61 protein-coding genes (2 of these 61 running past the window's edge) are annotated in these 55,447 nt (G+C 51.4%); 32 read left to right on the forward strand and 29 right to left on the reverse strand.

Annotation, left to right across the window (positions count from 1 at the left end):
- From aceE (OMQ46_RS03335) to OMQ46_RS03355, 5 genes are all read right to left on the reverse strand, one after another.
- Positions 1 to 1,515, reverse strand: the 5' portion of a protein-coding gene (gene aceE / locus OMQ46_RS03335) for a pyruvate dehydrogenase (acetyl-transferring), homodimeric type (protein ID WP_266235838.1). Its footprint begins 1,140 nt before the window's first position; only the first 1,515 of its 2,655 coding nucleotides appear in the window; its start codon is at positions 1,513 to 1,515; its stop codon lies beyond the left edge, outside the window.
- A 263-nt stretch (positions 1,516 to 1,778) separates the two neighbouring features.
- The gene (locus OMQ46_RS03340) at positions 1,779 to 2,432 is read right to left on the reverse strand and encodes a sulfite oxidase heme-binding subunit YedZ (RefSeq protein WP_266235839.1); all 654 of its coding nucleotides are present in this window, start codon (positions 2,430 to 2,432) and stop codon (positions 1,779 to 1,781) included.
- Positions 2,383 to 3,342, reverse strand: a complete 960-nt coding sequence (gene msrP / locus OMQ46_RS03345) for a protein-methionine-sulfoxide reductase catalytic subunit MsrP (RefSeq protein WP_266235841.1) — start codon at positions 3,340 to 3,342, stop codon at positions 2,383 to 2,385. Before msrP (OMQ46_RS03345) ends, OMQ46_RS03340 begins: the two co-directional genes overlap by 50 nt.
- Positions 3,343 to 3,972 (reverse strand): DoxX family protein, encoded by a 630-nt coding sequence (locus OMQ46_RS03350; RefSeq protein WP_266235843.1) that lies wholly within the window; start codon positions 3,970 to 3,972, stop codon positions 3,343 to 3,345. It lies immediately after the preceding gene.
- 72 nt (positions 3,973 to 4,044) lie between these two features.
- Positions 4,045 to 4,371, reverse strand: coding sequence for a low-complexity protein (locus OMQ46_RS03355; RefSeq protein WP_266235844.1), 327 nt, complete (start codon positions 4,369 to 4,371; stop codon positions 4,045 to 4,047).
- Positions 4,372 to 4,469: 98 nt separating this feature from the next.
- On the opposite strand from OMQ46_RS03355, the gene OMQ46_RS03360 reads away from it, so the two are divergent.
- Both OMQ46_RS03360 and OMQ46_RS03365 read left to right on the forward strand, forming a co-directional pair.
- A complete protein-coding gene (locus tag OMQ46_RS03360) occupies positions 4,470 to 5,081 on the forward strand; it encodes an RNA polymerase sigma factor (RefSeq protein WP_266235846.1) in 612 nt (203 codons plus the stop codon).
- Positions 5,082 to 5,085: 4 nt separating this feature from the next.
- A complete protein-coding gene (locus OMQ46_RS03365; RefSeq protein ID WP_266235848.1) occupies positions 5,086 to 5,325 on the forward strand; it encodes a hypothetical protein in 240 nt (79 codons plus the stop codon).
- 254 nt (positions 5,326 to 5,579) lie between these two features.
- Here OMQ46_RS03365 and OMQ46_RS03370 read toward each other — a convergent pair whose 3' ends face one another.
- Positions 5,580 to 5,819, reverse strand: coding sequence for a hypothetical protein (locus OMQ46_RS03370; RefSeq protein WP_266235848.1), 240 nt, complete (start codon positions 5,817 to 5,819; stop codon positions 5,580 to 5,582).
- 4 nt (positions 5,820 to 5,823) lie between these two features.
- Positions 5,824 to 6,435 carry an RNA polymerase sigma factor gene (locus OMQ46_RS03375; protein ID WP_266235850.1) on the reverse strand — a complete coding sequence of 204 codons (612 nt, stop codon included), beginning with the start codon at positions 6,433 to 6,435 and terminating at the stop codon, positions 5,824 to 5,826.
- 98 nt (positions 6,436 to 6,533) lie between these two features.
- On the opposite strand from OMQ46_RS03375, the gene OMQ46_RS03380 reads away from it, so the two are divergent.
- From OMQ46_RS03380 to OMQ46_RS03425, 10 genes are all read left to right on the forward strand, one after another.
- A complete protein-coding gene (locus OMQ46_RS03380) occupies positions 6,534 to 6,860 on the forward strand; it encodes a low-complexity protein (RefSeq protein WP_266235844.1) in 327 nt (108 codons plus the stop codon).
- A gap of 72 nt (positions 6,861 to 6,932) precedes the next feature.
- On the forward strand, positions 6,933 to 7,562 hold the full coding sequence (locus tag OMQ46_RS03385; RefSeq protein WP_266235843.1) for a DoxX family protein: 630 nt from the start codon (positions 6,933 to 6,935) through the stop codon (positions 7,560 to 7,562).
- On the forward strand, positions 7,563 to 8,522 hold the full coding sequence (gene msrP / locus OMQ46_RS03390; protein WP_266235841.1) for a protein-methionine-sulfoxide reductase catalytic subunit MsrP: 960 nt from the start codon (positions 7,563 to 7,565) through the stop codon (positions 8,520 to 8,522).
- The gene (locus OMQ46_RS03395) at positions 8,473 to 9,126 is read left to right on the forward strand and encodes a sulfite oxidase heme-binding subunit YedZ (RefSeq protein ID WP_266235839.1); all 654 of its coding nucleotides are present in this window, start codon (positions 8,473 to 8,475) and stop codon (positions 9,124 to 9,126) included. Before msrP (OMQ46_RS03390) ends, OMQ46_RS03395 begins: the two co-directional genes overlap by 50 nt.
- Positions 9,127 to 9,389: 263 nt before the next feature.
- Positions 9,390 to 12,044 (forward strand): pyruvate dehydrogenase (acetyl-transferring), homodimeric type, encoded by a 2,655-nt coding sequence (gene aceE / locus OMQ46_RS03400; RefSeq protein WP_266235838.1) that lies wholly within the window; start codon positions 9,390 to 9,392, stop codon positions 12,042 to 12,044.
- Between the two features lie 3 nt (positions 12,045 to 12,047).
- Entirely contained in the window at positions 12,048 to 13,397 is a 1,350-nt protein-coding gene (locus tag OMQ46_RS03405; protein ID WP_266235837.1) for a dihydrolipoyllysine-residue acetyltransferase, read from the forward strand.
- Positions 13,394 to 15,166, forward strand: a complete 1,773-nt coding sequence (gene lpdA, locus OMQ46_RS03410; protein WP_266235836.1) for a dihydrolipoyl dehydrogenase — start codon at positions 13,394 to 13,396, stop codon at positions 15,164 to 15,166. The genes OMQ46_RS03405 and lpdA overlap by 4 nt, the downstream gene beginning before the upstream one ends.
- Before the next feature lie 99 nt (positions 15,167 to 15,265).
- A complete protein-coding gene (locus tag OMQ46_RS03415) occupies positions 15,266 to 16,066 on the forward strand; it encodes a DNA adenine methylase (protein ID WP_266235835.1) in 801 nt (266 codons plus the stop codon).
- A 106-nt stretch (positions 16,067 to 16,172) separates the two neighbouring features.
- Entirely contained in the window at positions 16,173 to 17,384 is a 1,212-nt protein-coding gene (locus OMQ46_RS03420) for an argininosuccinate synthase (RefSeq protein WP_266235834.1), read from the forward strand.
- 23 nt (positions 17,385 to 17,407) lie between these two features.
- A complete protein-coding gene (locus OMQ46_RS03425; protein ID WP_266235833.1) occupies positions 17,408 to 18,445 on the forward strand; it encodes a GGDEF domain-containing protein in 1,038 nt (345 codons plus the stop codon).
- On the opposite strand, the gene OMQ46_RS03430 is transcribed toward OMQ46_RS03425, so the two are convergent.
- From OMQ46_RS03430 to purB, 4 genes are read right to left on the reverse strand one after another with little or no spacing between them, the layout of a single operon-like run.
- Positions 18,442 to 19,065, reverse strand: coding sequence for a nitroreductase family protein (locus OMQ46_RS03430; RefSeq protein WP_266235831.1), 624 nt, complete (start codon positions 19,063 to 19,065; stop codon positions 18,442 to 18,444). The genes OMQ46_RS03425 and OMQ46_RS03430 overlap by 4 nt on opposite strands.
- Positions 19,066 to 19,077: 12 nt before the next feature.
- The gene (locus OMQ46_RS03435) at positions 19,078 to 19,869 is read right to left on the reverse strand and encodes a secretin N-terminal domain-containing protein (protein ID WP_266235829.1); all 792 of its coding nucleotides are present in this window, start codon (positions 19,867 to 19,869) and stop codon (positions 19,078 to 19,080) included.
- Positions 19,866 to 20,372: a hypothetical protein gene (locus OMQ46_RS03440; RefSeq protein WP_266235827.1), complete on the reverse strand. Its 507-nt coding sequence runs from the start codon at positions 20,370 to 20,372 to the stop codon at positions 19,866 to 19,868. Before OMQ46_RS03440 ends, OMQ46_RS03435 begins: the two co-directional genes overlap by 4 nt.
- 2 nt (positions 20,373 to 20,374) lie before the next feature.
- A complete protein-coding gene (purB, locus tag OMQ46_RS03445; RefSeq protein WP_266235826.1) occupies positions 20,375 to 21,742 on the reverse strand; it encodes an adenylosuccinate lyase in 1,368 nt (455 codons plus the stop codon).
- A 133-nt stretch (positions 21,743 to 21,875) separates the two neighbouring features.
- On the opposite strand from purB, the gene acnB reads away from it, so the two are divergent.
- Entirely contained in the window at positions 21,876 to 24,407 is a 2,532-nt protein-coding gene (gene acnB / locus OMQ46_RS03450; RefSeq protein ID WP_266235825.1) for a bifunctional aconitate hydratase 2/2-methylisocitrate dehydratase, read from the forward strand.
- Between the two features lie 115 nt (positions 24,408 to 24,522).
- Here the strand turns inward: acnB and hflD are convergent, their stop codons facing one another.
- Genes hflD through OMQ46_RS03470 form a run of 4 tightly spaced genes read right to left on the reverse strand, consistent with a single transcriptional unit; the run spans position 24,523 to position 27,257 of the window.
- Complete coding sequence (hflD, locus tag OMQ46_RS03455; protein ID WP_266235823.1) at positions 24,523 to 25,155, reverse strand: high frequency lysogenization protein HflD; 633 nt, start codon at positions 25,153 to 25,155, stop codon at positions 24,523 to 24,525.
- On the reverse strand, positions 25,152 to 26,255 hold the full coding sequence (gene mnmA / locus OMQ46_RS03460; RefSeq protein WP_266235821.1) for a tRNA 2-thiouridine(34) synthase MnmA: 1,104 nt from the start codon (positions 26,253 to 26,255) through the stop codon (positions 25,152 to 25,154). Before mnmA ends, hflD begins: the two co-directional genes overlap by 4 nt.
- A 2-nt stretch (positions 26,256 to 26,257) precedes the next feature.
- Positions 26,258 to 26,638: an NUDIX hydrolase gene (locus tag OMQ46_RS03465; RefSeq protein ID WP_266235940.1), complete on the reverse strand. Its 381-nt coding sequence runs from the start codon at positions 26,636 to 26,638 to the stop codon at positions 26,258 to 26,260.
- Positions 26,559 to 27,257, reverse strand: a complete 699-nt coding sequence (locus OMQ46_RS03470; protein WP_266235819.1) for a pseudouridine synthase — start codon at positions 27,255 to 27,257, stop codon at positions 26,559 to 26,561. The genes OMQ46_RS03465 and OMQ46_RS03470 overlap by 80 nt, the downstream gene beginning before the upstream one ends.
- Positions 27,258 to 27,597: 340 nt before the next feature.
- On the opposite strand from OMQ46_RS03470, the gene OMQ46_RS03475 reads away from it, so the two are divergent.
- From OMQ46_RS03475 to OMQ46_RS03485, 3 genes are all read left to right on the forward strand, one after another.
- Positions 27,598 to 28,080, forward strand: coding sequence for an FKBP-type peptidyl-prolyl cis-trans isomerase (locus tag OMQ46_RS03475; protein ID WP_266235817.1), 483 nt, complete (start codon positions 27,598 to 27,600; stop codon positions 28,078 to 28,080).
- An 83-nt stretch (positions 28,081 to 28,163) separates the two neighbouring features.
- Positions 28,164 to 29,069 (forward strand): D-hexose-6-phosphate mutarotase, encoded by a 906-nt coding sequence (locus tag OMQ46_RS03480; RefSeq protein ID WP_266235815.1) that lies wholly within the window; start codon positions 28,164 to 28,166, stop codon positions 29,067 to 29,069.
- 32 nt (positions 29,070 to 29,101) lie between these two features.
- On the forward strand, positions 29,102 to 29,530 hold the full coding sequence (locus OMQ46_RS03485) for a PGPGW domain-containing protein (RefSeq protein WP_266235813.1): 429 nt from the start codon (positions 29,102 to 29,104) through the stop codon (positions 29,528 to 29,530).
- On the opposite strand, the gene OMQ46_RS03490 is transcribed toward OMQ46_RS03485, so the two are convergent.
- From OMQ46_RS03490 to purM, 4 genes are read right to left on the reverse strand one after another with little or no spacing between them, the layout of a single operon-like run.
- Positions 29,531 to 30,136 (reverse strand): NUDIX domain-containing protein, encoded by a 606-nt coding sequence (locus OMQ46_RS03490; protein WP_266235811.1) that lies wholly within the window; start codon positions 30,134 to 30,136, stop codon positions 29,531 to 29,533.
- The gene (locus OMQ46_RS03495) at positions 30,133 to 30,891 is read right to left on the reverse strand and encodes a DUF3108 domain-containing protein (RefSeq protein WP_266235810.1); all 759 of its coding nucleotides are present in this window, start codon (positions 30,889 to 30,891) and stop codon (positions 30,133 to 30,135) included. The genes OMQ46_RS03490 and OMQ46_RS03495 overlap by 4 nt, the downstream gene beginning before the upstream one ends.
- Before the next feature lie 2 nt (positions 30,892 to 30,893).
- Complete coding sequence (gene purN / locus OMQ46_RS03500; RefSeq protein ID WP_266235808.1) at positions 30,894 to 31,487, reverse strand: phosphoribosylglycinamide formyltransferase; 594 nt, start codon at positions 31,485 to 31,487, stop codon at positions 30,894 to 30,896.
- Positions 31,488 to 32,543 carry a phosphoribosylformylglycinamidine cyclo-ligase gene (purM, locus tag OMQ46_RS03505; RefSeq protein WP_266235807.1) on the reverse strand — a complete coding sequence of 352 codons (1,056 nt, stop codon included), beginning with the start codon at positions 32,541 to 32,543 and terminating at the stop codon, positions 31,488 to 31,490.
- Positions 32,544 to 32,650: 107 nt separating this feature from the next.
- On the opposite strand from purM, the gene OMQ46_RS03510 reads away from it, so the two are divergent.
- Genes OMQ46_RS03510 through recJ form a run of 6 tightly spaced genes read left to right on the forward strand, consistent with a single transcriptional unit; the run spans position 32,651 to position 38,674 of the window.
- Complete coding sequence (locus OMQ46_RS03510) at positions 32,651 to 33,706, forward strand: DUF2066 domain-containing protein (RefSeq protein WP_266235806.1); 1,056 nt, start codon at positions 32,651 to 32,653, stop codon at positions 33,704 to 33,706.
- A complete protein-coding gene (locus tag OMQ46_RS03515) occupies positions 33,703 to 34,260 on the forward strand; it encodes a CDP-alcohol phosphatidyltransferase family protein (protein ID WP_266235804.1) in 558 nt (185 codons plus the stop codon). Before OMQ46_RS03510 ends, OMQ46_RS03515 begins: the two co-directional genes overlap by 4 nt.
- A complete protein-coding gene (locus OMQ46_RS03520; RefSeq protein WP_266235802.1) occupies positions 34,233 to 35,303 on the forward strand; it encodes an AI-2E family transporter in 1,071 nt (356 codons plus the stop codon). Before OMQ46_RS03515 ends, OMQ46_RS03520 begins: the two co-directional genes overlap by 28 nt.
- Positions 35,304 to 35,317: 14 nt before the next feature.
- On the forward strand, positions 35,318 to 36,022 hold the full coding sequence (gene hda / locus OMQ46_RS03525) for a DnaA regulatory inactivator Hda (protein WP_266235801.1): 705 nt from the start codon (positions 35,318 to 35,320) through the stop codon (positions 36,020 to 36,022).
- Positions 36,015 to 36,941 carry a hypothetical protein gene (locus OMQ46_RS03530; protein ID WP_266235800.1) on the forward strand — a complete coding sequence of 309 codons (927 nt, stop codon included), beginning with the start codon at positions 36,015 to 36,017 and terminating at the stop codon, positions 36,939 to 36,941. The genes hda and OMQ46_RS03530 overlap by 8 nt, the downstream gene beginning before the upstream one ends.
- Entirely contained in the window at positions 36,938 to 38,674 is a 1,737-nt protein-coding gene (gene recJ / locus OMQ46_RS03535) for a single-stranded-DNA-specific exonuclease RecJ (protein WP_266235799.1), read from the forward strand. The genes OMQ46_RS03530 and recJ overlap by 4 nt, the downstream gene beginning before the upstream one ends.
- 76 nt (positions 38,675 to 38,750) lie before the next feature.
- Here recJ and OMQ46_RS03540 read toward each other — a convergent pair whose 3' ends face one another.
- Positions 38,751 to 39,215: a YqaA family protein gene (locus tag OMQ46_RS03540; protein ID WP_266235853.1), complete on the reverse strand. Its 465-nt coding sequence runs from the start codon at positions 39,213 to 39,215 to the stop codon at positions 38,751 to 38,753.
- Between the two features lie 191 nt (positions 39,216 to 39,406).
- The gene (locus OMQ46_RS03545; protein ID WP_266235796.1) at positions 39,407 to 39,550 is read right to left on the reverse strand and encodes a hypothetical protein; all 144 of its coding nucleotides are present in this window, start codon (positions 39,548 to 39,550) and stop codon (positions 39,407 to 39,409) included.
- Positions 39,551 to 39,604: 54 nt separating this feature from the next.
- On the opposite strand from OMQ46_RS03545, the gene OMQ46_RS03550 reads away from it, so the two are divergent.
- From OMQ46_RS03550 to OMQ46_RS03575, 6 genes are all read left to right on the forward strand, one after another.
- On the forward strand, positions 39,605 to 40,075 hold the full coding sequence (locus OMQ46_RS03550; RefSeq protein WP_266235794.1) for a hypothetical protein: 471 nt from the start codon (positions 39,605 to 39,607) through the stop codon (positions 40,073 to 40,075).
- A gap of 103 nt (positions 40,076 to 40,178) precedes the next feature.
- Positions 40,179 to 40,706 (forward strand): hypothetical protein, encoded by a 528-nt coding sequence (locus OMQ46_RS03555; RefSeq protein WP_266235792.1) that lies wholly within the window; start codon positions 40,179 to 40,181, stop codon positions 40,704 to 40,706.
- 158 nt (positions 40,707 to 40,864) lie between these two features.
- Positions 40,865 to 41,335 carry a hypothetical protein gene (locus OMQ46_RS03560; RefSeq protein ID WP_266235790.1) on the forward strand — a complete coding sequence of 157 codons (471 nt, stop codon included), beginning with the start codon at positions 40,865 to 40,867 and terminating at the stop codon, positions 41,333 to 41,335.
- Positions 41,336 to 41,444: 109 nt separating this feature from the next.
- Complete coding sequence (locus OMQ46_RS03565; protein ID WP_266235789.1) at positions 41,445 to 42,161, forward strand: ankyrin repeat domain-containing protein; 717 nt, start codon at positions 41,445 to 41,447, stop codon at positions 42,159 to 42,161.
- Positions 42,162 to 42,358: 197 nt separating this feature from the next.
- Positions 42,359 to 43,291 carry an aldo/keto reductase gene (locus OMQ46_RS03570; protein WP_266235787.1) on the forward strand — a complete coding sequence of 311 codons (933 nt, stop codon included), beginning with the start codon at positions 42,359 to 42,361 and terminating at the stop codon, positions 43,289 to 43,291.
- Positions 43,288 to 43,956, forward strand: a complete 669-nt coding sequence (locus tag OMQ46_RS03575) for a DUF6064 family protein (protein ID WP_266235785.1) — start codon at positions 43,288 to 43,290, stop codon at positions 43,954 to 43,956. Before OMQ46_RS03570 ends, OMQ46_RS03575 begins: the two co-directional genes overlap by 4 nt.
- A gap of 39 nt (positions 43,957 to 43,995) precedes the next feature.
- On the opposite strand, the gene OMQ46_RS03580 is transcribed toward OMQ46_RS03575, so the two are convergent.
- Positions 43,996 to 44,949 (reverse strand): 1-phosphofructokinase family hexose kinase, encoded by a 954-nt coding sequence (locus OMQ46_RS03580; RefSeq protein ID WP_266235855.1) that lies wholly within the window; start codon positions 44,947 to 44,949, stop codon positions 43,996 to 43,998.
- A gap of 136 nt (positions 44,950 to 45,085) precedes the next feature.
- Between OMQ46_RS03580 and OMQ46_RS03585 the strand changes: the two genes are divergently transcribed.
- A complete protein-coding gene (locus OMQ46_RS03585) occupies positions 45,086 to 46,075 on the forward strand; it encodes a 2-hydroxyacid dehydrogenase (protein ID WP_266235781.1) in 990 nt (329 codons plus the stop codon).
- A 2-nt stretch (positions 46,076 to 46,077) separates the two neighbouring features.
- Positions 46,078 to 48,156, forward strand: a complete 2,079-nt coding sequence (gene dinG / locus OMQ46_RS03590; RefSeq protein WP_266235779.1) for an ATP-dependent DNA helicase DinG — start codon at positions 46,078 to 46,080, stop codon at positions 48,154 to 48,156.
- 1,010 nt (positions 48,157 to 49,166) lie between these two features.
- Here dinG and OMQ46_RS03595 read toward each other — a convergent pair.
- From OMQ46_RS03595 to OMQ46_RS03610, 4 genes are all read right to left on the reverse strand, one after another.
- On the reverse strand, positions 49,167 to 49,448 hold the full coding sequence (locus OMQ46_RS03595; RefSeq protein ID WP_266235777.1) for a peptidylprolyl isomerase: 282 nt from the start codon (positions 49,446 to 49,448) through the stop codon (positions 49,167 to 49,169).
- Positions 49,449 to 49,488: 40 nt separating this feature from the next.
- Positions 49,489 to 50,175 (reverse strand): type 1 glutamine amidotransferase domain-containing protein, encoded by a 687-nt coding sequence (locus tag OMQ46_RS03600; RefSeq protein WP_266235775.1) that lies wholly within the window; start codon positions 50,173 to 50,175, stop codon positions 49,489 to 49,491.
- Positions 50,176 to 50,222: 47 nt separating this feature from the next.
- Positions 50,223 to 50,897, reverse strand: coding sequence for an esterase/lipase family protein (locus OMQ46_RS03605; protein ID WP_266235773.1), 675 nt, complete (start codon positions 50,895 to 50,897; stop codon positions 50,223 to 50,225).
- Between the two features lie 121 nt (positions 50,898 to 51,018).
- Positions 51,019 to 51,237, reverse strand: a complete 219-nt coding sequence (locus tag OMQ46_RS03610; RefSeq protein ID WP_266235772.1) for an RNA-binding S4 domain-containing protein — start codon at positions 51,235 to 51,237, stop codon at positions 51,019 to 51,021.
- Between the two features lie 166 nt (positions 51,238 to 51,403).
- Here OMQ46_RS03610 and OMQ46_RS03615 point away from each other — a divergent pair, with 166 nt between their 5' ends.
- Positions 51,404 to 51,706 carry a hypothetical protein gene (locus OMQ46_RS03615; RefSeq protein WP_266235771.1) on the forward strand — a complete coding sequence of 101 codons (303 nt, stop codon included), beginning with the start codon at positions 51,404 to 51,406 and terminating at the stop codon, positions 51,704 to 51,706.
- A 31-nt stretch (positions 51,707 to 51,737) separates the two neighbouring features.
- Here the strand turns inward: OMQ46_RS03615 and OMQ46_RS03620 are convergent, their stop codons facing one another.
- The 3 genes from OMQ46_RS03620 to OMQ46_RS03630 are packed head-to-tail and all read right to left on the reverse strand — an operon-like array spanning position 51,738 to position 55,016.
- The gene (locus tag OMQ46_RS03620; RefSeq protein ID WP_266235769.1) at positions 51,738 to 52,871 is read right to left on the reverse strand and encodes a sodium ion-translocating decarboxylase subunit beta; all 1,134 of its coding nucleotides are present in this window, start codon (positions 52,869 to 52,871) and stop codon (positions 51,738 to 51,740) included.
- A gap of 15 nt (positions 52,872 to 52,886) precedes the next feature.
- Positions 52,887 to 54,680 (reverse strand): sodium-extruding oxaloacetate decarboxylase subunit alpha, encoded by a 1,794-nt coding sequence (gene oadA, locus OMQ46_RS03625; protein WP_266235768.1) that lies wholly within the window; start codon positions 54,678 to 54,680, stop codon positions 52,887 to 52,889.
- 57 nt (positions 54,681 to 54,737) lie between these two features.
- A complete protein-coding gene (locus OMQ46_RS03630) occupies positions 54,738 to 55,016 on the reverse strand; it encodes an OadG family protein (protein ID WP_266235766.1) in 279 nt (92 codons plus the stop codon).
- Between the two features lie 229 nt (positions 55,017 to 55,245).
- Between OMQ46_RS03630 and OMQ46_RS03635 the strand changes: the two genes are divergently transcribed.
- Positions 55,246 to 55,447, forward strand: partial view of a ribonuclease J gene (locus OMQ46_RS03635; RefSeq protein ID WP_266235764.1) — the beginning only. It continues 1,175 nt past the right edge of the window; 202 of the gene's 1,377 nt are visible here — the first part of the coding sequence; it begins with the start codon at positions 55,246 to 55,248; its stop codon lies beyond the right edge, outside the window.

Genomic DNA, 55,447 nt, shown 5'->3' on the forward strand with positions numbered 1-55,447 from the left:
GCGAATCAGGGCGGTGAGAACGCGGACAAAAGCCATGGTGGTAGACAGTTCGCGATCACCACTGGATTTCAGTACGGCATCAAAGGTTTTCAGCTCAGGAATTTCCAGTGCCGGTGCATCGTGATTGCGTTTAGGCAGGAAACCACCCAATTCTTCACGACGTTCCAGCAGATATTTTTTCTCAGGACTGTCATCTTTGAGCTTGATGAACGGAATTTCATCAATGTCTTCATCGGAAACCGGAATATTGAAACGGTCACGGAAACGCTTCATCTGTTCGATTTCGAGTTTCTTCTGCTGGTGCGTGGTGTTCTGACCTTCACCAGCTTCGCCCATACCGTAACCTTTTACGGTTTTCGCGAGAATAACGGTCGGCTGTCCTTCATGCTCAACAGCACGTTTGTAAGCAGCATAGATCTTACGAGGATCATGGCCACCACGAGACAGGTGCCAGATGTCCTCGTCGGTCATATCGGAGACCATTTCCAGCAGCTCAGGATATTTGCCGAAGAAATGCTTACGCACATAAGCACCATCTTTGGCTTTGTAGTTCTGGTATTCACCATCGACCACTTCTTCCATGCGCTTGAGCAGCAGACCTTTGGTATCGCGGGCCAGCAGTTGATCCCAGCCACTGCCCCAGATCACTTTGATGACGTTCCAGCCGGCACCACGGAACAGGGCTTCCAGTTCCTGAATGATTTTGCCGTTACCACGTACCGGGCCATCAAGGCGCTGCAGGTTACAGTTAACAACATAAATCAGGTTGTCGAGTTTTTCACGACCCGCCAGCGTGATCGCACCCAGCGACTCCGGCTCATCCATTTCACCGTCACCCAGATAAGCCCAGACATGGCGACCTTCGGTGGCGACGATTTCACGGTGCTGCATGTATTTCATGAAGCGCGCCTGGTAGATGGCGAGAATCGGACCCAGCCCCATTGATACAGTCGGGAACTGCCAGTAGTCCGGCATCAGCCAGGGGTGAGGGTAAGAAGACAGACCATTGCCGTCCACTTCAAAACGGAAGTTTTCCAGTTGCTCCTCGGTCAGGCGACCTTCCAGGAAAGAGCGGGCATAGATGCCGGGCGCCGAGTGGCCCTGGAAGAAGACCATATCGGAGCCGTTGCCATAATCATCCCCTTTAAAGAAGTGATTGAAGCCAACGTCGTACAGGGTGGCGGCGGATGAGAAGCTGGCAATATGACCACCGACAGATCCGGGTTTCATATTGGCTTTAACCACCATCGCCATCGCATTCCAGCGGATATACGATCTTAATTTATGTTCCATCGCCTGATCGCCAGGGATGCGTTCTTGCTGATCGACCGGAATCGTGTTGACGTAGGCGGTGTTGGCGCTATACGGCAGGTTGATGCCGGTGCGGCGTGCCATATCAATGAGTTTCTCAATGATATAGTGCGCTTTTTCATCACCACCGGCCTCAATCACAGACTCGAGTGCATCAAGCCATTCCTGAGTTTCCTGTGGATCGTGATCGACAAAATCAGTCATAAATACCTTCTTTAATCATTACGCGATGAGTATCAGCGGGACATTGTAACAGTTTTTGTTCAAAATCATCTTCACAACACCCTGCTGAGACAGGCTGAATGCCGCTCAATGCGAAGAAAAATCTTTACTGGCAAATATTTATCAAACAGCAGCGATTCTCAACAAGATTAAAAATTGTTGTGAATCTGCTTGTTGGGAAAAACGGGGAAATGTGGACTGCCTGACGACGATATCAGACATCATCTCCACCCTTTAAGGCTGACTCAGCTTTTTTGTCGCGCCGCGTGCACCAGGCGCACTCCCAGCAATCCGGTGAGAATCACAATGTAGACTACCGGCTCGCGGATATCGGCCTTGACCAGCATGAGGAAATGCACACAGGCTGCGGCGGCAACAAAATAGGACAATCTGTGTAATTTTTTCCAGCGACGGCCTCCCATACGCTTCACCATTTTGTTCGTGGAAGTCATCACTAAAGGCAACAGTGCGACAAAGTTGATGAAGCCGACGGTAATAAACGGGCGTTTGATGATATCGCGCCAGATTTCACTCCAGTCGAAAAACTGATCCAGCCCCAGATAGAGCAGCATATGCACCGTGGCATAGAAAAAGGCAAACAGCCCCAGCATGCGACGAAAACGAACAAGCTGATTGAGCCCGGTCAACCAACGCAACGGAGTGACACAAAGCGTTATCAATAAAAAGCGCAGCGCCCAGAGCCCACTCAGACGTGTGACCGTATCAATCGGATTGGCCCCAAGCTGATGACTGAAAAAACCCCAGACCATGTAGACAAAAGGCCATAAACAGAGCAAGAACAGTCCTGCTTTGAGGTGGCTGACTTTGATCAGCTTGTGCTTGTCTTTGCTAGAAATAGCGTTTGAGGTCCATGCCTGTATAGAGCTCAGCAACGTCATCACCATATCCGTTAAACATCAGCGTATCGCGTTTGAGAAACTCGCCGATACGACGCTCTTTGCGCTGGCTCCAGCGCGGATGATCCACATTCGGGTTTACGTTGGAATAAAAACCATACTCGCTGGCATTGGCTTTAACCCACGCGGTGTAGGGCATTTTCTCGACAAAACGAATGCGGACTATCGACTTGATACTCTTGAATCCATACTTCCAGGGCACCACCAAGCGAATCGGCGCACCATTCTGTCCCAGCAGTTCTTTACCATAGAGGCCCACAGACAGGATGGTCAGCGGATGCATCGCTTCATCAATACGTAGCCCTTCCACGTATGGCCACTCGAGTACATCACGACGCTGTCCGGGCATCTGCTCCGGGTCATACAAGGTAGTGAACTCGACAAATTTGGCTTTTGAGGTCGGCTTGGCCTGCTTGAGCAGCTCTCCCAGCGGGAAACCAATCCATGGGATCACCATAGACCAGCCCTCCACACAGCGCATACGATAAATACGTTCCTCCATGGTGAAGGGTTTGACCAGATCGTCGTATTCAAATACGCCCGGGTTCTCGCATTCCCCGTCTATTTCCACGCGCCAGGGCTTGGACTCATCGGGGAACTCGGTGGCATAAAGAGACGGCGCCTCTTTACTGGTGCCGAATTCATAAAAGTTGTTGTAGGTGGTAATCGCCTCAAACGTCGTTTTTTCTTCGTCAGTGGAAAACTGGCTTTTTTTCAGGGTTTCATAGACCTTGAGTTCGTCGACCGGTTTGGCAAGCCCTACTGAGGGCAATGCCGAGGCGAGGCCCACCGAAATGGCGGTGTTGAGAAACTGTCTGCGATTTTTATAGACCTGATAATCGGTGACTTCTGACTCGGGCAGGTCCCAGGATTTTTTGCGTTTGATAAACATCTAATCACCTCGATTTTGCCGGCATTGATGCACAATCCAGTAATCCAGACTCAAATACTTACCGGCACCGATAAAAAACAGCGTCAGCAGCATGACAAAGTAAGTCGCGGCGAACTCAATGCCATTGTTCAGCACAACAAAACTACCGGTTTCAGCCAGCCAGTCGTAATTGCCATGTTCCTGCAGAATGCTGCGAGCTTTCTCCAGTCTATCCATGGCGCCGTCAAGATTATCTGAAGGAAAAGCACTCATGCCGTCGTGGATTGCCTGCCAGCCGTTTTGCCAGTGCACAGTGACCGCAGCGACGACCATCGTGATCATCAGGGGAATCGCCATCCAACGCACCGCCAGGCCCAACAACAAGGCAATAGCACCGAAGTACTCAGCCCCCCAGGCGAGATAGGCCATCAGCTCGGGAAAGGGTAATCCCAGGCCCCAATCCGGGTTGGCAAACCAGTTGATGGTGTTTTCCAGCGAGCTGTCAGCATCAAACGGATTCCATTTGTTGTTGGCAGCCACCCAGAACACCGGAACCAGATAAAGTCGTAACAGCAGTGGCGCAAGAAAATCGACACCGCGGGTTTTATCCAAGCCATTTTTCAGAGTACAGCCGAGGCGAGTCAGTATCATGATGATGCTTCCCTATGAAAGGATAAGGGCTCTGATGAGCCCTTATCCGTCTATCAGATGTGGGCGGTTGGTTTACTTGTTACCACCACACTTGGCTTCACCACACTTGCCTTCATCCATTTTTTTGTCGCCGCCACATTTACCTTCTTCGGCTTTTTTATCACCGCCACATTTGGCTTCGCCGCATTTACCTTCTTCGGTTTTCTTGTCACCGCCACACTTGGCTTCACCACATTTGCCTTCTTCAGCATGATGTTCTGCCAGTTGCATATAGCCGTTGGACAGTTCCTGAGCAGCAAAGGGGTTCTCAGCACTGGCGATGCTGGGAGACAGTGCCAGACCAGCAGTCATAGCAGCACTGGCAGCGATTGCAATAGAGGTTTTCTTGCTTGTAGCCATGGTTATATCCTTCTCGTTGTGAAACAAAAAACAACCGGCCGCGCATGAGCCAGTCCTGCTACCATAGACTTTTATGTTCGGTGATTGTTACAAACAGAATGAAAAAAATTGCCTCAGCCGAGCAAATGGACGAACAAACGCTGATTACAAAGCTGATTGAGGGTGATGGTGACGCCTTTGAATTTGTCGTTGGGCGCTACCACAGCATCATGCTCTCGGTCGCCAGAGCGATAATCGGTGAAGCCTTTGCAGATGACGTGGTGCAGGAAGCCTGGATATCCGCTATCCATGCCCTGCCACGCTTTGAAGGCCGATCCAGTCTTAAAACCTGGCTGCTACAAATCACGGGTAACAGTGCCAAGAGCCGTTTGCGACGTGAGCGTCGGCAATTGTCTCTGGATGATGGCTGGCAGGCCGAGCCGGATGAGAAGTTCGATAAGCGCGGACATCGGATTGATGATGTGCTGCCATGGAATATTGAGACGCCCGATGCTCTGCTGGAAAACGAACAACTGAGACAAGTCATCGAAGACACGTTTCAGGCATTACCCCCGCATCAACGGGCCGTGCTGACTATGGCAGATATAGAAGGTCTGAAGATGGCAGAGATNTGTAACATTCTGGATATCTCTGCGTCCAATGCAAGAGTCNTCCTGCACCGTGCACGGACCGCCTTACATCATAGTATTGAAAAGTATCAGGATCGCTAGCTAAATGTTTGAATGTAAAGACGTCGCTGAAGAAGCCAGTAACTATCTGGATGGTGATTTGCCATTAGCGAAGCGGATTGGTCTGCTGCTGCATCTGATGTATTGCAGCTGCTGCCGTCGTTATTTACAACAGTTACGTCAGACTATCAGTACTGTGTCTGTCCTGCGTCCCCAGGAACAACACCAGACTGATACGCAGGCGCTGGCAGAAAAACTGCGTGCGATATCTAAAACTGAGTCCTGAATTTTTTATACGCAAATTGCACTGGATAATGAATAACCACAGAGGCACAGAGAACACAGAGTCAATAATAGCTATCCGCAGATTCCACCGATTTCCACAGATTAAATTAAACGATGGCAACTGCAGGATGTTTCAACTCGAGTGATTCCAGTCAGGACAATCTGCGAACATCTGCGAAATCTGCGGATTAATATTCTTTATAACCTGTGCCTCTGTGGTTATTCATTATCCAGTGCAATTTGCGTATAAAAAATTCAGGACTCAGTTTTAGATATCGCACGCAGTTTTTCTGCCAGCGCCTGCGTATCAGTCTGGTGTTGTTCCTGGGGACGCAGGACAGACACAGTACTGATAGTCTGACGTAACTGTTGTAAATAACGACGGCAGCAGCTGCAATACATCAGATGCAGCAGCAGACCAATCCGCTTCGCTAATGGCAAATCACCATCCAGATAGTTACTGGCTTCTTCAGCGACGTCTTTACATTCAAACATTTAGCTAGCGATCCTGATACTTTTCAATACTATGATGTAAGGCGGTCCGTGCACGGTGCAGGAGGACTCTTGCATTAGACGCAGAGATATCCAGAATGTTACAGATCTCTGCCATCTTCAGACCTTCTATATCTGCCATAGTCAGCACGGCCCGTTGATGCGGGGGTAATGCCTGAAACGTGTCTTCGATGACTTGTCTCAGTTGTTCGTTTTCCAGCAGAGCATCGGGCGTCTCAATATTCCATGGCAGCACATCATCAATCCGATGTCCGCGCTTATCGAACTTCTCATCCGGCTCGGCCTGCCAGCCATCATCCAGAGACAATTGCCGACGCTCACGTCGCAAACGGCTCTTGGCACTGTTACCCGTGATTTGTAGCAGCCAGGTTTTAAGACTGGATCGGCCTTCAAAGCGTGGCAGGGCATGGATAGCGGATATCCAGGCTTCCTGCACCACGTCATCTGCAAAGGCTTCACCGATTATCGCTCTGGCGACCGAGAGCATGATGCTGTGGTAGCGCCCAACGACAAATTCAAAGGCGTCACCATCACCCTCAATCAGCTTTGTAATCAGCGTTTGTTCGTCCATTTGCTCGGCTGAGGCAATTTTTTTCATTCTGTTTGTAACAATCACCGAACATAAAAGTCTATGGTAGCAGGACTGGCTCATGCGCGGCCGGTTGTTTTTTGTTTCACAACGAGAAGGATATAACCATGGCTACAAGCAAGAAAACCTCTATTGCAATCGCTGCCAGTGCTGCTATGACTGCTGGTCTGGCACTGTCTCCCAGCATCGCCAGTGCTGAGAACCCCTTTGCTGCTCAGGAACTGTCCAACGGCTATATGCAACTGGCAGAACATCATGCTGAAGAAGGCAAATGTGGTGAAGCCAAGTGTGGCGGTGACAAGAAAACCGAAGAAGGTAAATGCGGCGAAGCCAAATGTGGCGGTGATAAAAAAGCCGAAGAAGGTAAATGTGGCGGCGACAAAAAAATGGATGAAGGCAAGTGTGGTGAAGCCAAGTGTGGTGGTAACAAGTAAACCAACCGCCCACATCTGATAGACGGATAAGGGCTCATCAGAGCCCTTATCCTTTCATAGGGAAGCATCATCATGATACTGACTCGCCTCGGCTGTACTCTGAAAAATGGCTTGGATAAAACCCGCGGTGTCGATTTTCTTGCGCCACTGCTGTTACGACTTTATCTGGTTCCGGTGTTCTGGGTGGCTGCCAACAACAAATGGAATCCGTTTGATGCTGACAGCTCGCTGGAAAACACCATCAACTGGTTTGCCAACCCGGATTGGGGCCTGGGATTACCCTTTCCCGAGCTGATGGCCTATCTCGCCTGGGGGGCTGAGTACTTCGGTGCTATTGCCTTGTTGTTGGGCCTGGCGGTGCGTTGGATGGCGATTCCCCTGATGATCACGATGGTCGTCGCTGCGGTCACTGTGCACTGGCAAAACGGCTGGCAGGCAATCCACGACGGCATGAGTGCTTTTCCTTCAGATAATCTTGACGGCGCCATGGATAGACTGGAGAAAGCTCGCAGCATTCTGCAGGAACATGGCAATTACGACTGGCTGGCTGAAACCGGTAGTTTTGTTGTGCTGAACAATGGCATTGAGTTCGCCGCGACTTACTTTGTCATGCTGCTGACGCTGTTTTTTATCGGTGCCGGTAAGTATTTGAGTCTGGATTACTGGATTGTGCATCAATGCCGGCAAAATCGAGGTGATTAGATGTTTATCAAACGCAAAAAATCCTGGGACCTGCCCGAGTCAGAAGTCACCGATTATCAGGTCTATAAAAATCGCAGACAGTTTCTCAACACCGCCATTTCGGTGGGCCTCGCCTCGGCATTGCCCTCAGTAGGGCTTGCCAAACCGGTCGACGAACTCAAGGTCTATGAAACCCTGAAAAAAAGCCAGTTTTCCACTGACGAAGAAAAAACGACGTTTGAGGCGATTACCACCTACAACAACTTTTATGAATTCGGCACCAGTAAAGAGGCGCCGTCTCTTTATGCCACCGAGTTCCCCGATGAGTCCAAGCCCTGGCGCGTGGAAATAGACGGGGAATGCGAGAACCCGGGCGTATTTGAATACGACGATCTGGTCAAACCCTTCACCATGGAGGAACGTATTTATCGTATGCGCTGTGTGGAGGGCTGGTCTATGGTGATCCCATGGATTGGTTTCCCGCTGGGAGAGCTGCTCAAGCAGGCCAAGCCGACCTCAAAAGCCAAATTTGTCGAGTTCACTACCTTGTATGACCCGGAGCAGATGCCCGGACAGCGTCGTGATGTACTCGAGTGGCCATACGTGGAAGGGCTACGTATTGATGAAGCGATGCATCCGCTGACCATCCTGTCTGTGGGCCTCTATGGTAAAGAACTGCTGGGACAGAATGGTGCGCCGATTCGCTTGGTGGTGCCCTGGAAGTATGGATTCAAGAGTATCAAGTCGATAGTCCGCATTCGTTTTGTCGAGAAAATGCCCTACACCGCGTGGGTTAAAGCCAATGCCAGCGAGTATGGTTTTTATTCCAACGTAAACCCGAATGTGGATCATCCGCGCTGGAGCCAGCGCAAAGAGCGTCGTATCGGCGAGTTTCTCAAACGCGATACGCTGATGTTTAACGGATATGGTGATGACGTTGCTGAGCTCTATACAGGCATGGACCTCAAACGCTATTTCTAGCAAAGACAAGCACAAGCTGATCAAAGTCAGCCACCTCAAAGCAGGACTGTTCTTGCTCTGTTTATGGCCTTTTGTCTACATGGTCTGGGGTTTTTTCAGTCATCAGCTTGGGGCCAATCCGATTGATACGGTCACACGTCTGAGTGGGCTCTGGGCGCTGCGCTTTTTATTGATAACGCTTTGTGTCACTCCGTTGCGTTGGTTGACCGGGCTCAATCAGCTTGTTCGTTTTCGTCGCATGCTGGGGCTGTTTGCCTTTTTCTATGCCACGGTGCATATGCTGCTCTATCTGGGGCTGGATCAGTTTTTCGACTGGAGTGAAATCTGGCGCGATATCATCAAACGCCCGTTTATTACCGTCGGCTTCATCAACTTTGTCGCACTGTTGCCTTTAGTGATGACTTCCACGAACAAAATGGTGAAGCGTATGGGAGGCCGTCGCTGGAAAAAATTACACAGATTGTCCTATTTTGTTGCCGCCGCAGCCTGTGTGCATTTCCTCATGCTGGTCAAGGCCGATATCCGCGAGCCGGTAGTCTACATTGTGATTCTCACCGGATTGCTGGGAGTGCGCCTGGTGCACGCGGCGCGACAAAAAAGCTGAGTCAGCCTTAAAGGGTGGAGATGATGTCTGATATCGTCGTCAGGCAGTCCACATTTCCCCGTTTTTCCCAACAAGCAGATTCACAACAATTTTTAATCTTGTTGAGAATCGCTGCTGTTTGATAAATATTTGCCAGTAAAGATTTTTCTTCGCATTGAGCGGCATTCAGCCTGTCTCAGCAGGGTGTTGTGAAGATGATTTTGAACAAAAACTGTTACAATGTCCCGCTGATACTCATCGCGTAATGATTAAAGAAGGTATTTATGACTGATTTTGTCGATCACGATCCACAGGAAACTCAGGAATGGCTTGATGCACTCGAGTCTGTGATTGAGGCCGGTGGTGATGAAAAAGCGCACTATATCATTGAGAAACTCATTGATATGGCACGCCGCACCGGCATCAACCTGCCGTATAGCGCCAACACCGCCTACGTCAACACGATTCCGGTCGATCAGCAAGAACGCATCCCTGGCGATCAGGCGATGGAACATAAATTAAGATCGTATATCCGCTGGAATGCGATGGCGATGGTGGTTAAAGCCAATATGAAACCCGGATCTGTCGGTGGTCATATTGCCAGCTTCTCATCCGCCGCCACCCTGTACGACGTTGGCTTCAATCACTTCTTTAAAGGGGATGATTATGGCAACGGCTCCGATATGGTCTTCTTCCAGGGCCACTCGGCGCCCGGCATCTATGCCCGCTCTTTCCTGGAAGGTCGCCTGACCGAGGAGCAACTGGAAAACTTCCGTTTTGAAGTGGACGGCAATGGTCTGTCTTCTTACCCTCACCCCTGGCTGATGCCGGACTACTGGCAGTTCCCGACTGTATCAATGGGGCTGGGTCCGATTCTCGCCATCTACCAGGCGCGCTTCATGAAATACATGCAGCACCGTGAAATCGTCGCCACCGAAGGTCGCCATGTCTGGGCTTATCTGGGTGACGGTGAAATGGATGAGCCGGAGTCGCTGGGTGCGATCACGCTGGCGGGTCGTGAAAAACTCGACAACCTGATTTATGTTGTTAACTGTAACCTGCAGCGCCTTGATGGCCCGGTACGTGGTAACGGCAAAATCATTCAGGAACTGGAAGCCCTGTTCCGTGGTGCCGGCTGGAACGTCATCAAAGTGATCTGGGGCAGTGGCTGGGATCAACTGCTGGCCCGCGATACCAAAGGTCTGCTGCTCAAGCGCATGGAAGAAGTGGTCGATGGTGAATACCAGAACTACAAAGCCAAAGATGGTGCTTATGTGCGTAAGCATTTCTTCGGCAAATATCCTGAGCTGCTGGAAATGGTCTCCGATATGACCGACGAGGACATCTGGCACCTGTCTCGTGGTGGCCATGATCCTCGTAAGATCTATGCTGCTTACAAACGTGCTGTTGAGCATGAAGGACAGCCGACCGTTATTCTCGCGAAAACCGTAAAAGGTTACGGTATGGGCGAAGCTGGTGAAGGTCAGAACACCACGCACCAGCAGAAGAAACTCGAAATCGAACAGATGAAGCGTTTCCGTGACCGTTTCAATATTCCGGTTTCCGATGAAGACATTGATGAAATTCCGTTCATCAAGCTCAAAGATGACAGTCCTGAGAAAAAATATCTGCTGGAACGTCGTGAAGAATTGGGTGGTTTCCTGCCTAAACGCAATCACGATGCACCGGCACTGGAAATTCCTGAGCTGAAAACCTTTGATGCCGTACTGAAATCCAGTGGTGATCGCGAACTGTCTACCACCATGGCTTTTGTCCGCGTTCTCACCGCCCTGATTCGCGACAAGAAAATCGGCAAGAACATCGTGCCTATCGTACCGGATGAGGCCCGTACCTTTGGTATGGAAGGCCTGTTCCGCTCGATTGGCATCTACTCTTCATCCGGTCAGCGATATGAACCGGAAGATTCCGGTAAGGTCATGTGGTACCGCGAAGATACCAAAGGCCAGATCCTGGAAGAGGGTATCAACGAAGCCGGCTCCATGGCCGAGTGGGTGTCTGCGGCAACCGCTTATGCCAACTATGGCGTAAACATGGTGCCGTTCTACATCTATTACTCCATGTTCGGTTACCAGCGGGTCGGTGACCTGTGGTGGCTGGCCGGCGATATGCAGGCCAAAGGTTTCCTGATTGGCGGTACTGCCGGTCGTACTACCCTGAATGGTGAAGGTCTGCAGCATCAGGATGGTCATAACCTGCTGATGGCAAACGCGATTCCGAACTGTGTCAGCTACGACCCGACTTATGCCTATGAAATGGCGGTTATCGTACATAACGGTATGAAACGTATGTACGAGAAGCAGGAGAATGTTTTCTATTACATCACCGCGATGAACGAAAACTACCAGCACCCTGAAATGCCAAAAGGTGCCGAGGAAGGCATCATCAAAGGTATGTACAAACTCAGAGCGGGTGGTAAGCATAAGCTGAAAGCACAACTGCTGGGCAGCGGCACTATCCTGCGTGAAGTGGAAGCGGCTGCAGAACTGCTGGAAAAAGACTGGAAAGTGGCTGCCACCGTCTGGAGCGCGACCAGCATCAATGAGCTGACCCGTGACGGTCAGGAAGTTGATCGTTATAACCGCCTGCATCCGGGTGCTGACAAGAAACGCAGTTACGTGTCTGAATGCCTGGATGACGAGCCGGGTGTTGTGGTTGCTGCAACGGATTATATCCGCATCTATGCTGAGCAAATCCGCCCATGGGTTAAAGCGCCGTTTACTGTGCTGGGCACTGACGGCTTTGGCCGCAGCGACACCCGTGAGAAACTGCGTAGTTTCTTTGAAGTCGACCGCTATCACGTTGTCGTGGCTACCTTGAGCACGCTGGCAGAGCAGGGCGAAATCAAGCCTGAAGTTGTCGCTGATGCGATCAAGAAATACGACATCAAAGCGGATGCAATGAACCCGGTTAAGGCATAAACAATGGCAGATTTGATTGAAATTAAAGTACCCGATATTGGTGACTTCGAAGACGTTGAAATCATTGAAGTGCTGGTTGCCGAGGGCGACAGCATTGATGAAAACCAGGAAGTCATCACGGTAGAGTCTGATAAGGCGATGATGGAAATCCCGGCCGACAAGGGCGGGGTAATCAAGGAACTGAAAGTTTCCGTTGGTGACAGGGTCAGTGAAGGTACGGTGATTGCACTGGTTGAGGCCGCCGGTGGCGCTGCTGCAGAAGACAAGCAGGAAGAAAAGCCTGCTGAAGCGCCCAAAGCAGAAGAAAAACCTGCTGAGCCGAAAAAAGCAGAAGCGCCCAAGCAGGATCAGGCGCCGGCACCAACAACGGCAGAGGCGGGCAGTGTCTCCCAGGAGCCGCAGTTGAAGGATCCGATTCCTTATGCGCCTGATAACAAGTCCGGTATCCGCCGGGCCCATGCTTCACCATCGGTGCGTCGCTTTGCCCGGGAACTGGGTGTCGTTCTGACTTCAGTGACCGGTACCGGTCCTAAAGGCCGTATCACTAAAGAAGATGTGCAGGGTTATGTTAAGAATGCCCTGACCCAGCCAGCAGCGGCGCCTGCTCAGGGTGGCAGTGCCATCCCACCGGTACCGACCGTCAACTTTGAACAGTTCGGCGATATCGAGGCCCAGGAACTGTCACGTATCAAGAAGATTTCCGGCAAGCACTTGCATGCCTGCTGGCTCAATATTCCGCACGTGACCCAGTTTGATGAAGCCGATATTACTGAGCTGGAAGAATTCCGTCAGGAAAACAAACAGATGGCCAAAGATCGCGGCGTCAACCTGACCCCGCTGGTTTTCATCATGAAAGCCGTGGTCGCCTGTCTGAAAGCCTATCCGGAATTCAATGCCTCTTTGAGTGAAGACAAAGAAAGCCTGATTCTGAAGGAGTACTACAACATCGGGGTGGCGGTGGATACACCGAACGGTCTGATGGTGCCTGTCATCAAGGATGTCGATAAGAAAGGCTTTCTGGAACTGGCCGGTGAGCTGGGTGAAATCAGCCAGCGCGCCCGTGATGGTGCATTGAGCGCCAAAGACATGCAGGGTGGTACTTTCTCGATTTCCAGCCTGGGTGGTATCGGTGGTCAGTTTTTCACACCGATTGTGAATGCACCGGAGGTCGCCATTCTGGGCGTCAGCCGTCACAGCATGAAACCCGTCTGGAACGGTAAAGAGTTTGAGCCGCGTCTGATGCTGCCATTATCCATCTCCTACGATCACCGTGTGATTGACGGCGCTGCCGGTGCCCGTTTCACCGTGATGTTGAGCCAGATGTTGTCAGATATCAGGAAGGTATTACTATGAGTGTAATCGAGGTTAAAGTCCCCGATATCGGCGATTTTGACGCCGTTGAAATTATTGAAGTGCTGGTCAGCGAAGGTGAAGAGATCAGCGAAAATCAGGACATCATTACCCTGGAATCTGACAAGGCTGCGATGGAAATCCCTTCCACGGTGAGCGGCAAAGTCGCCAACCTGAAAGTCAGTGTCGGTGACAAAGTCAGTGAAGGCGATGTCATTCTGACTGTGGAAGTGGCCGAGTCTGAACAGTCTGATGAAGAACCAGCCGAAGCCAAACAGGAAAGCAAAACCGAGACTAAAACAGAATCCAAGCCGGCACCGACACCAGCCGCTGCGCCAGCAGGCGATGCTGATATGCATGCCGAAGTACTGGTACTGGGTTCAGGTCCTGGTGGTTACACGGCCGCATTCCGCGCCGCTGATTTAGGTAAAAACGTGGTGATGGTCGAGCGCCATCAGCGTATCGGTGGTGTCTGTCTTAACGTGGGTTGTATTCCGTCCAAGGCGCTGCTGCATACGGCACAGATCATCAATGAAGCCGATGAAATGGGCGGCCATGGTATTAAGTTCGGCAAGCCTGAAATAAACCTGAAAGAACTGGCCGGTTGGAAAGACAGTGTGGTCAAACAGCTGACCGGTGGTCTGCAGGGCCTCGCCAAACAACGTAAAGTCAGCATCGTCCACGGTGAAGGCAGCTTCACCAGCCCTAATACGCTGCAGGTGGAGGGTGAAAATGGCACTAAGACCATTTCATTCGAGAACTGCATTATTGCAGCCGGTTCACGTGTTACCAAGATCCCTGTTTTCCCGCACGATGACCCACGCATGATGGACTCCACCGATGCGCTGGAATTGGAAGATGTGCCAGAGAGACTACTGGTCATCGGCGGTGGCATTATTGGTATGGAAATGGCCACTGTCTATGACGCACTGGGTTCTAAAATTACCGTTGTCGAAATGCAGGACAGCCTGATTCCTGGTGCGGACAAGGATATCGTCAAACCGCTGCTGAAACGGGTTCAGGATAAATATGAAAATATTTTCCTCAGCACCAAAGTGGCGAGCATCGAACCACAGAAAAAAGGCCTCAAGGTCAAATTCGAGGGTAAAGATGCGCCGGAGGAAGATACTTTCGACAAGATCCTGGTGGCGGTGGGCCGTACTCCTAACGGCAAGTTGATCAATGCCGAAGCTGCCGGTGTTTCTGTCGATGACTGGGGTTTTATTGCCACCGATGGTCAGATGCGCACCAATGTGCCACACATCTTTGCGATTGGCGATATCGTCGGCCAGCCGATGCTCGCACATAAAGCCACCCATGAAGGCAAAGTGGCTGCTGAGGTGATTGCCGGACAGAAATCCGTGTTTGAACCAATGACCATTCCGTCAGTGGCTTATACCGATCCGGAAGTGGCCTGGATGGGCATCAGCGAAGATGAAGCCAAGAAGCAGGGCATCGACTACGTCAAGGGCGCCTTCCCCTGGGCAGCCAGTGGCCGTAGCCTCAGTCTCGGCCGTGACGAAGGCCTGACCAAAGCACTGTTCGAAAAAGAGACAGGTCGTCTGCTCGGTGCCGGTATTGTCGGACCGAATGCCGGTGAACTGATTGCTGAGGCCACGCTGGCGTTGGAAATGGGGGCAGATGCTGAAGATATCGGCCTGACCATCCATCCGCATCCGACCCTGTCGGAAACGCTGTGTTTTGCTGCCGAAATGGCAGAGGGCAGCATTACCGATTTGATGCCTCCGCGTAAAACCCTGCATTCCAAGTAATGCTGGATTTACCTGGCAGCCGCCAGAGCAGATGAAATCAGGGCATGCCTGCTTTACATGCAAGCATGCCCTTTTTTTGCGTGATATTCTCCCGTATTCATGGCCGTCAAAAAGCAACACACTCACACACTGAAACCGCCACTTAAATGGGCTGGAGGCAAACGCTGGTTAATACAGTATCTCCAGTATTACTGGCGTCAGCATAAAGAAAAGCGGCTGGTCGAGCCGTTCTGCGGTGGTCTGTCGGTGGCGCTGGGACTTAATCCCGAGCGCGCACTGCTCAATGATCTGAATCCGGCTCTGATTAATTTTTACCAGCATCTCAAACAGGGGCTGGTGATTGATATCGAGATGGTCAATAACGAGAAGGTTTATTACAAGAGTCGTGACACCTTTAACCGTCTCAATGGCGACCCGGCCTCGAAACTGATGGCCGCCCAGCTGTTTTATTATCTTAACCGTACCGGTTATAACGGCTTGTGCCGGTTTAATAAAAAGGGTGGTTATAACGTCCCGTTCGGTCGCTACAAAACCATCAACTATCAGGATGACTTCAGTCATTATCAGCCGGTGCTATCACAGTGGCAGTTCAGTAATGTCGACTTTGAACAACTGAAAGTGGCTGATGACGACTTTATCTATGCTGATCCACCCTACGACACACCGTTTCATCAATACTCTCAGCAGGGTTTTGACTGGGACGACCAGGAAAGGCTGGCTAAATGGCTCAGTCGCCATCCCGGGCCGGTGATCTTATCCAATCAGGCCACCGACAGAGTGCTCAAGCTCTACCGCAAGCTGGGTTTTCGTCTCCGCTTTCTCGATGCGCCCAGGCTCATCAGCTGCAAAGGTAATGAGCGTCAGGCAGTGAAAGAAGTGCTTGCGCTGAAGGGACTTTGATACAATAGCGCCTCATTTTTTATTCAAGAAACGCGCCGGTTGACCGCTAACTGTGGTTACAGGAAAAGGGTAGCCGGGCCTCAATTTACAGGAATCATTTTTGCCCATGTCTAAGATTAATAAAGTCGTGCTGGCCTACTCAGGAGGCCTTGATACTTCAGTTATTTTGAAATGGCTGCAGGATAAATATGACGCCGAGGTAGTGACCTTTACTGCCGATCTGGGACAAGGTGAAGAAGTCGAGCCGGCCCGTGCCAAGGCCAAGTCGCTGGGCATCAAGGAAATCTTTATTGAAGACCTGCGTGAAGAATTCGCCCGCGATTATGTTTTTCCGATGTTTCGTGCCAATGCCATTTACGAAGGTGAGTACCTGCTGGGTACTTCCATTGCCCGGCCTTTGATTGCCAAACGGCTGGTAGAGATCGCCAGCGAGACAGGCGCCGAAGCCGTCTCTCACGGTGCCACCGGTAAAGGTAATGACCAGGTGCGTTTCGAATTGGGTGCCTATGCGCTGAAGCCTGGCATCAAAGTCATTGCCCCTTGGCGTGAATGGGATCTGCTGTCGCGTCAGAAACTGCTGGATTATGCAGAACAGCATGGCATACCGGTGGAAATGAAGCAGGGCAAGAAATCGCCCTATTCGATGGATGCCAACCTGCTGCATATCTCCTATGAGGGCGGCATTCTGGAAGACCCATGGGCCGAACCGGAAGAATCCATGTGGCGCTGGTCAGTATCACCGGAAAATGCGCCGGATGAGCCGACTTATCTGGAACTGACCTATGAGCAGGGTGATATCGTCGCCATCAACGGGGAACGGATGACACCGGCTACCGTGATGAGCTACTTGAATAAAGTCGCCGGTGACAATGGTATCGGCCGTCTGGATATCGTCGAAAACCGTTATGTCGGTATGAAGTCCCGCGGCTGTTATGAAACGCCGGCCGGTACCGTCATGCTGAAAGCACACCGTGCGATTGAATCGCTGACACTGGATCGTGAAGTCGCTCACCTGAAAGATGAGCTGATGCCACGATATGCGCAGATGATTTACAACGGATACTGGTGGGCACCGGAACGGGTGATGATGCAGTCAATGATTGATGAGTCGCAAAAAACCGTAAACGGTGTGGTCAGAGTCAAGCTCTACAAAGGCAATGTGATCGTGGTTGGCCGAGCGTCTGAAACAGACAGCCTGTTCGACGAATCGATTGCGACCTTTGAAGATGATGCCGGTGCTTATGATCAGAAAGATGCGGAAGGCTTCATTAAACTGAATGCACTGCGTCTGAAAATCGCCGGCAACAAAAAACGTTAAGCACAGAGTCGAGGTAAGGCTGGATGGACTACAACGAGTTATCAGACAAAGCTGCTGAATACATGCGGCTGGCATTGCCACTGATGCGTAAGCACGGTGTGCCAATGACACCTGATAATTACGCGGTCTGGTACGAGCATGTGTCAGGCGCCAACGCGAAGTTGTCTGAACAAATCCAGTCTATGCTGGCGGTCAATCCCGAGCTCAGTCAGGCGCAGTGCAAGGCACTGCATGATCAGTTTTTCAACCTGGAAAAAGATCGGCAGGAAGTGATTGAACTGCGTCTGGAGCTGGCCCGGTTACTACGCGAGGTGGTCAACTTTGTCTGCAGCAGTGTGGCGCATAATGACAAGGTCAATCAGCACCTGAATACGTTAATGGCCAAAGTCAACCGGGACATGACGCCGCAGCAGATTCATGAGATTGTCGATGAAATCCTGAATGAAACCCGAATGGCCATCAATAACGGGGAACTGCTTACTGAGCGCCTCAACACAGCGATGGTCGAGGTCAACAAGCTTAAGAAAGAACTGGAAGTCACCAAGCGTGAGGCCAAGACCGATACCCTTACCGGTTTAGCCAATCGCAAAGCTTTTGATGATCTGGTGGCTAAGGTCACCGATGATGCCGACAGTAGTGGGCTCGATGTCTGTTTGTTGTTCTGTGACCTGGATAACTTCAAGGAGATCAACGATCAGCATGGGCATCTGGTCGGTGATCAGGTACTGAAGGTGATTGCCAATTCACTGAGGGACAGCGTCAAAGGGCGCGATCTTGTCGCACGCTACGGTGGTGAAGAGTTTTCGATTATTCTACTCAATACCAGTCTGCAGAATGCCAAGACCGTCGCCGACAATATTCGTCAGGAAATCGCATCCAAACGTATTCAGCGTAAAGACACTCATGAATCACTGGGTCAGATCACGATTTCCTTCGGCGTGGCGCGCTATGTGCCGACTGAAGGTGTCGAGAGCTTCATGCAACGCGCCGATCGGGCACTGTATATGTCTAAACGCAAAGGGCGCAACTGCGTTTCAGAAGCGCCGCCGCCGATAATCTAGGCCTTATTGTCTTTACCCGGGAAGTGATCGGTAAAAAGCACTTCCTCCAGCGGCAGTTGGCCGGCACGCGGTTTGGCATCCTGCAGTTTCTTACCAATCGTAATCATCATCACGATAATGTGGTCGTGGGGCAGGTTAATGATTCTCGCCACCTTATCAAAGTCAAAGCCATCCATCGGGCAGGAGTCATAACCCAATTCCCGTGCCATCAGCATAATATTGGTCGCGGCGATACCGGCTGAGCGGATACACTCATCACGCATGCCCTGATGGTGGTTAGTGTAGTAGTTCTCGATGGCCGGCAGCATAAAGTCCTGCACTTCCTTGGGGGCATTGCGCCAGTAGCGCTGTGGGTCTTTCTCCCAGGCATTGAGGTCGGCACAAAGTACCAGCAGCATCGAAGCATCTGTCACCTGTGACTGGCCCCAGCTGGCAATTTTTATCTGCTCACGCATGTCCTTGTCGACCACGTTGACGAATCGCCAGTGCTGGATATTAAACGCCGTCGGTGACAGGATCGCATGTTCCATCAGTTCCTGAACTTCAGCATTACTCATCTCATGCTCAGGGTCGTAGTGTTTCACAGACCGTCGGCTGACGATCGCTTCTTTCACATTCATATTCGCTCTTGCTTAATTGGATAATTCGATTTTCAGATACAAAATTTGATTCTGTTCGCCGTGACTGCGGTAGTAGGTGACGCCGTCACGTTCACGCTCGGCGTTTTCTGTGATACGGCCTATTTCCAGCCAGTCACCGGTTTGACCCACGACCGTGGTGATCACTTCACTGTTGCGAATGTCGCCATCGACCCGCGATAGCTTACTGAAGAAAGGATGTATTTCAACCCGGACCTGACCGTCGGGCAACAGCGTGGGTACAGCCTGGAAACCGTTACTCGTGCTGATGTAGCGTGTTTCATTGGCGACAGCGACACCCCGCGGACCGATGAAAACCAGTTGTTGCTGCTGAGGCACATCCTCGCCCAGGGAAATCGACACCGGCTGACCACTCAGTGTGCGGGCCCGATAGCGTTGATCACGGTCATCACGTCCCTGAGTGGACCAGCGCTTGATACCTACTGAGGCGTTGATATCCTCACCAGCCTCAACTTCAACCCGGTTGCTGCTGCCGCGTTGTTGCGATAAATCTTCTGTACTTCGGGTCACAGTGACGATGAGGCTTTGCTGTGGTTTATCCAGTTTGTCCAGAATCTGCTGCACATTAGCCAGTGTGGCCCGGTCTGATTTCAGTATCAGTATATTGTCATAAGCGGTGATTGTGGCATCGTCGGGCAGGAATGCTTCTACCTGAGGTAGCACCTCAGATGCCAGTCGATGTTTTAAATTGATGGTGTGGATTTGTGTTTCAGCATAAGCCGACAACGATAACAGCAGTGCGCTCACTAACAGAGAGAGTCTCATAGGTTCAGCCGCCTGGTATTGATATCGGGTTTACTCTGATTCCAGATTTCTTCAAATTCTTGCTGCATTTGTTTGACTGCGGCCGGAGCCTGCACTTCAGACCTTCCCTGATAACGATCGGCAACCGGACAAAACAGATAGGAACGGCCATCTACCAGCAGATATTGCTGACGCAGATCACGGTGTTTGTGACTACTGAGATGGATGGCGATGGAACTGGTCAGTTTCTGCGCCAGTGGTAGAAGGCGATGGCTATTAACCACATTCTTCTGCGTGTCATGAACGACGATGCGGATTCGGGTACGGGGACTGCGGCGAGCGAACTCACTGAGTGCTGCCGCTGCCGCGTCATTATCAAAGAAAACCGGATCAATGATGGGACCGAAAAAACAGATCTCATGGCGGGCCTCGTTGATGAGGTCCAGTGCCAGCCTGGCAGCCTGATCCCGACTGTCGAAGTGCAACAGGGTGTTATTTTCGGCAGTCGGCATATGTTCAGTCATGATTATCCGTTTCTGGCTTGTTCCGCAGCATTACCGAGGTAGGTGGCCGGTGTCATTGCCTTGAGACTGGCTTTGGCTTGTTCCGGTAACTCCAGGCCATCAATGAAATCCTGCATGATTTCTCTGTTAACACGTTGACCACGAGTCAGCTCTTTGAGTTTCTCGTAGGGGTTCTCAATGCCGTAACGGCGCATCACGGTTTGAATCGGCTCTGCCAGCAGTTCCCAATTCGCATCCAGATCGGCAGCCATAACATCCGGTGCCGGTTCCAGCTTACCGATTCCTTTGAGTGCCGAGCTGTAGGAGAGCAGGGAGTGGGCAAAGCCGACGCCCAGGTTTCGCAGTACAGTGGAGTCGGTCAGATCACGTTGCCAGCGGGAGATCGGCAGTTTCAGCGCCAGGTGATCAAACACGGCATTGGCAATACCGAGATTGCCTTCTGCATTTTCAAAATCAATTGGATTGACCTTGTGCGGCATGGTGGAGGAGCCGATCTCGCCTTTGACGGTTTTTTGTTTGAAATAACCGATTGAGATGTAGCTCCAGACGTCACGACAGAAGTCGATAAGTACGGTGTTGAAACGAATCATTGCCTGGAACAGTTCGGCCACGTAGTCATGCGGCTCAATCTGTGTGGTGTATTGATTCCAGCGCAGACCCAGACCGGTCACAAAAGCATGCGCCATCATTGGCCAGTCTACCTCGGGATAGGCGGCGTAGTGGGCATTGTAGTTACCCACCGCACCGTTCATTTTGCCGTAGAGCAGCACCGCAGCGACGTGAGTGCGTTGCAGTTCCAGTCGCTGAACCACGTTGGCCAGCTCCTTACCCAGTGTCGTCGGAGAGGCCGGTTGACCATGGGTGCGTGACATCATCGGGGTATCGACATGCTGCTGTGCCAGCTTGCGAACGGCGGCAATGATATTGTCCATTTCCGGCAGAATGACCTGTTCACGGGCATTTTTCAGCATGATGCCGTAAGCGGTGTTGTTGATGTCTTCCGAGGTACAGGCAAAGTGTACGAACTCACTGACCGCATGCAGTTCTGGATTGGCTTTGAATTTTTTCTTGATGAAGTATTCAACCGCTTTAACATCGTGATTGGTGGTGCGCTCGATATCTTTGATCTCTTGCGCATCTGCGACCGAGAAGTTGGCAATCATGTCATTGATAAAGGATTCCGCCTCGCTGCTCAGCTTGGGGACTTCCTGAATCTCCGCATTATTGCCGAGCAGATGCAGCCAGCGCAGTTCGACTTCGACGCGGGCACGCATCAGGCCATATTCACTAAAAAACGGGCGCAGGGCTTCGGTTTTGGAAGCATAACGACCATCAACCGGCGAAATCGCGGTTAAAGCAGTTAAATCCATGAATACTCCGATGAAACTGTGTTAATTGGATTAGATAGAAAAGTGAACGAAATTATATCAGAGTTCGCGGTCTCCAGATGCTTTCAGGTAAAATGCCTGCATCTGAATTTGGAAACTTTTGGGGTGACTATCTGTGCTGACTGAATATCAATCACATGTTGAGGAACGGGCCCAGCAGGGGCTGCCACCATTACCGCTTGATGCTGAACAGGTTTCCAGCCTGATTGAAGCGCTCAAGGCCGGTGATGAGAACAGCGAAACCTTGCTAGATTTACTGATTCACCGCGTCCCGCCCGGTGTTGATCAGTCCGCCTACGTCAAAGCCGGTTTTCTCACCGACATTGCCAAGGGCAATACCCAATGCGATTTGATTACGCCGGTCCGTGCTACTGAACTGTTGGGTACCATGATGGGCGGCTATAACGTTCAGTCTCTGATAGAACTGCTGGATATTGAAGAGACTGCGCCAGCCGCTGAGAAAGCGTTATGCAGAACCCTGATGGTCTACGATGCCTACCATGATGTGGTGGAAAAAGCGGACAGCAATGAATACGCAAAACGTGTACTGCAGTCCTGGGCTGAAGCTGAATGGTTCACGTCACGACCCAAGTTGGAAGATAAGATTACCCTGACCGTGTTCAAAGTGCCGGGTGAGACCAATACCGATGATTTGTCCCCGGCGACCGAAGCCTGGAGCCGTCCGGATATCCCGTTGCATGCCAAAGCCATGCTACAGAGCAAGATGGATGATCCGATTGCTGCCATTGAAAAGTTGAAGGAAAAAGGCTACCCGCTGGCACTGGTTGGTGATGTGGTCGGTACCGGTTCATCTCGTAAATCCGCGATTAACTCGGTGCTCTGGCATATGGGACATGATGTGCCTTACGTGCCTAACAAGCGCCAGGGCGGGGTGATTCTCGGCAATAACATTGCCCCCATTTTCTTCAATACCGCCGAAGATTCCGGTGCCATGCCCATTGAGTGTGATGTCCAGCATATGGAAAGCGGTGATGTCATCACCATCTACCCTTACGAGGGCAAAATCGTCAACGAAGCCGGTGAGACGATCAGTGAGTTCACCATGCGTCCGACTACACTGGCTGATGAAGTCCGTGCCGGTGGCCGCATCCCACTGATTATCGGTCGGGGCCTGACAGACAAAGCCCGTGAAACGCTGGGCCTGGAGCCATCTGATATTTTTGTCCGTCCGGTTGACCCGGTCGATACCGGCAAAGGCTTCACCCTGGCGCAGAAAATGGTCGGTCGGGCCTGTGGTGTCGAAGGTGTCCGTCCCAACACATACTGCGAACCCAAAGTCACCACAGTCGGTTCTCAGGATACCACCGGTGCGATGACCCGTGATGAGTTGAAAGAACTCTCCTGTCTCGGTTTCTCTGCCGATCTGGTGATGCAGTCTTTCTGTCACACGGCTGCCTACCCGAAGCCGGTGGATATCAAGCTGCAACACGAACTGCCTGACTTTATCAGTACCCGTGGCGGTGTATCGCTGCGTCCGGGTGACGGCATTATTCACTCATGGCTTAACCGGATGATCCTGCCTGATACAGTCGGCACCGGTGGTGACTCGCACACCCGTTTCCCGATCGGTATCAGCTTCCCGGCTGGTTCCGGCCTGGTCGCATTTGGTGCCGCACTGGGGGTGATGCCACTGGATATGCCGGAGTCGGTTCTGGTTCGTTTCAAAGGCGAAATGCAGCCTGGTATCACTTTGCGTGATCTGGTGAATGCCATTCCTTATGCTGCGATTCAGCAGGGTCTGCTGACCGTTGAGAAGAAAGGCAAGAAAAATATCTTTAACGGCCGCGTACTGGAAATTGAAGGTCTGCCGGATCTGAAAGTCGAGCAGGCGTTCGAACTGTCTGATGCCTCAGCAGAACGCAGTGCCAATGGCTGTACCGTGCGACTCAACAAAGAGCCGATTATCGAGTTCCTTAACTCCAATATTTCATTGATGGAATGGATGATTGCTGAAGGCTATCAGGATGCCCGTACGCTGCAACGTCGGATCGATTCAATGCGAGAATGGCTGGCAAATCCGGAATTGATGGAAGCGGATGCTGATGCCGAATACGCCGCGGTGATTGATATCGACCTCAATGAAATCACTGAACCACTGTTGGCCTGCCCGAACGATCCGGACGATATCAAGCCGCTGTCGGCAGTGCAGGACACGCCGGTGGATGAGGTGTTTATCGGTTCCTGTATGACCAATATCGGACATTATCGTGCCGCCAGTAAGGTACTGGAAAACATGAAGAGCCTGCCGGTCAAGTTGTGGATTGCACCTCCGACCAAAATGGACAAGCATCAGCTGACCGAAGAGGGCGTTTACAGCACTTTCGGTCGGGTTGGTGCCCGGACGGAAACGCCGGGGTGTTCGTTGTGCATGGGTAACCAGGCCCGGGTTGCTGACGGCGCGACTGTGGTGTCGACCTCAACGCGTAACTTCCCGAACCGTCTGGGTAACAATGCGGATGTATTCCTGGCTTCAGCAGAGCTGTCTGCTGTGGTGGCCAGCTTGGGTAAAATCCCGACGGTGGCGGAATATCTGCAAGCGGTAGCTGGCATCAAACCCATGGCGGCGGAAATCTACCGTTATCTCAACTTCAACGAACTGGATGAGTATCGTCAGGTAGCAAGCTGATCCGGGTTAATACACCAAAACAAAAAAGGCTGTTTTCCTGACGGAAAACAGCCTTTTTTTATAAGCGAAAATCGCCACGCTCAGTTTCGATCAGTCGTTGGCAATAGCGTTTAATTCAGCAGGCGGCGTAAAGCTCCTGAGCCGCTTCCAGGATCTTGCTACTCTGGAACAGAAACTGCCAGCGGCGACCGCCTTTCTGGCGCCATAAAACTGCGGCGCGGATACCACTGAGCAGCAGAGCCCGGACTTTATTGACGTTATCCGGTTGCTGCAGGTAATTGGGATCGCCATAAACCTGGATCTGGGGTTTCACCTGGCTTAAGGTTCGGTGATAAATATCAGCAAAACGGGCGATGACCTGCGGTGCCATAATCTCTCCGAAATATTCAATCTGCTGAGGCACCTGTTCCAGTTCCAGGCCGATGGTGTCCATCATTTTAGGGTTTTTGGCCAGTTGGCGTTCCAGATGCAACAGACTGATGACATAACGCAGCAATACGACATCTTTTTGTTGTTTCTTTTTCGAAAGCTGCTGATTCAGCTCACGCAGACCCGGGCGAAGACTGCCAATACCACCGAACACGGCCTCGGTAGTCGGGGCTTCTTCAACCAGCAGGCTCTGTAACAGGGTTTCGATATCGGTGGCACTGGCCTGACCACTCTCGGCAATATGCTGCACCAGCATCGCTGACTGCACGACAGCGGCAAGCGCGATGGTTCGGTCACGTTGGCGTTCAGAGATACTCATGGATGCACCCCGGGCGCATCGGTGGAAACAATAATCCCGCCACCCAGGCAGTCATCACCCTGATAGAACACCACGGACTGACCCGGCGTCACCGCGCGCTGTTTATCATCAAATTCGACATGAATCAGGCCGTTTTCATCCTGGCTAATGGTGCAGGGCTGATCGGGCTGGCGATAGCGGGTTTTGGCGGCAGCGCGGCAGGGAAAGGCAGGGGCTTCACCCATCACCCAGGATAATTGTTCTGCTTTCAGGCTCTGACTCCATAGCCAGGGATGATCGCCCTGGACGACATAGAGCGTTCGGCTATCCATATCTTTACCAGCTACAAACCAGGGCTCGCCGGTGCTGTTCTTGCGACCACCAATGCCGAGGCCCTGACGCTGGCCCAGTGTGTAATACATCAGGCCGGCATGTTCACCGATATATTCACCCTCTGGGGTGCGCATCTCGCCGGGCTGGGCAGGGATATAACGACTGAGGAACTCGCGGAACTGGCGTTCACCGATGAAGCAGATACCGGTGCTGTCTTTTTTGTCGTGGTTGATAAAGCCGGCTTTTTCGGCGATTTCCCTGACTTCAGTTTTAGGTAGTTCGCCCAGGGGGAAGAGGGTGCGTGACAACTGTTCCTGCCCCAGCGTGTAGAGAAAATAGCTCTGGTCTTTCTTATTGTCTTTACCTTTGAGCAAGTGGAATTTGCCGTCGCGTTCCTGAACGCGCGCATAGTGACCGGTCGCAATCAGCACCCCGCCCAGTTCCATCGCATGATCGAGAAAGGCTTTGAATTTGATTTCCCGGTTGCACAGAATATCCGGGTTCGGCGTGCGGCCGGCACGGTATTCATCGAGAAAATGTTTGAACACATAGTCCCAGTATTCCATCGCGAAATTGGCTTCATGAAAGTCAATACCGACGGTGTCGGCGACGGACATCGCATCCTTGCGGTCTTCCTCAATCGTGCACTCACTTTCATCGGCAAAGTCGACCCAGTTTTTCATAAACAGGCCTTCGACTTTGTCATGTTGCTGTTTGAGCAGCAGCGCTGCGACGGAAGAATCGACCCCGCCGGAGAGGCCGACGACTACTTTTTTCTTTTCTGCCATAGTCAGTTACGTAATAAACTCAATGAATAGCGATGACCCGCCAGATAATCTTCAAAGCATTGCAAAACCAGCGGGCTGCGGTGCTGCGCCTGTCTGGCCCTGATATCATCCAGTGACAACCAGAGCGCGCGATGAATATCACCATCAAGCGGCTGTTCCGGATCATGTTGTGTCACCCGGCCGGAAAAACAATAGCGGATATAGGTGTCTTTTTTGACCGGATGCACCCAACGATAGATACCGACCAGTGATTCGGGTTCAAACTGCCAGGCGGTTTCTTCCTGGGTTTCACGAATGACGGCGTCAATCAGGCTTTCGTCTGGCTCGAGATGACCGGCGGGTTGATTGAGTGTCATTTTGCCGTTGATTTCTTCTTCGACCAGTAGGAACTGGTTGTTGCGCTCGACGACGGCGGCGACGGTGGTTCTTGGTTTCCAAATCATCACGCCATTTTATCACGTCTCTTTCATCAAGGGCTCGCCATTGTCCCGGTTGCAGTTCCCCTATCTGCCAGGGACCGATTGCTGAACGTATCAGCCTCAATGTCGGGTGGCCGACCGCGGCGGTCATGCGCCGGACCTGTCGATTGCGGCCTTCTCGGATGGTCAGTGCCAGCCATTGGGTCGGGATGTGTTTTCGCTCTCTGATCGGTGGTTGACGCGGCCAGATGTCAGGGGCATCAATCAGTTCAACTTCTGCGGGCAGCGTCTGCCCATCTTTCAGCATGATACCTTCCCGCAACTGCTGTAATGCTGTTGCATCGGGAATCGCTTCGACCTGAACCCAGTAAGTTTTTGCCAGTTTGAAACGGGGGTTGGCAATCAGTTGTTGCAGTACGCCGTCATCAGTGAGCAGAAGCAGTCCTTCGCTGTCGCGATCCAGACGACCGGCGGGATAGACGCCGGCGACATCAATGTAATCTTTGAGTGTCTGTCGACCCTCGTTGTCAGTGAACTGGGTCAGGACGTCAAAAGGCTTGTTAAATAAAAGCAGTCTGCTCATATTATGTGCTTGTCTGGTATTGATGTTAGAATGCCCGCCTTTCAGCGTGACAACAGGTTTTGTTGTGGCGTTTGAGTATAACAGTCATACCGATGTGGGCATCGTTGTCCCGGTAGCGGCTGGTAAAACAATGACAAATCGGTCATTATTAGAGCATCTGTACACAGACTATTGCATCTTCCGGGACACCAGAGCCCGCTGATCAGTAGTTGCTGTTTCTGACGCTGACTTAGACTCACAGCGCCGCTGTGATATGGCTGAGGCCACTGGCGTCAATGCCCTTAGGTTGTAGTGAGTAAGCTGCAGCTGAAATCCAACACATCCAAGTAGAGGACAATCAATGAAAGTTGCAGAGAATACAGTCGTTGTTATCGATTACACTTTGAAAGATAACGACGGTAGCGTCATCGACAGCTCTGAAGGCGCAGGCCCGCTGGCATACCTGCACGGTGCCGGCAATATTATTCCCGGTCTTGAAGACGCACTGCTGGGTAAAGAAGCCGGCGATGAAGTGCAGGCCAGTATCGAACCGGCTAAAGCCTACGGTGAGCGTCACGAACAACTGAAACAGGACGTGCCACGTGAATTGTTCAGTGGTGTCGATAACGTCGAGGTTGGCATGCAGTTCCAGTCCGAAACCGAACAGGGGCCGGTTCTGGTAACCGTCGTGGATGTCAAAGAGGAAAGCGTCACCGTTGACGGTAACCACCCACTGGCCGGCGTGCATCTGAATTTTGATGTGACCATTCGTGAAGTGCGTGAAGCCAGTGAAGAAGAACTGGAACACGGTCACGTTCACGGTGAGGGTGGTCACCAGCACTAAGGGGTGGCTTGACTGATTTTCAGTCAGCCATGTCTATGGAAAGACGGGCAAACAGCCCGTCTTTTTTGTCTGGACATTGACACATGCAGGATCTAAACACACTTAATCGCATTTTCGGGCGTGAAGATAAGGTCAGTTTTATCGAGGGCCCGTCTGGCATGCCTCTGATCCAGGTATCAACGGCCCGAGCACAGGCCCGTGTGGCACTCTACGGCGGCCAGTTGCTGTCATTTAAACCGGCCCGTGCCGACCATGATCTGTTTTATCTAAGCAAAAAAGCGATTTATGAGCAGGGTAAAGCGATTCGCGGTGGCGTGCCACTATGCTGGCCGTGGTTCGGCGATGACCCGGGTGACCTTGGTCGTCAGGCCCATGGCTTTGCCCGTAATCTGTTCTGGGATGTGCTCGATAGTCAGCTGCATGATGACAATGTTGAAATTACCCTGGGCCTGGAATCCACCGCCACCAGTAAACAATGGTGGCCAAGCGAATTTCGTCTGCGCAAAAAAATTCATATCGGCGACCAGCTGAATATTTCGCTCACCACTGAAAACAAGGGGGATATCCCTTTCAGTGTCTCTAAAGCCCTGCATAGCTATTTCCGGGTTGGTGACGTCAAGCAAACCCGGGTCAGTGGTTTGGATGGTGTTGACTACCTGGATAAAACGCTTGGCTTTGCTCGCCAGAAGCAAACCGGTGACATCACCGCTAAAGGCGAAACCGATCGGGTTTACCTCAATGCACCAAGCCGGGTAGAAATTGTAGACCCCAGCCTGAAGCGTCGTATTGAAATTGAACACCAGGGCGCGGACAACTTCGTGGTCTGGAATCCCTGGGACAAGGCCGCGCAGCTCAATGATATGTCTGCAGAGGACTACGAACAGTTCATCTGCGTGGAAACTGCCAATGCCATTGCTAACAGCATCATAGTGGCACCGGGGGCGGTGCATCATATGCAGGTGAGTTACCGCATCAATCCCGATAACTGAATACTGCCTATCCATTGGCTGATGTCGCCTTAATGAGTGTGTTTCAGAATTTGTTTGATAGCATCTGGGGAAACGAAACCCTGTTACTGATACTGGGGTTGCTATCCTTTGCCATGTTTGTCGGTAGCTTGTTCTTGATCCCTTTTCTGGTGGTCAGAATTCCGGTAGATTATTTCGCGCGAAACAAACGCCAGCGCTCACCCTGGGCGGAGCAGCACATTGTGATTCGCTGGGCTGTGATGGTCGTGAAGAATGTCTTCGGTTTGATTTTTGTGCTTATGGGGCTGGCGATGCTGGTCTTGCCCGGGCAGGGGTTGTTAACGCTGTTGATAGGGGTGTTATTGCTTAACTTCCCCGGTAAATACACGTTTGAACGCTGGTTGATTCAGCGGCCATCTGTCTATCGGGGTGTGGCGTGGCTTAGACGGCGGGCAGGTCGGGCACCGCTGGAATTTGACTAGTCAGCACCAGCGCTGGCGCAGCGCTTCCCGGTTCAGTGCCAGCCACTGTAATGCAATGATGGGGATGGCTGATTCAATCCGACCGTTTTCCAGAAGCTGCCAGGCTTCATCAAAGGAAACACTGCGGACGGCTATATCCTCATCCTCATGATCAAGGCCATGAATACCTCCGACTTCACTGGCATCGACACGGCCACAGAATAAGGTCAGATATTCAGAGGTGCCACCGGGGGAAGTGAAAAACTCACGGATTTTGATGATTTCATGGACTTCGCAGCCGGCTTCCTCCAGTGACTCCCGCCGTGCAACCGCTTCAGCCATCTCACCCGCTTCCATGGCACCGGCGACAATTTCCAGCAGCCAGGCTTGTTCCTGTTCCGCTTTGAGTACCGCACCCGCGCGGAACTGTTCGATAATAACGACTTCATCGCGCTGTGGATCATAGAGCAGGATGCCGACACAATTACCGCGATGGAAGACTTCACGCTCAACCGGCTGACTCCAGCCGCCCTCATAGAGTGTGTGCTCAAGGGTGTATTTCTTGACGTTAAAGAAGCCCTTAAAAGGCATCTCCTCTTTCAGTATGCGGAAACGTTTCTCGCTCATGATGGGTTGATGGCTTTAGCTGATTGCATGGGGGTGAAGGCCTGTTTGCTATCTATTCCCTGCAGGCGACGCAGTAGCGCAGTGAAGACAGCATCATCCTCGACATGCTCCAGTTTGACCGGCAGATAATTGAGTGCCGGAGCGCACCACAGCGTGGTTTCCCTGTCGCTGGGTTTTTCCCGGTGACGGGTCAGTCTGATGGTTTCAATCTGACCCATGGGTGTGGTGATGGTCTCTTTTCCCAGCACTTTGATTTCATAGGTCTTGAGGTGTCCGCCGTCGGCAATGCGGTAGTCGACCTGTTCGATACCCTGGCTCAGGTCGCGCATCAGACTGATTTGATAAACCAGTTTATCCAGTACGCCGGTCTCAATATCCAGTTGCCAGGGGTGCTCACGGTCGTCGATGCTGACTTTGTTATCTAGCCAGTTAAATTGCATCTGTAAAAACTTGTCTTTCTTACCGCCGGTGCGTTGATAACGGTAGCGCTGAGGTGCTACGCGGCCGTCAACCAGTTTCCAGACGCTGGTTTCTTCTATGACATCGGGCTTGAAGAATGAAAATACGCCTTTGGCCTGGGACACGGAATTGAATTTGCGTAAACCGTTGTCCTGAGTCTCGAGCGTGCGCTTGAGTTCACCGGCCTGAATGCCGTTGAGCTTAACCAGGTAGTTAGCGGAAAAGTCAGGAATATCCTCGGCCACAGCAAGATTGCTGAGGCAAAAAAGCAGGACATAGCTGAACATTCTGAGCATAATTATTCCGTTTGTTGCGAGACCAGCTTCTGTATGGCAGCCGGATAGAGCAGATGTTCCTGCTCCAGGACTCTTGCTGCCAGGGTGTCGGCATCATCCCCCGGCAATACCGGGACTTTGGCTTGTAATATTACCGGACCATCATCCAGTTCTGCTGTGACAAAATGCACACTGGCGCCATGCTCACTCTCACCCGCTTCGATGGCGCGTTCGTGCGTGTGCAGTCCCTTGAACTTGGGCAGCAGAGACGGGTGGATGTTAATCAGCCGACCGGCATAATGCGCAACGAAGTCCGCGGTCAGAATACGCATGAAACCGGCCAGAATGACATAGTCAGGCTGATAAACATCAATGGCTTCTGCCATGGCGGTATCAAATACCTCGCGGCTGGCGAACTGCTTGTGATCAATGACCTGCGTGTCGATACCGGCCTGTTGAGCAAATTCCAGACCGGCAGCCCCCGGACGGTTACTGATAACGGCGGCGATATCGACAGCCAGCTGACCTTGCTGCGCGGCTTCGACAATTGAGCGCATATTACTGCCACGGCCGGAAATCAGAATCACCAGCCGGGCTGAGCGACGTGAATCATTCATTTAATCGATGACCACGCTATCTTCATCGGTGCTGCGATCCTCAATCTGACCAATCAGGCTCGCTTCCTCACCGAGACCATGCAGCAGGCTGAGGGCCGTGTCTGCCTGTTCAGCCGAGACGACAACGACCATGCCGATACCGTTATTGAAAGTTCGGTACATTTCACTGTCTTCGACATTACCCTGTTGCTGGAGCCAGTCAAACACCGCGGGTCGCTGCCAGCTGTCGGCGGCAATCACGGCTTTTTTGTCCGCCGGCAATACGCGGGGAATATTTTCCAGCAGCCCGCCGCCCGTAATGTGGGAGAGGGCATGTATGCTGATTTTGTTATTGAGTTCAAGTAAAGACTTGACGTAGATCCGGGTGGGTGCCAGCAGTTTTTCGCCGAGCGTGCCGCCATCAAACTCGTCATCCAGGGCTTGACCACTGCGTTCCAGGATCTTGCGAATCAGCGAGTAACCATTGGAGTGAGGACCTGAGGAGGCGAGGCCGATGAGTTTGTCGCCTGCAGCCACTTTGCTGCCATCAATGACGTTGTCTTTTTCCACGACACCGACACAGAAACCGGCCAGATCGTAGTCACCGTCTTCATACATGCTGGGCATTTCTGCCGTTTCACCACCGACCAGGGCGGCGCCGGCCTGCAGGCAGCCTTCGGCAATACCCGACACCACAGATTCAGCAACATCAACATCGAGCTTGCCGGTGGCATAGTAGTCCAGGAAGAACAGGGGTTCGGCACCCAGTACGGCGATGTCGTTGGCACACATGGCCACCAGATCGATACCGATGGTATTGTGAATACCGGATTCGATAGCAAGACGCAGCTTAGTACCGACACCGTCGGTGCCGGAGACCAGTACTGGCTGCTTGTAGCGGTCCAGAGGCAATTCAAACAGACTGCCGAAACCACCCAGTCCTGCCATAACGCCCGGACGGCGGGTTTTGGCAGCATGGGGCTTGATGCGATCTACCAGTGCATTACCGGCTTCGATATCGACACCGGCATCACGGTAACTGAGAGAAGTGCGAGAAGAATCCGCGCGATCGGTCATGGTTTGTTCCTGAAAATAAATATGGATTGTTGACGCTTAAAAGTTCGATCCTGACGGACCGGTTGATAGGTCGTCACACGTTGAAAACAGCGTGTTAGAATACCACAATGCATCGACTATTTATTACCCTAATTTTACTCAGTCTGACCTGTGGCAGCCATGCCGCCGAGGTGGATAATCTTTACCAGGCTTCATCGCCGGTCAGTTCCCGCGATGCGCAGGAAAGGGCAGCATTGATGCCCCAGCTACTGCAACAGGTGATGCTCAAAGTGGTGGGTAATAAAGCCCTGCTGGAAACTGCAGCGCTGGCGCCGGTTCTCTCTGAAGCAGAACAGTACATGCAGCAATATGAATACCGCCGCACCAATATTGCGGCGGCAGATTTAACCCAGCCCGATCAACTTTCCCTCACGTTACGATTTGACCCCGCTGCAGTGAATCGGGCTTTAACAGCGCTTGAGCTGCCCATCTGGGGCAGTAACCGGCCTGATATTTTAATCTGGGCTGTCATTGAGGCCAGCGGTGAATCCAGCATTCTGGGACTGGAAACGGCGCCCATGGTCGTATTTCGTCCATTGAGTCAGGCCGCCGATCAGCGTGGTTTGCCCATCCTGATGCCATTGATGGATTTGCAGGATCAGCGCGCGCTGACGATAAGCGATCTCAAACAAAGTAATCAGGCTGCGATTGACAGTGCCTCTGATCGATACGGTGCCGACATTGTGATGACTGCAGTGGTGAAATTGAATGATGATGAGGCTCAGGTGTCATGGTCTGCTAACGGCGCTGGCCTGAATGACACCTGGCAGTCGCAGGGGGACGTGCAGGAGGCATTTGCTGCCGGGGTTGGCCATCTGGCTGATAAACTGGCGCTGCAATACGGGCAACGCGTGGATAACGGCGGTGAAGCTCAGAGACTGACCCTGCAAATAAAAGACGTGCTGAGTTACGCTGATTTCACACGCCTGATGACCTATCTGGAACAGCTTGAACTGATCAGCGATATCCGTGTTATTAATCTGGGTGCCCAGCAACTGGACCTGGATATCGCCTTCAGGGGCAGTCTGGAAGTGTTGCAAAGAACGCTCAGTGTTGGCAGTTTATTAGTCGAAGAACCGCAATCTAACAGCAACGATGCCAAACTTTATCGGTTAACACCTTGAGTCTGAAAGATATTCCCAATCTGATTTCCATGCTTCGCATTCTGCTGGTTGCGCCCGTCGTGTGGGCACTGGCATCAGAGCAGTTCCTGTTAGCCCTGCTGTTGTTCGCCGTGGCGGGGATTTCCGACGGGCTGGATGGCTTTCTGGCCAAGCATTTTCACTGGGAATCCCGGCTGGGTTCGATTCTGGATCCGATTGCCGACAAACTCCTGCTGGTCGCCAGCTTTGCGACATTAACCTGGCTGGGACTACTGCCAGTGTGGTTGCTCTGGCTGGTGCTGGCCCGCGATGTCATCATAATCAGCGGTGGGCTTGCTTATCATTACTATCTCGGACAATTCGATCTCAGCCCGTTGTGGAGCAGTAAAATTAATACCACATTGCAGATAGCACTGGTCCTGCTGGTGATGATCCAGCAACCGTGGCTGCCGGGTCTGGACAAGGTTGTCACGATTGGCATCTGGCTGGTTGTTGCCAGTGTCATTAACAGCGGCACGGAATATGTTCTGGTATGGGGAACAAGAGCATGGCGGCAGATCAAACAAAAACGATGAGTGACACCAATAAACTGATTTTACTGGTCAGTCTGATTGCGGGCGGCTGGTTGCTGTTCCAGCTATCGCCGGTGCTGATGCCATTTTTTATTGCCGCTCTGCTGGCTTATCTTGGTGATCCGCTGGTCGATAGACTGGAAAACTGGAAACTGTCACGCACCGTTGCCGTGACTGTCGTGTTTGCTGTGCTGTTTATCGCCATGATTATCCTGTTGCTGGTGCTGTTGCCGATGCTCAGTGGTCAGGTGACCAAGCTGTTTACCAATTTGCCGGGTTATCTCAACATGGCACAAAAAGCGCTGGAGCCGTTGCTTATCGGTGCGGGACTGCCCAGCGATGTGTTTAATCTGCAAACGCTGAAACAGGCACTCAACAACTACTGGTCTGAGATGGGCAATGTTGCCGGTGGTGTGTTCAGTTATGTCACCCAGTCCGGCATGGCACTGCTGCAATGGGTCGGGAACCTGGTGTTGATCCCGGTGCTGACGTTTTATTTGTTACGTGACTGGGATGTGCTCGTAGCGCGTTTTCGTGAGCTGTTACCCCGTCGAATATCGGGTAAATTCATCGAAATGTCACTGGAATGTGATGACATGCTGGCAGGCTTTATCCGAGGGCAGTTGATGGTGATGCTGGCACTGGCGATTATTTACACCGTTGGCCTGAGTCTTATTGGTCTGGAACTGGCACTGTTGCTGGGCGTGATTGCTGGACTGGTCAGCTTTGTCCCATACCTTGGTTTGATTGTCGGTATCGCGCTGGCGGGCCTGGCGGCCTTTTTCCAATTCGGCGAGTGGTTACCGGTGTTTTATGTGGTGATTGTGTTCACTGTTGCTCAATCAATAGAAGGCATGCTCTTGACCCCGCATTTTGTCGGCGAACGTATCGGTCTGCATCCGGTCGCGGTCATCTTTGCGGTATTGGCCGGCGGTAAGTTATTTGGCTTTACCGGTGTTTTGCTGGCGTTACCGGTGGCCGCGGTAGTCATGGTGCTCCTGCGTCATGCGCATCAGCGCTACGTCAGCAGCCACCTTTATTCCTGATTTTTCTGATTATCATGACGGTCGCCCAAACTCAGTTAACGCTGCGCCTGACGCCACAGGAAATTTATCGCCTGGATAACTTTCTGTTCGCCAAACCCGAAACCGAGCAGGCGCTCAAGGCGTTTTGTGATCTCGACAGTCTTGATTTTCTCTATCTCTGTGGCGAGGGTGGCACCGGTAAGACCCACTTGTTGATTGCTTGTGCTGAGCGCGTTCAGCAATTGGGCTACCGTGTGATCTACTTGTCACTGGCTGAGTTGACTCAAACTGCTCAGCCTGGGGTGCTGGAATCCCTGGAACAGGCTGACTTGCTCTGTCTGGATGATCTGGAAGCGATTGCCGGAAACCGGGAGTGGGAAGTGGCTTTATTCCACTGCTTTAACCGGCTGCACGATGCCAAAGGTCATTTACTGGTGGCCACTGAAAATAATCCGGCCAACACCCGAATTGAACTGCCTGATTTACGTTCAAGACTAGCCACCGGTCTAGTGTATCAGCTCACCAGCATGAGTGATGAACAAAAGCAGCAGGCTTTGATATTGCAGGCGCAGTCGCGCGGGCTGAGCATGAGTGACGAGGTCGCGCAATATCTGCTTCGCCATTATGGCCGTGATATGCCGGCACTGATGACGGTATTGCAGCAGCTCGATAAAGCCTCACTGCAGGCCAAGCGTCGTTTGACTATTCCTTTTGTAAGGCAGGTGCTGGGCAATGGCTAAAAGCCATCTCAGCCTGATTCTGCCTGATGCTGCCGCTGTATTTGCCAATGAACTGAATCGGGCCTTATGGCCTGACGCACTGCACAAAATACTTAATAAAGCCCGTTTTCAGCCCGATAGTCGCGCTTATTATCTGCATTTACTGGCTTTATTTTCCGAATCTAATCAAGCGGCCGGTTTGCCGGTAGCGCAGCTGCGCGGGGGCAGCGTCAATTCACTCTGTGCTGATCCCTGTTACCTGCACCCGGATCGGGATCAATTGCTGCTGTTTTATCGTGATCTGGATATCACGCTTGAAGAAGCGCATGCATTCGCCTGCCGTATTCAGCCTTTGCTGGATGCGTACCAGGGCCACCTTAACGTGATCAGTGCCGAGGAGTGGTTACTGGAACTGCACAGCTTGCCCGAGGTGGACTTTACGCCCAAAGAAGGCCTTAATGGTCTGCCTGTGAGTGATAAGCTGCCACAAGGTTTACAGGCAAGCGACTGGATAAGACTGTGGAATGAAATCCAGATGCTGCTGTTTGATTGTCAGGAAAATCTGGCCCGCGAACAGGCTGGCAAAGTACCCATCAATAGTCTCTGGTTCTGGGGGCAGGGCAGCTTGCCGACGCTACAATCATGGCCGCATGTATCCGGTGATGACAAGGTGCTGGCGAAACTGGCCAAAGAGAGTCACTCGGTTTTTCACGCTGTGGTGTCAGCCTATCAAGAGATGGCAGGCAAACAGGCACTTCATATGATCAAGTTTGAAATCGAGCAGGACTGGCAGCAGCAACTGGATGATTTGCTTGATAACTGGCTTGTACCAGCCTTTCAGGCACTTCGTCGCGGCCAGCTTAAAGAGCTGGATATCATCATACCGGAGTGGGGCCGTTACCGGTTGACACCAATGAAAAGCTGGCAAGTGTGGAAATGAAACAGGTCGACATCAAACAACGCGATAGTAGCGGCTGGGAGAACCTGCCGGAGCACTGGCCGGACTGCCTGCGCCGGGTGCTGGCCGCCAGAGGTATACAAAAGGCCGAAAACCTGTTTTTTGAATTGACTGATTTGCCCCGGCCCGAGCAGATGCTGGGTATGGAGCAGGCCGTAGCTTTGCTGCTTGAAGCGATAGAACAGCAATGGAAAGTCACCGTCGTCGCCGACTTTGACAGCGATGGTGCCACCAGTTGTGCACTGGCCATTCGTGGGCTCAAAGCCATGGGACTGAAAAATATCGACTTTATTGTCCCCAACCGCTTTGTTCACGGTTACGGGCTGACGCCAGAACTGCTCGATGAAATCCCCACTGACAGCCAGCCGGACTTATTGCTCACGGTTGATAACGGTATTGCCGCAGTGGCGGGGGTGGATGCCGCCCGGGCGCGTGGTATTAAGGTATTGGTCACGGATCATCATCTGGCCGGTGAAACCCTGCCGCAAGCCGATGCCATTATTAATCCCAATCAGCCCGGTGATAATTTTCCCTCGAAAAACCTGGCCGGCGTTGGCGTCTGCTTTTATCTGCTGCTGGGGCTGAGACAAGCTTTACGTGAGCAGAGCGGGTTTGAACAGCAGGGGATAAAACAACCCAATGTCAGCGACTGGCTGGATCTGGTGGCGCTGGGCACGGTGGCCGATGTGGTGCCGCTGGATCAGCTTAACCGGACTTTAGTGGATGTGGGCCTGAAACGGATGCGCCAGCGGCGTGCCTGTGCCGGTATCCTGGCTTTGGCTCAGGTAGCCGGCCGTGAGGCCGTCAAGTTGGCCAGTCCGGATTTAGCCTTCAGCATCGCGCCCAGGCTCAATGCGGCGGGGCGGATGGATGATATGGGCCTGGGCATTAACCTGCTGCTCTCTGATGACTGGCAGCAGGCGCTTTCTGCAGCCGCACAACTGGACCAGATAAACCAGGACAGGCGCAGTGTCGAACAGCAGATGCAGCAGGATGCGCTAAGCATGCTCGAAAAACTGTCACTGGACGCCGATAACACTGCCCCCGGTTTTTGTCTGTTTGACTCAGAATGGCATCAGGGCGTGATTGGTTTACTGGCTTCACGGATCAAGGAAAAACTGCACCGGCCGGTGATTGCCTTCGCACCGGGTAATGAAGGTGAAATCAAAGGCTCAGCGCGCTCGATTGCCGGCGTACATATTCGTGATGTATTAGCCCGTATCGCTACCCGTCACCCGGACATGCTGCAACGCTTTGGCGGCCATGCCATGGCAGCCGGGTTAACGCTGAAACAGGATGATTTCCAAACCTTTGCCCATGCCTTTGAAACCGTGCTCACAGAAATGGTCGAACCGGCGGTTTACCAGCAACACCTGCATTCCGATGGTGAACTGCATCACGGTGAAATCAATCTCACTCTGGCTGAGCAATTACCCAACGCCGCCCCGTGGGGGCAGGGTTTTGAAGAACCCCGCTTCCATGGTCTGTTTGAAGTCGCTGACTGGCGTCTGGTGGGGCAGGAACAGGACCATTTACGTCTTAGTTTAAGCCTGCCCGATAACCGGCAAATCACCGCCATGGCCTTCAGGCAAGGCAAGCCCGACTGGCTGGAGCGGGGCACACAAGTCCTGATTCGTTACCGGCTGGCCGTGAACGAATTTCGGGCGACTAAATCGGTGCAGTTTCTGGTGGATGATTTATTGCAGCCAGATTGATAATCAGCAAGAGAAAAGGTCAGTTAGTATAAACCCGGATGAAGGGTAAATGTGTTCTCATTGAAACATGCTTGTTTCAATAAAAATAACTGGCCCCCACCCAGACAAGGGCAACAAGCAGGAAAGATATCGTGGCTGTCTGCGTTTTGTATTGCTGAAACCACTTTTGTGCTTGATTGCCCAGCAGCCAGACAAGTAAGCCCAATCCGAAATAACGGGCAGCCCGAGCAAGTGACGTGGCCACAATGTACAACGAGAAGGCATAGCCCGTGGCGCCAGCTGCCAGCATCGCGATCTGAAATGGCACAGGGGTGATACCAACACTCAATACGAACCAGAAGCCTTGTTCATGGATATCGGCGCGGATGCTATCGAATTCCGAAGGTGATGCAAGCCAACTTACCAACTGGTCACCTATCTGCTCGAAAAGATAATAACCGAAGAAATACCCCAGAGAAGCACCGAGCAGACAACCCAGAAGTGCTGACAGGCAAATTGCCCATAATCGATCGCGACGACTCTGCAGTAGCGGGATCAACATGGCCTCAAGAGGGATGGGCAGGATGAGTGACTCGAGAAAGGAAATAAATCCCACGCCCACAAGAAGGTGACGAGAATAAATCAGCTTTTCGCAGGCCTGCTTGAATTTTTGAAAGATGACATTTCCTTATGAATAGCCATGGTGGGAGCAATAAGTATAAGCTTTTCCATAAATGGTGCTACCGGCTCTGATTAGCCGCGATCAGTGATCTGACGAACGACTTCGATTTTTAATTCTTCGGGATAACGTTTGTCGCTCATTTGCACCTCTCTGAGTGCCATTTTAATGGCTGAGAGGTGTCTAGCAAATCGGTGGCTATTCAGGTTTACCCCCATGATGGCCTCCAAATTAAACACGATGACAAGAGTACTATTAAGGAGATCGAGGTAATGTACAAACGGATTTTTTTGTTGTCACTAGGAATTGTTTATCTGATTGCTGTTTATATTGTTTTTTGGGTAAAGGTTGATTCTGTCGAAGACATTCAGAGACTTCATCGTTATGAAGGAAAAATATTAGCTTTTGAGTGTGTTGATATTGATAAGTCCAGAGGAGCTAGAGAGACACGATTGAACACACTTCTGTCCACGGAAGAATACTTAAATTTTCGACTACCTGATAAGCAATGCGATGATTTCTATGAAAAAGTACAAGAACCACTAAAAAAGCAGTTTGTGGGGCATTTTATAGCTGCTAAAGTTATGCAGTTAGAAATAGGAGGGGTGGAAATAGTAAATTTTGATGAAGAAAAGAGAAGTGCGAATATACTGGCTTTGTGGATATTAATATTTCCTTTTGCAGTGATATGTGCGCGTAAGTACATGATTTACCGAAAAGAAATTAATAAAGGCAAAGTCTAGTATGAATATGAAATGAAATACAATAACGCAATTAATATTACGGATAGATAGCCGGTTATGTAAGAGCGGATAATATTGAAGTTATCGGAATTCAGGAGACTGGATGTTTAAGTGGTGTGTCGCTTTATTGCTAATTTTCTTATATCAATACTGGGTTTATTCCCTCTTTTGGACAGATGCTAATGCCGTCTCAGAAGTAGAAGGTGTCCAACACTATTCTGGTTCAATTTCTAGAATAGAGTGTTCGACATACAAGAAAAAATTTGGAGTAACTAATGATAGGGTTTATATAAAATTAGAATATGGGCAGGAACTAAGTTTTCTTGATCGGGGGGTAGCCCGAAAGAACTGTAAAGATTTCTATCAACAACTTGAGGAAATGCTCTTAGGAGAAAATAGTGGTGGTAAACGACCACTCACAACTGAAATTCGTGGAGAGATGTATCCCGAGCTTGTATTCGAAGGTTATTTCTTGGGAACTGCTCCATTGTTTGTCAGTTTTGATGGGCAGGAGTGGATTAATTTTCAAGAGCAAAAAGAAAGTCAGCGAGGGTTTGCTCTTTTTCTATCTCTGACTCCAATCTTTTCAATTCTATTTGTGATGGTAATTAGAAGACTGAAGTACCGATAATTTACACCACAGTTCCAACTGGATGCATCCTTGGCTCTATATACATATAGTAGTTCGAGGAAATACAAGACTAACTATATCTTCTTCGCTGGAGTCCAAACAGGCTATTTCCGATAATGACAACATTCTTACAATTGAAATAAATTACTGAGCATAAGTTGAAGTCGATAATTATCATCTTAATTTCAGGGTTCTACTTACTTGGTGTTTATTCTCTTTTATGGGTTAAAACGGATAAGCCTTCCGAGGTTCAGCGGCTAAACCTTTATCAAGGAAAGATACTAAGTTTGAAATGTTATCTTACGGACAAAGGTAAAACTGAAGAATATCGAATCATGGTGAATCTCGATAATAGTCATAACCTTGACTTTTACTTTCCGCATAAAACGTGTGATTACCTGTATAAAAATATACCTTCTCCGAAAGGATTGTATTTTGAGGGGTATTTTATAGCATCGACTCTAATGCAGCTTAAAATAGGAGGTAGAGAGCTAGTGTTGTTCGATGAGGAAAAAGAGCGTGCAAACATCTTTGCTCTTTATGTAGCGATCATTCCATTTATCGGTTACGCACTTGTTAAGCTGCTCCGGACTAGAAGAATAAAAAATGAACAGAAGTCATCTTCGTAAGCGACTTAACATCGCTTCAAAGAGAACTACGCTAGAATTTTTTTTCAGGTATTGCCTGGCTTTCGCACTCATCACTATAACCGGATGTAAAGCTGATGGGATAGGTGGCATGACGTTGAATGAGGTATTTAGCCCTGAGGTGAGTCGGTTTGTTGATGCTGTCATCGATAATGACTACCAGCGGGCGGATAAGCTGCTCAAGGCCGGCGTAGATATTAATGCCGTAGGCAAGGAGGGTATCACACCACTGTTCTGGCTAATCTCTGAAGAGCATGCCAATGATCTGACCGCCATCGAATTTATGTTAAAAAACGGCGCCGATCCCAACTATCAAGATCCTGAGCGAGAAGTATCAGCCATGTGGCTGGCCTCAGGCGGGAACAAGCCAGAATTTTTGAAGCTTCTTATTCGTTATGGCGGCGATGTCAACCAAATAGGTAGACGTGATGAGTCTATGCTGATGGTGGCTTCAGGTCAGGGGCGGTTGGAGAATATCCAGATTTTATTGGATAACGGTGCTGATATGACATGGAGCAACCGGTTCGGAGAGACTGCGGCATCTATGTGTCTAACTCCTGGCCGATTTGATTTAACAGTCTTTTTTTTGGAGCAAGGTTTTGATGGTGATCTCCAGACGCTGGCCGCTTATGTTGAGGGTGCTATGGCAAATGCGGAAATGCAACCCTACAAGGAGAAGGCTATCGATATTTTAAGGGAAAAGGGGGCAGAGTTTCCTGCCAGTGGTCGCTTAAAACGGCATCTAGCAAAACATCCGGCAACTGAAGCAGAAATTGAAGGTATGATTTACGGCAGGGTGATGTATTAGCGTGGTAGCTTGGGCTGATTTATCAAGCCCAACATCCTGATATTATTGAGCTTCGTGCCTTAGCCCAACCTACGAGCTACGAGCCGGATTAGATGAGTGCAGAGGTTTGTCAGTCAACGCAGAGTGCTGCTATGGTTTGATGAAATCTTCAGCATCCCCGGTGCAGTGTTCTGAAAATACCTCAAGGAGCGTGGCCTATGAAAAACCGCTTCACCCGCAGGCACAGTCTCAAAATGCTCGGCACCGGTCTGATTGTGACGCTCCTGCCACCTATATCAAGCTTCGCTGCAAGCGAGAAACTACTACGCAAACCTTATTCTGATAACAAAACACTACCGGTTATTGGCCTCGGCACCTGGCAAACTTTCAATGTGGGTAGCGATCCGAAGTTGCTGGATGTCCGAACCGAGGTGGTCAAAGCGTTTTTTGAACTGAATGGCGGGCTGATTGATTCCTCGCCGATGTATGGTTCAGCGCCCGATGTGATGGGCTATGCTTTAGAACAGCTGGGCGTACCCGACAGCCTGTTTTCTGCGGAAAAGGTCTGGAGTCCGGCCGGTGGCAGTGCCCGTGAGCAGGTTGCTAACTTGCTCGACCGCTGGAATCTCGAGCAATTTGACCTTGTGCAGGTGCATAACCTCACAGACTGGCGCGAGCACCTCGCGGCGCTACGGGAAATGAAACAAGCAGGCCTCATTAGACATATTGGTATTACCACTTCGCATGGACGCCGCCACAGCGAGTTTGAGCAAATCATGGCGTCTGAGGAGATTGATTTTGCACAGCTGACTTATAACATCAGGCATCGTGAAGTGGAAAAGCGGCTGCTGCCGCTGGCTCAGGAGCGGGGGATCGCTGTCATTGCCAACCGGCCTTATGATGGCGGTAGCCTGATTAAAGGCTTGAAACGCCGTAATGAGCCCTTGCCTGAGTGGGCGGTCGAAGAATTTGCTTGCACAAGCTGGGCCGATTTTCTGTTGAAGTTTATCGTGAGTCACCCAGCTTTGACTTGTGCCATTCCAGCGACCACGCAAGTCGCGCATCTGCGTGAAAATATGCGGGCCGGCATGGGGGCGATGCCCTCAGCTAACACCCGGCAGAAGATGGTGAAATATATTGAGTCGCTATGAGCACCGGCTTGAGCTATTCGCTGCAGGATTTTATTCCTTTTACCGCTGATATCTATTTCCGCTTACTGGAACGCATGAGCGAGTCTTACTGGCCGTTACAGTTGCTGACAATGATACTGGGGATGGTCAGTGTCTGGCTGGCGCTGCATCAACGTGCACGGATCGTAAGCCTGCTGATGGCACCACTATGGGCATTTGTTGCGGTGGCCTTTTTTATACAGTTGTACGCCGAACTTAACTGGGCTGGCCGCTATATGGCCTATGCGTTTTTTATCCAGGCCGGATTGTTGTTGACGGCTTTTCTCAGCCCTGGATTCAATAGCAGCCCTGGCAATGCTGTTGTTACTTTTCTTGCTAGCATAATAGCGCTTTCTGGCCTGATAGGCCTGCCCGTTGCCGGTCTTTTAATGACTGGCAATTGGTGGCAGGCTGAGGTTTTCGGCGTTTTTCCTGACCCAACCTCAGTCACCACACTGGGGCTGGCCCTGGTCCTGTTCAGAGGCTGGCGCTCGTGGCTTATGACACTGATCCCTATCCTCTGGTTATCATACTCAGGCCTGACTTTGTGGGCTCTGGATATACCGACAGCAATCATGCTTTTTGTCACAGTGGGGCTGGCACTGATTGGTCTGGTCTGGAGAAGCGTTGAGCGCAGAGTAGTTTGAACAGCAATAATAATGAGCTGAATACGGTTGAGCTGTCTGCTAGATATCGAGCTTGGTAATGACAACCTGTTTGCTCAGGCAGTCGATATCGCTCCCGTCAAATAATTCGGTGCCGGGATGCATGACTGTGCCGGCACCGCAGGCCAGTCCCAGAGTCAGAATCTTTTCCGGCGTGTCATGCAGGCTGAAACCTGCAACCAGACCCGCAACCATTGAGTCACCCGCCCCAACAGTGGTGTTAACCGTCACGTCCAGCGCTTTGGCGAAGTAGCTGTTTTCCGGTGTCACCAGTAGGGCGCCTTCATGACTGAGTGAGACGCAGACATAGGCCACGCCACCCTGCTGGATCAAGCGGGCACTGTGGGCGACGGCTTCCGGCGTCGGTAAGGACTCATCCAGCATCATTTCCAGTTCGTACTTATTGGGCTTAATCATGAACGGTTTGGCAGCAATAGCCCGTTTCAGCATTTCGCCATGCACATCAACCACAGCACGGCCGCCCTGGCGGTTAATTCGCTCTACCAACTCGGCATAAAGGGAGAGCGAGACATTGGGCTGACAGGAACCGGTGATAATGCCGTAGCCATCACCGGTAACTTCAATAAAATCATCAGCGATCCGCTTGATATCCGGCTCAGGGATATCAGTGCCACTACTGGTCATATGAAATTGATTGTGCGGGCCTGTTTCAATAATGGTGGTATTGCTACGGGTTTCACCGCTGACTTCTTCATAGACGACATGAGGCAAATGCTCATATAGCAGGGTTCTGAAAATTTGGCCGACAGCGCCGGCGATGACGCAGATAGTGTGAGATTCAATATCAAGGCGGGTCAGGGCCCGGCCAATGTTGATGCCGTTACCACCCGGATCGTAACGCGCGGAGTCTGCACGGGACTTCTCATCAGGAATCAGCCTGTTGACATGATAAGTCACATCCAGTGCCGGATTCAGGCATAAGGTGCTAATGGGGCGGTGAGGTGTTATCGCCATAATGCCGTGCTTCCTGTCGACGCTTATTAGCAGTGTAAGAAATTTCCAGACAATTTGCACCGGATAAAGATTGAATTGCCTGGGTCAGATTAGGACAATAGGGGCTTAAATCATCACCAACCGATCAGGCTACATCGTGCAGATAGCTGTTTTCAGTGCCAAACCCTATGACCAGACATTTCTAGCCCGGGCAGCTACCGCTGAACTGGCGTTTCAGTGTTTTGAACTGGAGCTCAAGCCGTCGACGGCCGTAATGGCACAGGGCGCCGAAATCGTCAGCGCCTTTGTCAATGACGATTTAGGGCGAGAAACCCTGACGCTAATGGCGGAAGGGGGCACCCGATTGATTGCCTTGCGTTGTGCCGGATTCAATCAGGTGGATTTGACGGCGGCGAAAGAACTCGGCATTCGTGTTGTTAATGTGCCCGCTTATTCTCCCTATGCGGTGGCAGAACATACCATTGCTCTGATGCTGGCGCTGAGCCGGAAACTACCGCGCGCCTATAATCGTGTCCGCGATGGCAACTTTTCACTGGATGGGCTGCTGGGTTTTGATTTTTACGGTAAAACGCTTGGCATTATAGGGGGCGGCAAAATTGGCATGCTGGTCGCCGAGCGGATGCGGGCATTTGGTTGCCGGATACTGATTTACGATCCCTTTAACGAAGACAACTGCCGTCAACGGGGTTATGAGACCGCAACACTTGAGATGCTGTTTGAGACCAGCGATATCATTAGCCTGCATTGTCCGTTGAATGAACACACACGGCATATCATTAACCGTGACAGCGTCGCCCGTCTAAAGCAGGGCATGATGCTGATCAACACCAGCCGCGGTGCATTAATGGATACTCAGGCCGTGCTGGACGGTCTGAAAGCCCATCACATTGCCTACCTGGGAATCGATGTTTATGAGCAGGAAGGTAGTTTGTTTTTTGAGGATCATTCGCTGGATATTATTCAGGATGATGTGATTCAGCGTCTCATCACCTTGCCTAATGTCATCGTCACCGGCCACCAGGCTTATTTCACCAAAGAAGCGCTGCAGCACATTGCAGAGACCACGGTCAGCAACATTCTCGAATACCTCCGTGATGAGCCGCTGACTTATCAGGTCGGAGGCTGAACTTGTCAGAATCGATCTTCGGTCGTTTGCAGGCGGCGATCCCTGACTTCAAACCGCGGCCACAGCAACAGCAGATGAGTGATTTTATCGCCATGCAAATGGCGAGACCACCGCAACAGCGTATTGCTGTGGTAGAAGCCCCCACCGGTGTTGGCAAAACACTGGCCTATCTCAGTGGCACGATTGAGTCGGCCATCAATAACAAAAAAACACTGGTGATAAGCACCGCCACGGTCAATCTTCAACAACAGTTGATCCAGAAAGATTTGCCCCAGTTCTCCGCAGCCCTGGCGCAACCGATTCGCTTTGTTCAGGTGAAAGGACGGCGGCGTTATCTTTGTCCCAGTAAACTCAGCCAACTGGCAACCGCACCCGAGCAACAAACGCTGGATATTGATATCGACGCCAAATACCAGCAGGCGCTGCATATGGCGGCAGCGAAGCAGATGTTGAGTGAGTGGGACCAGGAACGTTGGGATGGTGATCGCGACAGCCGGCGGGATAAGGTCAGCGCGGATTTATGGAACCAGATATCCACTGATTCCGAGGGCTGTGCCGGTAAGAGCTGCTCGTTTTATCTTCGCTGCCCCTATTACAAATTACGCCGTGAGATGGTCAGTGCCCAGGTGGTGGTGGCAAACCATGATCTGATATTGAGTGATGCCGATCTGGGGGGGGGGCTAGTGTTACCCAACCCGGAAGAGGTGCTGTTTGTCTTCGACGAAGCACATAACCTGCCGCGCAAAGCACTCGACCATGCGGCGAAAGCACTCAATTTTATGCAGCTGTATCAGACCACCGAAACCGCTGACAGTGTTTTGAAGAAAATTCCATCAGCGCTGGCATTTCGTCAGCATGATTTCGGTTATATGCTCAGTGAATTACGACGCGATTTACCTGCTGTGATCAGCCATCTACAACAGATGGAAACCATCCTGCAAAGTGACGGACTGGTCCATGATTTATTGGAAAAACGAATTAGCGAACCGCGTATTTTCTGGAACAGTCCGCTGGTCAATGCCCTGTTGATCCCTTGTCAGAATCTGCTGCAAAGAGCAAACAACATCTATAAGCATTATTCGGTACTGGCTAAATGGATTAAAGAAGGACTGGAGAAAACCCAGCTCTCCAACAAAGTCGGTGAAGCGCTGCTACCGCAGGTCGGTACTGTGCAGAACATTTTCGGTTACCTGATTGATTTTATGGCACTGTTTCTGGAGCCTGATCAGGAAGACCGGCCACCCAATGTCCGCTGGCTATCTGTGGACCAGTTTGCCAAACAACAAACCCTGGTGATTCATGCCGGGCCCATGACAGCGGCCTATTTTCTGGATCGCAGTCTGTGGACACGGGCATTCGGTGTTGTGCTGACTTCAGCGACTTTGCGGGGAATGGGGTTGTTTCATCGTTTCCGAATGGACTGTGGTCTGCACCGGTTTGATGAGCAGCATTTTCTGGCGGTGCCGTCGCCATTCAAATACAACGATCAGGCCACCCTGAATCTGCCGGCGATGCAATACCTGCCTAATGAACAGCAACAACAGTGGCGTCGGGAGGTAGTCACCAGGTTGAAAGAGGTGATTGATACCTCTGAAGCGACCTTGGTGCTGTTTACTTCCCGTGAGGTGATGGAAGCGGTGTATCGGCAGTTGCCTGCTGAGATCAGCCGGCTGGTATTGATTCAGGGGGATACGCTGTCACCGAAAAACATGGTGCAGCGCCATATTCGCCAAGTGGAAGCGGGTCACGGTAGCATTATTTTCGGCATGGATCGCTTTGCCGAGGGCGTGGATCTGCCGGGTAATCTGTGCACGCATGTGATTATCACCAAGCTGCCGTTTCCTGTCTTTACCCGGCCTATAGAGCAAGCCAAGCAGGAATGGATCATTCGCCGTGGCGGTCAGCCATTTACAGCCTTGTCTCTGCCGGCAGTCAGCGTAAAACTGATTCAGGCCTGTGGGCGTTTGCTACGCAAAGAGACGGATAGCGGCCGCATTACGATTCTGGATCGGCGTTTGTTAACGAAAGGTTACGGTAAGCAACTGCTTGCGCATTTGCCGGATTATCGTCTTGTCCGCTGATGTTGTTAAAACACAGACACAGACTTCACAGAGAGTAGTGACTACACAAGATTGTCATAGTGATCTGAACGGCGGTATCCAGCAAACCTGTTATGGCGTCCGTTCTTGAGGTATTTTTTCTAGGGTTGGGATGAGATCCTTCGGCTCACGCTCAGGATGACAGGGGGAATGAAAACGGTTCCATAGCTGTCATGCCGACCGTAGTGGAGGCATCTCTTCCAAGGCTGGGATGAGATCCCTGGGCTTCCGCTCAGGATGACAGGGGGAATGAAAACGATTCCATAGCTGTCATGACGACCGTAGTGGAGGCATCTTTTCTAGTGTTGGGATGAGACCCTTCTGCTCCCGCTCAGGATGACAGGGGGAATGAAAACGGTTCCATAGCTCTCATGCCGACCGTAGTGGAGGCATCTTTTCCAGGGTTGGGATGAGATCCTTCGGCTTTCGCTCAGAATGACAGGGGGGATGAAAACGACGCCGTGGCTGTCATACCGACTGGAGTGGAGGTAACTTTTCCAGGGCTGGGATGAGATCCTTCGGCTTCCGCTCAGGATGACAGGGGGGATGAAAACGATTCCATGGCTGTCATGCCGACCGCAGTGGAGGCATCTTTTTCCAGGGTTGGGGCGAGATCCTTCGGCTTTCGCTCAGAATGACAGGGGGGATGAAAACGACGCCGTGGCTGTCATACCGACTGGAGTGGAGGTAACTTTTCCAGGGCTGGGATGAGATCCTTCGGCTTCCGCTCAGGATGACAGGGGGGATGAAAACGATTCCATGGCTGTCATGCCGACCGCAGTGGAGGCATCTTTTTCCAGGGTTGGGGCGAGATCCTTCGGCTTTCGCTCAAGATGACTGGGAAAATTAAAATAATTCGCTGTATCAGACACGGACTCGCAGTTGCTGAAAAACGCCTCTGGCTTTTTAATCAGTCTGTGTGATCTGTACTGCTGTGGTTAAAAACAAAAAAGCCCCAATCAAGGGGCTTTTCATACACAAGACTGTCAGTCTTATTCGCTGCGACTGGTCACTTCCAGCAGGTGATAACCAAACTGGGTTTTCACGGGACCCTGCACGGTATTGACCGGTGCTGAAAAAACGACCTTGTCGAATTCCGGCACCATCATGCCCGGGCCGAATTCACCCAGATCGCCGCCGCTGCGGCCTGAAGGGCAGGATGAGTGCTCTTTAGCGATATCGCCAAAATCTGCGCCCTGTTCGATTTCTCGTTTCAGTTCCAGACAGATTTCTTCGCTGTCGACAAGGATATGTCTTGCTGTCGCTTTTGCCATCGGTATTATTCCGTTCAGTTAAAACCGCAGATTATAACAGTTAAGCGGCCAGTTTGAGGCTCTCGAGCAAGGCCTCGGCTGTGGCTTCTGAGGATTGAGGGTTCTGGCCAGTGATGAGAGGGCCATCTACACAGCAGTTCTCAGTCCAGTCATCAGCTTTCACATAGCAGCCACCCCGGGCTTTGAGTACATCTTCCAGCAGGAAAGGAACAATGTCAGTCAGGCCAACCGCTGCTTCTTCGCTGTTACTGAATGCCGTCACGGCACGATTATTGATCACAGGCTGGCCGTCTTTATCGTGAACATTCACTAAAGCGGCTGGCGCATGGCAGACAAAGCCGATCGGTTTATCCTGTTGGAGAAAGGATTCAATCAAACTGATTGAGTAAGAGGAATGCGCCAAATCCCACATTGGTCCATGCCCACCTGGATAAAACACGGCGTCGTAATCCGCTGCACGAACCTGTGCCAGGGGCAAGGTGTTGGCGAGCAGTTTCTGAGCAGCGTTATCCTGCTTGAAGCGCTCTGTCGCCTCTGTCTGAAAATCCGGGCTGTCACTTTTAGGATCCAGTGGTGGCTGGCCGCCTCTGGGCGAGGCCAGGGTTACTTTTACCCCTGCATCATGAAAGACATAATAGGGGGCAGCAAACTCTTCCAGCCAGAATCCGGTTTTCTTACCAGTGGTGCCCAGTCGGTCATGAGAGGTCAAAACCATCAATATATGCATGTTTTCTCCTTGTTTCTATTTCAGCTGCTATTGCTGACAGATAGCGTTCAGCAATGATTCCCGTTATGGTCAAAATGACCCTGTTTCAAAAAACACAGCACTTGTCTGATGACCATCGGCCTGTTCATCATAAAAGCGTGGCTGACAGGCAGACAGAGATGATCGTGCATCCCTTCAAGTCGGGTACTTGCCACCGTGACCTGACCATCATTGGGTTTGGGCAGGAACGGTGCACATAAAAGATTCACAGCACGGTAGCCGGCAATAATGCCAACCTCAAACTTTGCACTGCCTAACTGTTTGAGAGGGCTCTGCGGATCGGTACCTAATTGTGCAGCGACCGGTCCGAAAAAACGATGATACAGGGTGTAAGGCTGAAGCCAATCAGCAATCTGACTACCCTGGTTCGGCGGCCCTAACATCACCACACGACCCAGGTTGTGGATCGGTTGAGATGCCAGGTAATGCCGGACCAGAATGCTGCCCAGCGAGTGCGTGACAAAATGGATTGTCATCGATGGTGGTATCCCTCTCAACGCCTCGCTGATAACCTGCTGACTCAAGTTCGCGATAGGAAACTTGCGAGAGGGATAGTCGATATTGCGTGTCTGATAGCCGACCTGTTGCAGTGCCTTTTCCAGCTTGCGCATTGAGCGTGCAGAGCGGGCAAGGCCATGCAGGAGAATGACAATCTGATTCTGTTCGGACTCGATATCAGTCATCACTGGCTCCTGAGTAAACGGTTGAAAGAGGAGACGATTGTCATGGCACCAGTACAGGGAGGCAGGCAGCTAGAAAACCCCGTCTTCAGGCTAAAAAATTGTTGGCCGATGATAGTGAAGCTCAGTCAGATATCACCAGATAGATGTCATCAATCTGAATCCGGTCACCGCCGATAATTTTACGGCGCTTGCGTGTCTCCGCTTCATTATTGACACGAACAAGGCCTTGTTCGACCATCATTTTTGCCTCGGCGCCACTGGCGGCAATACCTTCAAACTTGAGAATCTTGTATAACTCAACCGGGCTCTTGCTCAGCGTAACCTGAATAGTCTGACTCATCGTATGCCTTTGTCGAAATTTGATATATGGATAACAGGTGATTTCAGGAAAATTGACCTGTTCGTAAAAACAGCAAAAAATAGGCATCAGTATCTGTGACGTACAGCGCGTATTTTTGCGTCGGATAAAGTTAGTGTAGCGATTCTACCTTAACGGGGTATTGCTTATGAAAGGACTGGTCGGCCTGGTTCAAATCTTGATTGTTATTGCGCTCTTATACCCGGTTTATTACATTTGGGATACCAGTCGTGTCGAAGCGTTCTGTAACCTCATTAAGCCCGGCATGAGTACCAAAGAGCTGCAAAGACTGGCTGAAACAAAGCATATCAGCCTGCATATTCCCAACAGTAATGAAACCGGGCAATGGATGACATCTGTTGACTCCTCAGCCAGTATTGATCGTTTTGCCTGTGTCATCAGCGGCGCGGTTGATAAAATTGCCAGTGCCCGCCTGCTTGAGGAAGAATAAAAAACCCGCCGAAGCGGGTTTTTATCAGGGTTTAAGCGCCAACATAATTTATCAGGATACCGGCCGCCACCGCGGAACCAATCACCCCGGCCACGTTCGGCCCCATCGCATGCATCAACAGGAAGTTATGCGGATCTGATTCCAGCCCCAGCTTATTCGACACCCGTGCAGCCATTGGCACTGCCGATACACCGGCGGAACCAATCAACGGGTTAATCGGTGCTTTTACCAGCTTATTCAGTATCTTGGCCATGATGACACCGGACGCGGTACCTATCGCAAATGCCACCATACCCAGGACCAGAATGCCCAGTGTCGCCATATCCAGGAAGCTTTCTGCACTGAGCTTGGAACCCACTGCCAGACCCAGGAAGATAGTCACGGTGTTGATCAATGAGTTCTGGGTGGTGTTACTCAAGCGATCGACCACGGCACATTCCTTCATCAGGTTGCCGAAGCAGAACATACCCAACAGTGGCGCCGCATCAGGCAGCAGGAAAGCGACCAGAATCAACAGCAGCAATGGGAATACGATTTTCTCACGCTGTGAAACATGGCGTTGCTGGACCATTTTGATTTTACGCTCGGCCTCGGAGGTCAGAGCACGCATAATCGGCGGCTGGATTAGCGGGACCAGCGCCATATAGGAGTAGGAGGCAACAGCAATGGCGCCCAGTAATTCCGGCGCCAGTTTACTGGCCACATAAATGGAAGTGGGTCCATCGGCGCCACCGATAATACCGATAGCCGCTGCATCCGCCAGGCTGAAGTCGAAAATACCGTAGTAGGACAGAACAACGGCGCCCATCAACGTGGCAAAGATACCGAATTGCGCCGCCGCGCCCAGAAACAGGGTTTTCGGGTTCGCCAGCAGCGGTCCGAAGTCGGTCATTGCGCCGACCCCCATAAAGATAATCAGCGGAAAGGCACCACTCTCAATCCCCACCGTGTAAAAGATATGCAGAATACCGCCGGCTTCAGCGAGACCGGCGCCGGGGATGTTGGCCAGCACACCGCCGAAACCGATTGGTACCAGCAGTAATGGCTCAAAGTTCTTCTTGATGGCGAGATAGAGCAGCAGCATGCCGATCAATATCATCACGCCCTGACCAAGGGTGATCTGGTAGATACCTGTCACTTCCCAAAGGTGAATCAGTTTTTCCATGAATTGAATCCTTGCTTATGCAATAGTGGCGAGATGGTCACCGACTTTGACGGCGTCGCCCTGTTTAACGGAGATAGACGAGACAGTGCCGGATTTGGATGCCACAATCTGGGTCTCCATTTTCATGGCTTCCAAGATCAGCAGGGTGTCACCCTCGTTGACCTGCTGGCCGGGACTAACCTGAATTTTCCAGATATTGCCCGACAACGGCGCTGTAACCGGTTCACCTTCGCCGGCTGGTTCTGCTGACGCAGCAGGTGGTGCAGTCGTTTCACTGCTTTCAACATGGCTGATATCGCCGCCTTCGTTAACTTGCACTACATAAGCCTGACCGTTGACCTTGATGGTGTAGGTTTCCTGATCGCCTGCAGAACTGGCAGCCGATGTCGCTGATGCTTGTGGCTGATCGCTGGGTACCGGTTCAAAAGCATCCGGATTATCACGGTTTTGCAGGAATTTCAGACCAATTTGCGGGAACAGGGCGTAAGTCAGTACATCATCGACCTGATGTTCGCCTTCTGCCAGCTGAATACCGTCCAGATCGGCTTTCTCCAGCAACTCAGTGGTGAGTTTGTCCATTTCCGGTTCCAGCAGATCCGCAGGTCGACAGGTGATCGGTTCTGCGCCTTCCAGTACCCGGTCCTGAAGCTCCTTGTTGTAAGGCGCGGGTGCCGCACCATATTCACCTTTGAGTACACCGGCGGTCTCGGCGCTGATAGTTTTGTATCGTTCACCGGTCATCACGTTGATCACAGCCTGTGTACCTACGATTTGCGAGGTGGGTGTGACCAGTGGAATGAAGCCTAAGTCTTCACGCACACGGGGAATTTCTTTCAATACTTCATCCATCCGGTCCAGTGCATTCTGTTCACGCAGCTGGCTTTCCATATTGGTGAGCATGCCACCCGGCACTTGGGCCACCAGAATGCGGGAGTCGACACCACGCAGGGAGCCTTCGAACTGGGCATATTTTTTACGGATATCACGGAAATAGGCAGCAATTTCCTCCAGCAGCTGCATATTCAGACCAGTATCGCGATCGGTGTCTTCAAAAATCGCCACCACAGACTCGGTTGCAGAGTGACCGTAGGTCATCGACATCGAAGAAACCGCGGTATCGACATTATCAATGCCGGCTTCAACACATTTCATAATGGTGGCAGTCGACAGGCCGGTTGTGGCGTGCGATTGCATATGAATCGGGATATCAATAGCTTGCTTAAGATTTTGAACCAGCTCGTAAGCTGCGTAAGGCTTAAGCAAACCAGCCATATCCTTAATGGCCAGGGAATGAGCGCCCATATCCTCGATGCGCTTTGCCATATCAATCCACATCTGCAGGTTGTGGACCGGACTCAAGGTGTAGGCGATGGTGCCCTGGGCATGACGGTCATTTTCGAGAACGGCTTTTATCGCGGTTTCCAGATTACGTGGGTCGTTCATTGCGTCAAATACGCGGAACACATCGACCCCATTGACTGCCGCACGCTCGACAAATTTTTTCACCACATCGTCAGCATAATGACGGTAGCCCAGCAGATTCTGCCCCCGTAGCAGCATTTGCTGACGGGTGTTTGGCATCGCGGCTTTCAGGCTACGGATGCGGTGCCAGGGATCTTCACCCAGGTAGCGGATACAGGCATCGAAAGTGGCACCGCCCCAGCTTTCCACTGACCAGAAACCGACTTGATCGAGCTTGTCGGCAATCGGCAGCATGTCGTCGAGACGCAGCCGGGTGGCAAACAGAGATTGATGGGCATCACGCAGAACGACGTCGGTAATGCCAAGTGGTTTTTTTGCTTCGGTCATGTTCATGGCCTTGGTTTGATCTAACGGAAACTGCCTGACTGACGCAGGCGGTTTTATTTAACGACGAGAGCGAAACTTGTGAATCGCAGCGGAAAGGACGGTGATCAGGTTTTTATCATCGTTGGCGTGCTGCCTGTTGCTCATCGCCTGGCTGATAACAGCCGTCGGGGCGGGAATACCTTCTTCCGGCAGGGTGCCGACATCTTTTTCATAGCGTGTGATGATTTTTGACATCAAACTGGTCACGAAAACCAGTAATGTCAGGAATACGAAGACAAACCCCATGCCCACCAGCATCAGGTTCAGACCTTCAGACATCAGATTGGATGCAGTCATAGCGACCTCCTCTGTGCATCGCGAACGTCATTAAATCAATGACTTGATTCAAAACAGCCGCAGATTATACCACTGTTGGACGGTCTGGGTTTGGCCCGCTTAACGCAAATGGCATGGCATCGGGTTGTGAGGCAATTCACACTCAGGGCTGAGCATGATTGCAGTCAGCCACTGCGGAATCCGGTCTCAATTGGCATAATGGTGCCGATTTTGAATAAATGAGGATGGTATGACGCCGGACGCAGAAGATTTTTGGTTCCTGCCCCTGGGGGGAACGGGCGAAATCGGTATGAATCTCAACCTGTATGGTCATGATGGCCGCTGGTTGATGGTGGATTGCGGACTGACTTTCGAATCCCGTACCGATGTCGATGGAGAGCCAATTTCCGGCAGCCGTGCTGAAATTCAAATGGCTGATCCGCAGTTCATCG

Source organism: Methylophaga sp. OBS1, assembly GCF_026319365.1.

What these genes read in the sequence shown, in the direction of transcription:
- OMQ46_RS03375 (WP_266235850.1), bottom strand. Translation starts at nt 6,435, where the DNA reads ATGAAAAAAATTGCCTCAGCCGAGCAAATGGACGAACAAACGCTGATT.
- OMQ46_RS03480 (WP_266235815.1), top strand. Translation starts at nt 28,164, where the DNA reads ATGCAGGATCTAAACACACTTAATCGCATTTTCGGGCGTGAAGATAAG.
- oadA (WP_266235768.1), bottom strand. Translation starts at nt 54,680, where the DNA reads ATGACCGAAGCAAAAAAACCACTTGGCATTACCGACGTCGTTCTGCGT.
- OMQ46_RS03490 (WP_266235811.1), bottom strand. Translation starts at nt 30,136, where the DNA reads ATGAGCGAGAAACGTTTCCGCATACTGAAAGAGGAGATGCCTTTTAAG.
- OMQ46_RS03615 (WP_266235771.1), top strand. Translation starts at nt 51,404, where the DNA reads ATGAAAGGACTGGTCGGCCTGGTTCAAATCTTGATTGTTATTGCGCTC.
- OMQ46_RS03620 (WP_266235769.1), bottom strand. Translation starts at nt 52,871, where the DNA reads ATGGAAAAACTGATTCACCTTTGGGAAGTGACAGGTATCTACCAGATC.
- OMQ46_RS03540 (WP_266235853.1), bottom strand. Translation starts at nt 39,215, where the DNA reads ATGTTGATCCCGCTACTGCAGAGTCGTCGCGATCGATTATGGGCAATT.
- OMQ46_RS03570 (WP_266235787.1), top strand. Translation starts at nt 42,359, where the DNA reads ATGAAAAACCGCTTCACCCGCAGGCACAGTCTCAAAATGCTCGGCACC.
- OMQ46_RS03355 (WP_266235844.1), bottom strand. Translation starts at nt 4,371, where the DNA reads ATGGCTACAAGCAAGAAAACCTCTATTGCAATCGCTGCCAGTGCTGCT.
- OMQ46_RS03415 (WP_266235835.1), top strand. Translation starts at nt 15,266, where the DNA reads ATGGCCGTCAAAAAGCAACACACTCACACACTGAAACCGCCACTTAAA.
- OMQ46_RS03550 (WP_266235794.1), top strand. Translation starts at nt 39,605, where the DNA reads ATGTACAAACGGATTTTTTTGTTGTCACTAGGAATTGTTTATCTGATT.
- OMQ46_RS03430 (WP_266235831.1), bottom strand. Translation starts at nt 19,065, where the DNA reads ATGAATGTGAAAGAAGCGATCGTCAGCCGACGGTCTGTGAAACACTAC.
- OMQ46_RS03565 (WP_266235789.1), top strand. Translation starts at nt 41,445, where the DNA reads ATGACGTTGAATGAGGTATTTAGCCCTGAGGTGAGTCGGTTTGTTGAT.
- OMQ46_RS03495 (WP_266235810.1), bottom strand. Translation starts at nt 30,891, where the DNA reads ATGCTCAGAATGTTCAGCTATGTCCTGCTTTTTTGCCTCAGCAATCTT.
- OMQ46_RS03580 (WP_266235855.1), bottom strand. Translation starts at nt 44,949, where the DNA reads ATGGCGATAACACCTCACCGCCCCATTAGCACCTTATGCCTGAATCCG.
- OMQ46_RS03530 (WP_266235800.1), top strand. Translation starts at nt 36,015, where the DNA reads ATGGCTAAAAGCCATCTCAGCCTGATTCTGCCTGATGCTGCCGCTGTA.
- OMQ46_RS03610 (WP_266235772.1), bottom strand. Translation starts at nt 51,237, where the DNA reads ATGAGTCAGACTATTCAGGTTACGCTGAGCAAGAGCCCGGTTGAGTTA.
- hflD (WP_266235823.1), bottom strand. Translation starts at nt 25,155, where the DNA reads ATGAGTATCTCTGAACGCCAACGTGACCGAACCATCGCGCTTGCCGCT.
- OMQ46_RS03350 (WP_266235843.1), bottom strand. Translation starts at nt 3,972, where the DNA reads ATGATACTGACTCGCCTCGGCTGTACTCTGAAAAATGGCTTGGATAAA.
- OMQ46_RS03385 (WP_266235843.1), top strand. Translation starts at nt 6,933, where the DNA reads ATGATACTGACTCGCCTCGGCTGTACTCTGAAAAATGGCTTGGATAAA.
- OMQ46_RS03470 (WP_266235819.1), bottom strand. Translation starts at nt 27,257, where the DNA reads ATGAGCAGACTGCTTTTATTTAACAAGCCTTTTGACGTCCTGACCCAG.
- OMQ46_RS03600 (WP_266235775.1), bottom strand. Translation starts at nt 50,175, where the DNA reads ATGCATATATTGATGGTTTTGACCTCTCATGACCGACTGGGCACCACT.
- msrP (WP_266235841.1), bottom strand. Translation starts at nt 3,342, where the DNA reads ATGTTTATCAAACGCAAAAAATCCTGGGACCTGCCCGAGTCAGAAGTC.
- OMQ46_RS03575 (WP_266235785.1), top strand. Translation starts at nt 43,288, where the DNA reads ATGAGCACCGGCTTGAGCTATTCGCTGCAGGATTTTATTCCTTTTACC.
- OMQ46_RS03520 (WP_266235802.1), top strand. Translation starts at nt 34,233, where the DNA reads ATGGCGGCAGATCAAACAAAAACGATGAGTGACACCAATAAACTGATT.
- OMQ46_RS03595 (WP_266235777.1), bottom strand. Translation starts at nt 49,448, where the DNA reads ATGGCAAAAGCGACAGCAAGACATATCCTTGTCGACAGCGAAGAAATC.
- OMQ46_RS03545 (WP_266235796.1), bottom strand. Translation starts at nt 39,550, where the DNA reads ATGGGGGTAAACCTGAATAGCCACCGATTTGCTAGACACCTCTCAGCC.
- OMQ46_RS03475 (WP_266235817.1), top strand. Translation starts at nt 27,598, where the DNA reads ATGAAAGTTGCAGAGAATACAGTCGTTGTTATCGATTACACTTTGAAA.
- OMQ46_RS03370 (WP_266235848.1), bottom strand. Translation starts at nt 5,819, where the DNA reads ATGTTTGAATGTAAAGACGTCGCTGAAGAAGCCAGTAACTATCTGGAT.
- purM (WP_266235807.1), bottom strand. Translation starts at nt 32,543, where the DNA reads ATGACCGATCGCGCGGATTCTTCTCGCACTTCTCTCAGTTACCGTGAT.
- OMQ46_RS03485 (WP_266235813.1), top strand. Translation starts at nt 29,102, where the DNA reads ATGAGTGTGTTTCAGAATTTGTTTGATAGCATCTGGGGAAACGAAACC.
- recJ (WP_266235799.1), top strand. Translation starts at nt 36,938, where the DNA reads ATGAAACAGGTCGACATCAAACAACGCGATAGTAGCGGCTGGGAGAAC.
- aceE (WP_266235838.1), top strand. Translation starts at nt 9,390, where the DNA reads ATGACTGATTTTGTCGATCACGATCCACAGGAAACTCAGGAATGGCTT.
- purB (WP_266235826.1), bottom strand. Translation starts at nt 21,742, where the DNA reads ATGGATTTAACTGCTTTAACCGCGATTTCGCCGGTTGATGGTCGTTAT.
- msrP (WP_266235841.1), top strand. Translation starts at nt 7,563, where the DNA reads ATGTTTATCAAACGCAAAAAATCCTGGGACCTGCCCGAGTCAGAAGTC.
- purN (WP_266235808.1), bottom strand. Translation starts at nt 31,487, where the DNA reads ATGAATGATTCACGTCGCTCAGCCCGGCTGGTGATTCTGATTTCCGGC.
- OMQ46_RS03435 (WP_266235829.1), bottom strand. Translation starts at nt 19,869, where the DNA reads ATGAGACTCTCTCTGTTAGTGAGCGCACTGCTGTTATCGTTGTCGGCT.
- OMQ46_RS03605 (WP_266235773.1), bottom strand. Translation starts at nt 50,897, where the DNA reads ATGACTGATATCGAGTCCGAACAGAATCAGATTGTCATTCTCCTGCAT.
- OMQ46_RS03340 (WP_266235839.1), bottom strand. Translation starts at nt 2,432, where the DNA reads ATGACGTTGCTGAGCTCTATACAGGCATGGACCTCAAACGCTATTTCT.
- OMQ46_RS03365 (WP_266235848.1), top strand. Translation starts at nt 5,086, where the DNA reads ATGTTTGAATGTAAAGACGTCGCTGAAGAAGCCAGTAACTATCTGGAT.
- OMQ46_RS03425 (WP_266235833.1), top strand. Translation starts at nt 17,408, where the DNA reads ATGGACTACAACGAGTTATCAGACAAAGCTGCTGAATACATGCGGCTG.
- OMQ46_RS03440 (WP_266235827.1), bottom strand. Translation starts at nt 20,372, where the DNA reads ATGACTGAACATATGCCGACTGCCGAAAATAACACCCTGTTGCACTTC.
- OMQ46_RS03630 (WP_266235766.1), bottom strand. Translation starts at nt 55,016, where the DNA reads ATGACTGCATCCAATCTGATGTCTGAAGGTCTGAACCTGATGCTGGTG.
- OMQ46_RS03395 (WP_266235839.1), top strand. Translation starts at nt 8,473, where the DNA reads ATGACGTTGCTGAGCTCTATACAGGCATGGACCTCAAACGCTATTTCT.
- mnmA (WP_266235821.1), bottom strand. Translation starts at nt 26,255, where the DNA reads ATGGCAGAAAAGAAAAAAGTAGTCGTCGGCCTCTCCGGCGGGGTCGAT.
- OMQ46_RS03510 (WP_266235806.1), top strand. Translation starts at nt 32,651, where the DNA reads ATGCATCGACTATTTATTACCCTAATTTTACTCAGTCTGACCTGTGGC.
- lpdA (WP_266235836.1), top strand. Translation starts at nt 13,394, where the DNA reads ATGAGTGTAATCGAGGTTAAAGTCCCCGATATCGGCGATTTTGACGCC.
- OMQ46_RS03405 (WP_266235837.1), top strand. Translation starts at nt 12,048, where the DNA reads ATGGCAGATTTGATTGAAATTAAAGTACCCGATATTGGTGACTTCGAA.
- hda (WP_266235801.1), top strand. Translation starts at nt 35,318, where the DNA reads ATGACGGTCGCCCAAACTCAGTTAACGCTGCGCCTGACGCCACAGGAA.
- OMQ46_RS03380 (WP_266235844.1), top strand. Translation starts at nt 6,534, where the DNA reads ATGGCTACAAGCAAGAAAACCTCTATTGCAATCGCTGCCAGTGCTGCT.
- OMQ46_RS03420 (WP_266235834.1), top strand. Translation starts at nt 16,173, where the DNA reads ATGTCTAAGATTAATAAAGTCGTGCTGGCCTACTCAGGAGGCCTTGAT.
- OMQ46_RS03555 (WP_266235792.1), top strand. Translation starts at nt 40,179, where the DNA reads ATGTTTAAGTGGTGTGTCGCTTTATTGCTAATTTTCTTATATCAATAC.